Origin of the sequence: Nocardia sp. 852002-20019_SCH5090214 (assembly GCF_001665865.1) — a bacterium.
In the GTDB taxonomy this organism is placed as follows: Bacteria; Actinomycetota; Actinomycetes; order Mycobacteriales; family Mycobacteriaceae; genus Nocardia; species Nocardia nova.
Map to the genome: position 1 here is coordinate 1 of NZ_LZMK01000045.1, position 56,752 is coordinate 56,752.

Below are 56,752 nucleotides of genomic sequence, written 5' to 3' on the forward strand. Positions count from 1 at the left end.
GATCCATCTGGGCCTGATGCAGGGCGTGCTGGAGGGCCGGGCCGCGCCGCTGGCAGTCGAGCGGCTCGAGGCATTCGCGGAACCCGATCTGTGCTTGGCCCATCTCACCACCACCGGCAGCGCCGGGCCCGCCCCGGCGCAAACGGACTCCGCGCGATAACCAGCGCCGGGGCCGGCATCGTATCCTCCACGACCTGCCCCTGCCCTGGTCGTTCACCGTCCGCCGTGGCGACCCGGCAATCGAACTGACGCGGCTGATTGTTCACATCCACCTCCGACGGTCTGTTCTGCGTCACGTCCGTGGCGGGCATGTGACCCACCTCCTAGTTTTTACAATATTGCTTTGTATAAACTGATTCGTGCGAGGCTCGCCAGCCAAGCCACCCCGGTTATGACACGCGTCATTCATGACCCACCGGCCCGGCAGGGCGGCGACTCGACACAACCGCCCATACCGGAGATTCGAGGAAATGCGATGACCACCGCGATGCTTCCCCCGCCCCCGATCCACCACCCGCTCGAGATCCCGCAGCACGCGGTCGGCGTTATCCACCGGGTGCGAGACGCCGTGCGCGCGTTACCCGCTCCGACACTTCCGCGGGACATGCTCGCGGCAACGACGGTGGGCGATCTCGCCTTCACTCACGTCATCGACGCCCGCACTCTCGCCGTCGTCGCCCGCAAGGACCGCCACATCCAGCCGATCGCCGCGATGATCACCGAACACCTGCTCGGCGTCACCGCGACCGTGGTCGGCAGCGCGATCATGGTCACCCTCCGCTGACCGTTCCGCCACTGTCCACAGCGACGCCACGTTGATCCCGGCCCCGCTGAGCTCGAACCGGCCGAGGGGCCGGGAAGTGTTTCCGCAACGAATCGAACGGTGGTGCTCACTATGCCTATCGGGAAAGCCACGATAGTTCCGGCACTCGATGACCCCTGGCCGAGGCCGGAACGGGGTCGGGCTGATGAGTGACGTGGCCAAGGTGATTCGACTGCGCGACAGCGACTTCGAGGCGCGGCAACGGCCGGCGTCGCGGCAATGGCCGAGCCGGCCGGCGTTACGCCCGGTGACGTCACTGACCGGGCGACTGGCGCCGGCGACCCCGCGCAGCCCGGGCGCCTCGGCCGGCGCCACGATCATCAACGGAATCCGCGGCACCGCCGAATTCGCTCGCCGCCGCTTCACCGGCGACTACAGGGTCGACGAGTTCGGCTTGGACGAACACCTGTTGGAATCGGTTCTGCTGCCGGCTCTGCGGCCCCTGTCCGACCTCTGGTTCCGGGTGCAGGTCACCGGCGTCGACAACATCCCCGATACCGGCGGCGCCCTGATCGTGGCCAACCACGCGGGCGTACTCCCCATCGACGCCCTGATGCTCCAGCTGGCCGTGCACGACCGACACCCCGAACAACGGCTTCTGCGGTTGCTGGCCGCCGATCTGGTCTTCGACCTGCCCATCCTGGGCGGGTTGGCCCGCAAGGCCGGGCATACCCTGGCCTGCCCCGCCGACGCCGAACGCCTGCTGCGCTCCGGCGAGCTGGCCGGAGTGTTCCCCGAAGGGTTCAAGGGTGTCGGCAAGCCCTACCGTCAGCGGTACAAGCTGCAGCGGTTCGGACGCGGCGGATTCGCTTCTGCGGCGGTCGAGGCGCGCGTGCCGATCATTCCGTGCTCGATCGTCGGCTCCGAGGAGATCTACCCCAAGCTCGCCGACATCACCCCGCTGGCCCGGCTGCTCGGGTTGCCCTACTTCCCGGTGACACCGACATTCCCGCACCTTGGCGTGCTCGGTGCAGTCCCGCTGCCCTCCAAGTGGTACATCGAATTCGGCACCCCGATCCCGACCGACGGCTTCGCCCCGGCGGCCGCCGGCGATCCGATGGCCATGTTCGACCTCGCCGGCCACATCCGCGAAACCATTCAACAGACGCTGTACAAACTGCTCGCCAAACGTCCGCACCCTTTCACCGGCCCCGACAACTAACCGCACTTCGAGGCTGTCGGTTCAGAGCTGTGCCTGCAGGCCGGTAGTGGCCGAGCCGGTCACTGCATCGACGAGCGGGGTCAGCCGACGAAGTTCTTCCAGATGGGTAGCACTGAGCTGGGCGAGAGCACGTTTTCCGGTCTCGGTCAGGGAGAGGCGCACGACGCGTCGGTCCGTGCCGCCTTCCCGGTTGCGGGTGACGAGCCCGAGTTGTTCGGTGCGATCGATCAGCTGCACCACGCTGTGGTGCCGGGTGCACAGGTATTCCGCGAGCTCGCCGATGCTGGGTCCATCCGGGCCTAGATGGCCTCGGATCGCCAGGAGCAGTTGGTGCTGCGCGGCGGTGAGTCCCACGTCGGCCGCCCGGTGTTCACTCCAGCGCAGGAACCGGCGCAGTCCGACGCGGAACATCAACAGCCGCGAGTACTCCTGATCGGTGAGATCGGGCGACGACGTCGACTCATATGTCATGTCATGATATTATCATGTCATGACATAAGACCGGCGGTGTTCCGGACCGGTTCCGCCTCTCGTCGTTGTCGATCTCAGCCGCTGGTCTTCACCGTGCAGCCGAAAGGTGGTGGAAGACATGGCTACTGACGCCATGAACATGAGCCTGCATCCCGACATCGTGGAGTTGCGGGCCAAGTACGAGAAGTACGAACTCGCCGCGATGGAACCGGCCGCGCAAGCTGTCATCGGCGTGATGTTCCTGACCGGGCTCTACATCGCGATCTCGGCGTGGGTCGTCGGTTTCCACGGCTATCCGACCTTGACCGCGAACAACCTGATCGTCGGAACCGCTCTGGCGGTGCTGGCGCTGGGGTTCGCCTCGATGTACGGACGCGTGCACGGCATCGTCTGGGCCGCTCCGCTGATCGGCGTCTGGATGATCATCAGCCCCTGGGTGGTCAGCGGCAATGTCGCCCATCCCGCGACGATCTGGAGCAACGTGGTCGCCGGTGCGGTCGCCGTGCTGCTCGGGCTGAGCTCGATGGCACTGGGCATGCGCCGGACCGCATGAGCGCGAACCGCCAACGATGGAGTGCGAGCCGATAACCAGTGGGATTCGGCTCGCACCGGACAGCAGGGGGGAGGAACGGAGGGTGTATGACCGACAGCGAACATAAGTCGCGGGTGGTTGTGGTGACCGGTGCCAGCGGCGGTATCGGCCGCGCGACTGCGGTGGCCTTCGGCCGGCGAGGGGACAGGGTAGCGCTGCTGGCCAGGGGCGAAACCGGTTTGGCGGCCGCGGCCGAGCAGATTCGTCGGGCGGGCGGTACCGCTCTGGTCGTGCCCACCGATGTGGCCGAGAGCGAGCAGGTGACAGCGGCGGCCGAGCGGGTCGAACAGGAACTCGGGCCGGTCGATGTGTGGGTGAATGTCGCGTTCACTTCCGTGTTCGCACCGTTCGACGAGATCGAGCCCGCGGAGTTCCGGCGGGTCACCGAGGTCTCCTACCTCGGCTACGTCTACGCCACGATGGCGGCTCTGAAGCGGATGAAGGCCCGCAATCGAGGCACGATCGTGCATGTCGGGTCGGCGCTGGCGTATCGCGGCATCCCGCTGCAGAGCGCCTATTGCGGAGCGAAACATGCCATTCAAGGTTTTCACGAGTCGTTGCGATGCGAACTGCTGCACGAGCGCAGCGGGGTGCGGGTGACCATGGTGCAGATGCCCGCGGTGAACACGCCGCAGTTCTCATGGGTGCTGTCGCGGCTGCCGAAGCAGGCTCAGCCGGTGCCGCCGATCTACCAGCCGGAGGTCGCCGCCCGCGCTGTGCTGTACGCCGCCGACCACCCGAACCGACGCGAATACTGGGTGGGCGGCAGCACCGCGGCCACGCTGGCCGCCAATGCGATCGCGCCGGGCCTGCTCGATCGTTATCTAGCCAAAACGGGTTTCGATTCCCAGCAGACCGATCAACCCCGCGACCCCGAACAGCCCGAAAATCTGTGGCATCCCGCCGATGGCGAGCAGGGCAGGGACTTCGGCGCCCACGGCATCTTCGATGCCCGGTCCACCGGACACAGTGCGCAGTTGTGGGCCGGTCAGCACCACGGCGCGGTGGCCGCTGCCGTCGCCGGGGTCGCTACGGCGGCGCTGGGCCTGTGGTCCCGTTCGCGCCGGTCCCGGCTGTGAGCGCCCGCGCATCCGGTTCGGCGGTCCGGCGGAGCCGGCTGGCGGGCATCGTCGCCGGCGTATGCGGTGTGATTCTGCTGAGCGCTCCCCGCCGGTTCGTCGGCCCCGCCCCGAGGGCCGTGACCGTGGCGCGGCTGCTCGGCGCCCGATACGGCGTGCAGGGCGCAATGCTGCTGGTGGTGCCTCGACCGCCGGTCCGCGTCGTGCGCGCGGTGGATGTCCTGCACGCCCTGAGCATGCTCGCATTCCTCGGCTCACCCCGATACCGGCGCCCGGCCCTGGCCAGCGCCGCACTCTCGGTCGGCCTGACGCTGCTGGCCCGGCCGAGCAACCGTCGGTGATCGCCTCGGACCGCACCGACACGCCGTGCGAAAAGGTGAGCCGTGGGGCTCCGATGTGGTGACCAGGACGCTGACCGCGTGACGGATCGGATCGAATAATCGCTGGTAGAGGTGCTCGCCCGTGTAAGATTCGTCCTGCTTGGTCGAAATGGATGATGCCGCGGCTGGAGCCGGTGGGTACTCGGCCTTCCGTGTTCGTGCGTAGCCCGGTTGTGTAGTGGCAGTACGGCGGCGCATTTCGAGTTGGTCCGATGGCGTCCGCGGTAGCCGACAAATGGATACTTCGCTGACGAGGGAAGGCTCGTATGCAGATTCCGGCTGCGCGAATCCTGTTCACCGACGATGATCGAGACGAAATCGCCCGTCGTGTCACCACCGCGCTGAGCACCGGTGCGCTCACTCTCGGGCCCAATACGCGAGAGTTCGAATCCGATTTCGCCGCCGCCCACGGCGCCCCCTATGCGGTCGCGGTCAGCAGCGGAACCGCCGCGTTGGAGATCATCCTGCGCAGCGTCGGCGTTGCCGGACGTGACGTCGTCGTGCCGGCGAATACCTTCGCCGCCACCGGATTTTCGGTGCTGCGCGCGGGCGGCAACCCGGTCTTCGCCGACGTCGATCGCGATACCTTCGCGCTGTCGCCCGCGACCGTGGAGGCCGCGCTCGGACCCGACACGGCGGCCGTCGTGCTCGTCCATATCGGCGGATTGGTCTCGCCCGATGCGCCGGCCCTGCGGGAGCTGTGCGACGAGCGGGGGATCGTGCTCATCGAGGATGCGGCGCATGCCCACGGCTGTAGCTACGGTGGGCGGTTCGCGGGCTCCTTCGGCGTCGCGGGTGCTTTCTCGTTCTATCCGACGAAGGTGCTGACCAGCGGCGAGGGCGGAATGATCGTGACCGCCGACGAGCGTATCCGCGACGAGGCCGTGATCTACCGAGACCAGGGCAAGGCCGGCTTCCTCGGAAACGTGCACATCCGTGAGGGGTATGCCTGGCGGATGAGTGAGCTGCACGCTGCGGTCGGCCTGGTTCACCTGCGTCACCTTCCCGAATTTCTGCGGGTGCGCCAGGCCGCGGCACACCGCTACGACGCGGCGATCGACGCGATGGACGGATTCGAGCGGCTCGCCATCGCTCCCGAAGGGCGCAGCAACTACTACAAGTACATCGTGTTGCCCACCGACGACATCGACCGGGCGCAGTTCAAGAAGGCGGTCAAGGAACGGTTCGGGGTCGCGCTGACCGGTGAGGTGTACGAGGCGCCGCTGCATCGGCAACCGGTGTTCGAGCGCTTCGGCGGCCGCCGGCTCGAGGTTGCCGACGATATCTGTGCCCGGCACATCTGCCTGCCGTTGCATTCCGACATGACCGATGCCGAGGTCGATCATGTGCTGGCTGCGTTGTGCGAGGTCCGAGACACACTGATGGGAGGCTGAACAAGACATGCGGATCGGAGTGACAGGCGGCTCCGGCTTCATCGGAGCCCACGTGATTCACCGGCTCGCCGAATCCGGACACACGGTCTACGCCCTGGATACGGTCGCCCCGTCGAGTCCGGACCCTCGAGCGCGATTCCGCCGGGTGGACGTGCTCGACTCGTCCGCCGTCGTCGGCGCCTCGGCGGATCTCGAGGTGATCTTCCATTTGGCCGGCATGTCGAATGTCGATGTGGCGCATCGCGATCCGCTGCGGACGGTGCGATTGAACGTGGACGGCACCGCCAACATCCTGGACGCGGCCCGCGTCCACGGCCTGCGCCGAGTCGTCTTCGCCAGCACCGTATGGGTGTACGGGGCCGCCTTCGACGTCTCGGACGGAACGCGGCCGCTGACGGAGGCGGCGCCGATGGCGTTGGCCAAGGCCGGCCACATCTACACCTCGACGAAGATCGCCGCGGAGATGCTGATCCACAGCTACGCCGAGACCTACGACGTGCCGTTCACGATTTTGCGCTACGGCGTGCCGTATGGGCCCGGCATGAGAGACGAACTCGTCCTGGCCCGATTCGTTCGCAAAGCCATCGCGGGTGAGCCGCTGACTGTCGCCGGAGACGGCAAACAATTCCGCAACTACGTTTTCGTCGAGGACCTCGCCGACGCGCATGCACGCGTGCTCGACGACGCTGCCGAGAACCAGGTGATCGCGCTCGAAGGCAGCGAGCGGGTGAGTGTGCTCGATATGGCGGAGGCGGTGCAGGCGCGTTTTCCCGGTACCCCGATCGAGCATGTTCCGGCGCGGCCGGGTGATTTCCGGGGCATCGACGTATCGAACGCCCTGGCCGACAAGCTGATCGGGTGGCGACCCACGACCTCGTTCCAGGACGGCGTCCGGCGATACGTCGAGTGGTATCTGGCGGAGCATCCGGACACGGCCGCGGCCCGCGGAAACGGGTAGCTATGTCGACTCCCTCCGCGCTGCTGCTGTCCGGCTCGCTCGGTATGGGACACGATGTGATGGCCGACGCATGCGCGGTGTCGCTGCGCCGGCGCGGCTGGGCGACCGACACGGTCGACAGCATGCGCATGATGGGAAACCGTCGAGGTGGACTCGGCGAGAAGGTGTTTCGCGGCATGCTCGCCGTGCCCGGCCTGTACGACGCCTTCCACTTCGGGCCACTGCGCTCCGGGGGCCGGCTGGCCCGGTTCATCGACGCGGCATCGTGCCGCTACCTGGTTCCGGCCCTGGACGCGCGGCTGCGCGACCGGCCGGTGCAGTTGCTGGTGTCGGTGTTCGCCACCGGCGCCGCCGCGGCCAGTCGGATCAAGGATCGTCATCCCGATGTGGTGAATGCGGTGTTCTGCACCGACACCTGCCCGCATCGGTTGTGGGTGCATCCGAACACCGATCTCTACCTGGTGACCTCGGACCCGGCGGCCCGCTACATCCGGCGCTTCGAACCCGGCGCGGAGATCGCGGTGGTACCGGCGCCGGTACGCCCGCAGTTCTACCGGGCGCCGCCGCAAGCCGAGGCGCGGGACGCGTTGGGCGTGCCCCGGAACGCGAAATGCGTGCTGCTCATATCGGGGGCGTGGGGTATCGGTCCGCTGGCCGAGGCGGCCGACCTGATCGCGCGCGCGGGCGTTCACGTGCTGGTCGTGGCGGGCCGCAATGCCGGACTGGAAGCGCGGCTGCGGTCGATGGCCGCTGGAACGGAGCGGATCGTCCCCTTCGGTTTCACCGACGAGATTCCCGTGCTGATGTCCGCCGCCGATCTCGTCATCACCTCGTCGGGGGATACCTGCGCCGAGGCGAGAGTGATCGGCCGCGACTTGCTGCTGCTCGACGTCGTGCCCGGACACGGTCGAGACAACCTCCATCAGGAGCTCGTGCGTGGCGCTGCCGCGGTGACCTCCGCGCAACCGGAGGCGATCCGGCGTTGCGTTCTGGCTTGTCTGGAGCGAATCGAACCACCGCCGACTCGAATTGCCGTCGAACCCGAGGCGTGGGAAGAGGCGTTCGGCGCCACGCTGGACCGGGTCGGGCTGGGCGGCCGGGCGTCGGCGCCGTGAATCAGTCGCTGACTTACGGGTTGCCGGCGGTGGTCGTAGCCGCGGCGCTGTACGGGTGCGCGCCGGCAATCCAGGCCACGGCGGCGCGGCGGACCGCGCACGGCGGCGGCCTGGGACTGCTGTTGCTGGCGCGGCTCGCCGTGCGGCCGCTGTGGCTGTTCGGATTGGCTTGTGAGATGGGCGGTTTCGCGGCCGAGGCATACGCGTTCTCGGTGGCGCCGGCGACTCTGGTCGCGCCCTTGCTGACCCTGGACATGGTGTTTCTCGTTGTGATTGCCCGCCGCGGTCTCGATGAACGGCTGGCGGCGGTGGGGCGCTACGGGATCGTCGCGATGGTGCTCGGCACCGGCCTGATGGCGTATGCGTTCAACGACGAATCGGCACTCGGTTCGCCCGCGTCGAACGTAGAGATGCTCCTGTTCGTCGTTGGCGGCGTAGTGGCCGCCGCGGCCGGGGCGGTCGTGGGGGACCTCGGTACCAGGACCCCACGACCATGGGTCGCGGCGCTCGGGTTCGGCACCGCGGCGGGAATCGCCTACGGCATCGCAACGGTCGCGACACGCCAGGTCGGACTCACTTTCGAGCTACACCGTCCCTGGACGATGCTCGCCACGCCGACACCGTATGTCCTGGCGGTATGTTCGGTGCTCGGGATCAGCCTGCTGCAGCGCGGTCTGCAGGCGGGCGCCGCGGTCCTCACATTTCCGGTCGCCAGCTTTCTGTCCTCGTTCGTTCCCGTCGTGCTCGGTGTCACCGTGCTCGGTGACGAGATCCCCGGAGGCGGCGCGGGCGCCGCCTTCGTCCTCGCGTTGCTGGCGGTATCTGTCGGTGTGACATGTCTCGGCCGCGATCGCGCGTCGGCCGCGCGCAGGCTCGAGGCGGAGACCGACCCGACCCCGAGGAGGGTAGGGTGAGCTGGCTGGTGACCGGTGGTGGCGGTTATATCGGATCGCACGTGGTGCGCGCGCTCCGTGCGACCGGCCGGTCCGTGGTCGTCCTCGACGATTTCTCGACCGGTCGCCGCGCTGCGATACCCGATGATGTCGCGACGGTCGCGGCGTCGGTCACCGACTTCGCGGCCATGACCGCCGCACTGCGCGACCACGAAATCACCGGAGTCGCCCACCTCGCCGGCCGGAAATCGGCAGTGGATTCGATGTCCCACCCGCTCGAGTACTACGAGCAGAACACCGGCGGAACCCGCACCTTGCTCGCCGCGATGCGCGCTACCGGCGTCGAACATCTCGTATTCTCTTCCAGCGCAGCGATATACGGCTCGCAGGTCGGAGACGGTTCGGTACGCGAACAGACACCGCCGTGCCCGATAAACCCGTACGGGCGCAGCAAGCTCGCATGCGAGTGGATCGTCGCCGACGCCGCCGCGGCGTTCGACGCGCTGAGTTCGACCGTACTGCGCTATTTCAACGTCGCGGGGGCGGGCGGCCCGGGGCTCGGGGATCGAAACGCGACCGGCTTGATTCCCAATGTGCTGCACGCGATTTCGACCGGCCGGCCGCCGGTCGTCTTCGGTGCGGACTACCCGACGCCGGACGGATCCTGCGTCCGCGACTTCGTACACGTGCTCGATGTCGCGAACGCACACGTCAGCGCGGTCGAACGGCTCGAGTGCGGCGGGACGGGGAATTCGGTGTACAACGTCGGCACCGGGCGCGGGTACTCGGTATTCGAAATTCTCGATGCCGCCCACGCGGTGACCGGTGAGCGGTTCCGGTACGAGGTCGGCGACCGACGGCCGGGCGACCCGCCCCGCGTGATCGCCGATATCGCCAGAATCGGTCGGGAACTGGGGTGGCACGCGCGGCTGGGACTCGCTGACATGCTGGGCAGCGAGTGGGAAGCGCGAAACGCCGTGCGGGGGCGAACGAGCGCATGAAATCCGCTGTCGCGCAGGCGATGATCGCTGGTGCCGGTGCCGTGACGCTCAATGCGCTCCCATCGGTCACGGCGATCTCCGCGGTTCGCGAGCACCTGACCCCTCGCCTGTCCGGATACGCGGATACCGGCACGGTCGCATTGACCTTCGACGACGGTCCGGATCCGGCGTCGACACCGGCCGTCCTGGACGCACTGGCCACTGCCGGCGTGCACGCGACGTTCTTCCTCCTCGGATCGATGCTCGAGCGGGCACCGGCGCTCGGCGCTCGGATCGTCGCGGAAGGTCACGAGGTAGCGCTGCACGGCTGGAGCCACCGCTGCCTGCTGGCGCGCGGGCCGGTATCGACGCACCGCGACATCGCGCGCGCGTACGGCCTGATCGCGGAGACGACTCGGAGTAGACCGCTGCACTACCGACCGCCCTACGGAATACTCTCGGCCGCGGCGCTGACCACGGCCCGGCGGCTGGAAATGACGCCGGTGCTGTGGACCGCGTGCGGTAAGGACTGGATGCGGACCGCAACGCCGGACACGGTGGCACGCCGAGTGATCCGCGAACTCCGCCCCGGGGGCACCATCCTGCTGCACGACTCCGACTGCACATCGGCGCCAGGCTCGTGGCGCGCGACCCTGGAGGCGCTGCCGCGAATTTTGACCGAGTGTGCCGAGCGTGATCTGTGTGTCGGCTCTCTGGCGGAGCGGACCCGCACCCAGGGGAGTGAGGCCGACAGCCGCACGGGGAGCTGATCGCTACCATGGGGCCACCCCTGATGCTGGACCGCGGAAGTTCGACGGTCAGGTGTCGAGCAGTTCTCGGGCGAAGAGGTCCTCGATCGCCCACTGTCGCGAGGACAGTCCCTGTTCGGCGTGGTAGCGCAGATAGGTGTCGAGGGTGGGGCGGTTGGCCGCGATGCCGTAGGGCCACCAGTCGTCGCCGAATTGCTCGGCGTTGCGTTCGACCAGTGCGTTGAACCACGGCACCATGGTCTGCACCTCGTAGAGGCGGCGATTGCGGCGATAGTATTCCGCCACAGTGTCTTTCGCCTCGTTGAAGACCCGGAAGATTTCGCGCGCGAGGCCGGGACGTTCGCGCAGCAGGTCGCGGCGCACGACGATGACGTGCATGATCGGGAAGAGCCCGGTGCGCCGGTGATACTCGCGCTCCAGGAGTTCGGCGTCGGGAAACAGGCGGGCGACGTTCGGTGATCCGTCGAGTACGCACTGAGGGACGTTCGCCGAGAACAGGGCCTCGATCTCGCCCGCGTCCAGCATCGCGCTCAGACAGGCGCCCTCGGGTGCGGCGGTCACCTCGACGTCGGCGGGAGGCGGGTGCGGTACGAAATCGAAGGGGGCCATGGGTTTGTCCAGTCCGCCGATCACCCAGCGGCTGCGTTCCGGGTGAAAGTCGTAATCGTCGGCGAAGATGCCTTTGGCCCACACGCCGGAGTCCTGACCGTAGGTGCCGAACTCCCCGATGGTGCGCCCGGCGAGCTGCGCGGGGCGAGTGATACCGGCGTGGACGTTGACGAAGACGCAGGAATGACGGAACACCCGGTTCGGGAAGATCGGCAGCGCCACGTACGGTAGGCCCGCGTCGAGCAGGCGCAGGTAGAACGTGAGTCCCAGTTCCGCGATGTCGTATCCCCGGTCGCGGATCGTCCGTTCGAAGATCTCCGGCAGGGTGGCCGCGGTGTGCATGGTGAGCGCGCTGCCGTCGACGGTGGTGGTCGCATCGAACAGTGCGCGGGTGGTGTCGTAGCGGAAACAATCGGCGGTGAGCGTGTCGTCGGTCATGAGCGTGAATCTCCTTTCGGTTCTGCGCTTTCCACGGTGGCCGGTGGACGTACAAGGTGTCCAAGTCCCGCTCCGCATCCTCGATACCCTCTCGGTATCGTGCGTGGGGTGGATCTTCGCCTGCTCCGGTACTTCGTGGCCGTCGCGGAGGAGCGCCATGTCGGCCGGGCGGCGCACCGCCTGCACATGACCCAACCGCCGCTGACCCGCGCGATCCGCGAACTCGAGGACTACGTGGGTGTGGCGTTGTTCGAGCGCACGCCCAAGGGTGTCGTCCCGACTGCGGCCGGATCGGTGTTGTACGAGGAGGCGTGCGCCCTGCTGCGCCGGGCCGACCGCATCCGCGAGCGGGTGACCACCGCGGCCGGCACCGCGACACTGACCATCGGGACACTGGCCGATACCGCCGCCCACGTCGACAGCCGGCTGGTGGCCGCGTTTCGCGCCCGCCATCCGCATGTGCAGGTCAGGATTCACGAAACCGATCTCGGCGATCCGACGGCCGGGCTGCGCGCCGGGCTCGTGGACGTGGCGCTGACCCGAACTCCGTTCGACGCCAACGGAATCGGCATGCGTGTGCTCCGCTCGATACCGGTCGGTGTGGTGATGCGCGAGAACGATCCCCTCGCCCACCGTTCGTCGGTCACGGCGGACGATCTGACCGACCGCCGCTGGGTGCGGCTGCCCGCCGAGACCGACCCGGCGTGGACCGCGTACTGGACGTGCGGCACACCCGATGGCGCCGCGCCGGAACTGCGCACGATCCAGGAATGCCTGCAAGCGGTCCTCTGGAACGGGACCTCGGCCCTCGCCCCGCTCGACCAGCCACTACCCGCCGGGCTGGTGACCGTCCCGTTTCCCGATCGCCCGCCGAGCCGTCTGGTCGTGGCATGGTCGAAAACCGCTCGCAGCCCGCTGATCCGCAGTTTCGTCCGGACAGCCGCGGAGGAATACGGCGCCCCGGACGACGGCGCCTGAACGTACCGGCGCGCGGGCGGTGCTGAATCGAGAACTAGCGGATGATCTCGTGAACGAACGTACTACGAGAACGCCGCCACAACTTGACCGTCGGATTCGATGAAATCGAGTTGCTCTAGGCAGTAAGTCGAGATCGAATCGAGCGCACCGCGGTCCGGTGCGGCCCCCTCGCTATCGGCGTTCGAACCGTATTGTCCAGGGAGTGACCAACGCCGAGCAGATCGTACGACTCGCCCAGGGCAACGCTGCTGTCACCATCGACCCTCGCAACGGATGCCGGATCAGCGGCATGACCGTTGACGGCATCGAATTGCTCCGCCAGGGAACCGAATACGGCGCCTTCCTGATGGTGCCCTGGTGCGGCCGCCTCGCTTACGGCCGCTTTCGCAACGGTGGCGTCGTCCACCAGATGCCGGTCAACCACCCGCCGCACGCCATCCACGGCACCGGACGGGACTCCGCCTGGACCACAACCCAGGCAGACGACACATCAGCTGCATTCACCGTCGACCTTGCCGACCCGTGGCCTTACTCCGGCCGCGTCACGCAGCGGGTCGAACTCGGCGAACACTCTGTGACACTCAGTCTGGGGATCGAAGCCTCGGCGGATTCGTTCCCGGCGCAGGCCGGCTGGCATCCCTGGTTCCTGCGCAACCTCGGCAAGGGTGGCGATGTCGAGATCGACTTTCACGCGTCGTGGCAGGAATCCCGTGGCCCGGACTACCTGCCCACCGGTGAGCGCATCGAACCCCTGCCCGGTCCCTGGGACGACTGCTTCGGGATGCCCGACGGCGTCGACGTCACCCTCGCGTGGCCTGGTGCTCTCGAACTGAAGGTCACCAGCGCCGCCGAATGGGTCGTCATCTACGACCAGCAGCCCGGGGCGGTTTGCGTCGAACCGCAGAGCGGGCCACCGAACGGCCTCAACACCCTGCCGCGACTGGTCACGCCCATCGACCCTCTCGAGATCTCCATGACCTGGAGTTGGCAGCGCCTGACATAACAGGGCCGAACGACTCGGCAGCCGGCGGCATGTCAGGGCCGGCTTCGGCCTTTGGTCTGGCCTTCGGCTTCCTGGATCCGGCGTGCGACTTCGCCGAGGCCGTCGGCGAGGGCGGTCAACTGTGTCGGTGTGAGAACGTCGATCAGCAGATCGCGGACCAGTGTGACGTGCCCGGGGGCGGCTTGTTCGAGTGCGCGGCGGCCCTTGTCGGTCAGGGTGGCGGTGACGCCGCGGCTGTCGCCGGGAACGGTCCCGCGGCAGACCAGCCCGGCCTTCTCCAGCTGATCCACCTGATAGCTCAACCTGCTCTTGGAGTTGATCAGCGAGTCGGCGAGCGCGGTCATGCGGAGGGTGCTGTCAGGGGCGTCGGCCAGCCGGACCAGCACCTCGTATTGCCCGTGGGACAGTCCGGCATCGCGTTTGAGCTGGCCGTCGATCTCTCGCTCGAGCAGCGCCCAGCCGGAGAGCAGCGCCTTCCAGGCGCGCATTTCCTGGTCGTCGAGCCATCGCACGGGCTCAGTCTACCCATCTTGTTCGAATTTGAATAAAGGCGTACTATCGCCGCATAAGGTTCAAATTTGAACAATAGGAGGTGTGATGACTGCCGAGCGGACAGACCGGATGCCGGTTTTGTACTTGTCGCACGGTGCGCCACCGCTGGCCGACGACCCGATCTGGCCCGAACAGCTGGCGCAGTGGTCGGCGGCATTGCCGAAACCGAAAGCGGTGCTGATGGTTTCGGCACATTGGGAAGACGCGCCGGTAACGCTCGGGGCAACCGAGACGGTTCCGCTGGTGTACGACTTCTGGGGCTTCCCGCAGCACTACTACGACGTTCGTTATCCAGCACCGGGCGCGCCGGAGTTGGCGGCGCAGGTTCGGAAGTTGGTGCAAGGTCCGGGGACGGCGGTGCGGGAAGCGCCGGACCGGGGCCTGGATCACGGTGCGTACGTGCCACTGGTGGAGATGTATCCGGAGGCAGACGTTCCGGTGCTGCAGATGTCGCTGCCCACTCTCGATCCCGCGGAGCTGATGGCGCTCGGGCGCAAGCTCGCTCCGGTTCGGGACGAGGGCGTACTGATCGTGGGCAGTGGATTCTTCTCGCACAATCTGCGGGCGCTCACCGAAGACGGCTCCGTGCATCCGGTGATGGCCGAATTCGACGAGTGGGGCCACGGCGTGCTCGCCGCGGGCGATATCGATGCCCTGCTCGACTTCGAGAACAAGGCCCCCGCAGCGCATCTCGCGCACCCGCGCACCGAGCACTTCGTCCCGCTGTTCGTCACCCTCGGTGCGGGCGAAGCCGACCTCGCCACCCAGCGCAGCGTCATCGACGGCTTTTGGCACGGCCTCGCCAAACGCTCCATCCAACTCGGCTGAATCACTCACCCCGACAATAGGAGTTTCCATGACCAGCACCACCGCGACCGCCCCTGTGGCGCACGCCTCCAGCCAGGTCGGCTATGACGCCGGGCTGCTGGTGTTGCGTCTGGTGATCGGCCTGACCGTCGCCGCGCACGGCACCCAGAAGCTCTTCGGCTGGTTCGGCGGCGGCGGCATCTCCGGCACCGGCCAATTCTTCAGCGCCAGTGGCTATCCCGCGAGTGACGCCATGGCGGCGGTTGCCGGGCTCAGCGAAACCCTCGGCGGTCTCGGCCTGGCACTCGGTCTGCTCACCCCGTTGGCGGCGGCCGCCGTGCTGGGCGTCATGATCAACGCCATCGAGGTGCACGGAACCGGTTCGTTCTTCGCCCCCAAGGGTTTCGAATACGAATCGACCCTCGCCCTCGCCGCTGCCGCGCTCGCCCTCACCGGACCCGGCCGCTTCTCCGTCGACCACTACCTTCCAGTGCTGCGCACTCACCGGCTCGTGTACGGCGTGGCGGCGATCGTGCTGGCCGTAGTCGCCGCGAGCATCGTGCTGCGGGTACGCAACTGACCTGCCGTCACTGTTCGGCTTCCGTCCCGGGACCGGGCATACCGCCCCGGCGCCGAAGCGGCCGCCCTGGCACCGCAACGAATCCGGCGCCTCGGTCGGTGCTTCGACCTTGCCGGGACGGACTGTGAAGATCAGCCGAGTGTGAACGTCCTGGCGCGGATGCGGCGCCGGCTGGGAGAGTGTTCCCCATGGAGAACTTGCGGGACGCCGAGCGCCGACTCCAGAGCGCGCAGCTCGCCGGAGATGTCGAGGCGCTGGATCGGCTGCTGGATGATCGGCTGATTTTCACCTTCGGTGCGAACGTTCAGACCAAGGCGGACGACCTGGAGCTGCACCGCACCCGAGCGCAGGTGGTGACGAAGGTGACCGAGGAGGAGTTGACCGTGCTCACCGACGGGCGTACCGGGGTGACGTGGTTTCTCGGCACGATCGAAGGGACCGTCTCCGGTACGCCGTTCGCGGCCAGGATGCGCTACACCCGCACTTGGCTGTACGACGAGACCCACGGTTGGCGAATCATCGCCGTGCACGCCAGCACGACTGATTGACGCAGCCGAGCTGCACTTTCGCGACCGTGTGCCAGCCCTTCCAGAGATGATGTCCGCCGGCAGTTGGCATCGAGTCCTACTGCTACCCAGTTACTTTCGTTCCTGCCGAACCGGCTGATGGGGCGTTAGCCTTGCGCGAGTTCGTAGCTGTAGTACACCAGGCCGTCACCGAGCTGTCGGGTGTCGACCAGGTGTAGCGGCTTCTTGGCGCCGCCCTCGTCGAACAGCCGCCGGCCGGTTCCCACCACCACCGGAAAGACGACCAGCCGCAGTTCGTCGAGCAGGTTGTGTTCGATCAGTGTGCGTCCGAGCCGGTAGCTGGCGTAGATCAGGATGTCCCCGTCCACTGTGCCCTTCAGCTCCGAAACCTCCTCGACCGCGTCGCCGCGCAGGACGGTGACGTTGCTCCACCGAGGGTCCTCGACAGTCGAGGACACGACGTATTTGGGCATGCTGCGCACCCTGTTCGCCCACTCGGGGCCCACACGGCCCTCCGCCAGGTTCTGCTCTGTCATCCGGTCCGCGAACCACTCATTGGTCCGCCCGCCCAGAAGCAGCACCTCGGCGTCCAGCGCCTCCCGCGTCTCACGGACGGTCCAGTCTTCGAGGTCCTTGGCTCCTACGAATTTTTGGAACCAGCCGCCGTGTTCGAAGCCCTCCGCGCCGTCCGGGTCTTGGACCACTCCGTCGAGTGTGACGTTCGAGGTGAGGACGATCTTTCCCATTTCCGTGCTCCTTTGACGAGGTTGTCGGTTGTCACGGGTGTGGACGCCGCGACATCGGAAAAGGGGGTGATGCCCGAGCGCCCCCTTCGCGCAGCGGCCGGCGTCCGTACAGGATGGAAACGCACACGCGGAGAAAGGTGGCCGGAGTGGAGCTGGCGAAAACAGACCTGATGTCGCGGGCGCGGGCCGGCGACGGCGAGGCGTTCCGAGCGCTGACCGAGCCGCACCGTCGCGAGCTACAGGTGCACTGCTACCGGATGCTCGGATCGTTTCAGGATGCCGAGGACGCTCTTCAGGACACCATGTTGGCGGCGTGGCGGGGCCTCGACCGATTCGAGGGCCGCGCCTCGGTTCGCACGTGGCTGTACCGCATCGCGACCAACCGGTGTCTCGACGCGTTGCGCGCCGAACGCCGGCGTCCCGCGAAGCAGTGGGACGTTCCGGGAGTCGAACCGCCGGAACCGACGGGTTTCGGCGAAATCCATTGGCTCGAGCCCTATCCCGACACCCTTCTGGACGGCGCGATCAGTGTGCCGCTGGGTCCGGAGGCCCGCTACGGGCAATCCGAATCCATTTCCCTGGCGTTCGTGACCGCCCTGCAGATTCTGCCGCCTCGCCAGCTCGCCGTTCTCATCCTGCGCGACGTCCTCGGATTCCACGCCAACGAAGTAGCCGACATGCTCGATACGACCGTCGAATCGGTCAAAAGCGCCCTCAAACGCGCACGGGCGGGCATGCGACATCGACTTCCGGTGACGGCTGCCGGAGCCCAGCCGCCCGCCGCCGGCTCGCCTGCCGAGAACGCGCTCGCGGCGAAGTTCGTCAGCGCCTACGAATCCGCCGACATCGATGCGTTGGTGGCGCTGTTGACCGACGACGTCTTCATGTCGATGCCACCGATTCCGTTGGAGTACCGGGGCCGAAACAGCGTGGCCCGCTTCTGCGCCCTCGTTTTCGGCTCGGGACGGAGATTCGAACTGGTGCCGACGCGAGCCAACGGTCAACCGGCGTTCGGTGTCTACCTGCACACCCCCACCGGTAGTCAGGGAGTCGGCCTGTTCGTGCTCACCCTCGCCGGCGGCCGAATCAGCGCCATGACCCGCTTCGAGGAGAACGTCCTCCCTACGTTCGGGCTGCCGCTATCCCTGCCACGTGCACGGTAGAACGCCGTCGACTCATGCCGGCTACCGCCGCACATCGCGCACATCCCGGACCCCGGCCGGGCAGGATTCGGGCGATCCGATGACGTTGGCGCACACCGACGCAGCCGCCCCCCTGACCGGGTATCTTCACGACCGTGACCTGTCCGACGTGGTCCCTGGTTCAGGTCGCGGGTACGCTCGGGCCGCCAGGGCAACCACCAGCGGCTTTGTCCCGCAGCAGAACTCAAACAGATCTCTCACCACGCGCTACGCCATATCCGTTGGATATTCGGTTATTACCACCGGAACCGACTGTGGTTCAAAGAAATTCGGAAGGAGCCCGGGGATGCACGCATCGGTTTCCCGGCTGAAGGGGATCATGGCGCCCTCACCGCTGCCCGAAGCGGTGTCGCCGCCGTGGGACGACATCGAATCGGCCTGTGGGGTCCGGCTGCCGTCGGACTATCGGGATTTCATCGACAACTACGGCAACGGCAGGATCGGCGAGCTGTACGTGCTGTACCCGGCGTCCCGACGGCTCAATGGTGAGGTTCGGCTCACGTCGCTGATCGACAATGCCCAGGATCTGGTTGCCAACCAGGTTTTCGACTACGACGACGACGGCAATCCGCTCGTCGGTTATCCGGAGCCCGGTGGCCTGCTCCAGTGGGGTGGCAGTACCAACGGCGACATGTTCTTCTGGGTCACCGAAGGTGAGGATCCCGACGGTTGGACGGTGCTCGCGCATCTCCACGGCCCCGCGGTCTGGGCCCGGTACGACGGTAACATGGTCGACTTTCTGACCGAACTCGTGACCGGTGAATACCTTTATGCCCCTTCGGTACTCGGCTCGCACGCCGGACACGTGCTGTGGACGATGATCAGCGACTGGAAACACCGCTACGGCGGGCCCCCGGAGGCTTCCCTCCATGGCTGCGACGATCGTGCCGGTGTGCAGCTGAGCGCAGGTTCACCGTTGCCGTGGCGCCGTGTCGAGATTTCGGGTGGTGATCAGGACGTCTTCGGGCGAACCGGCGAAGTCGTTCCGCTGATAGCCGCCGACGGTGCGACGACGATCCGGCTCGGTGGCGGCGGCCTCGCGCCCGGAATCGCCTATCGGCTGTTCGCGTGGGCACACACGGACGAGGACGCCGAGGCCGATCTGCTCGAAATAGTCTGCGACGGAATGATTGTCGCGCGCGGAACCCTGTCGGAGTCGCCACGGTCGCGCATGGCGGAGGGCCGGATTCTCGTCCCCGCCAACACGCCGGACGCGGTGGTACAGATCCGTGTCCGCAGCGAGAAGCCGGCAGTCACGCTACGCACCTTCTACCTAACCATCAACGGGACACTGGGGAACTGACTGGCGTCAGGCGTCCGCTTCCAGCTCAGGGATCGCCTCGTGCAGTTCTTTCCACCTTCTGGTTCTTTCACAGATCGATGCTCTGGCCAGGGGGTAGGACCGTGATTTCGGTGCCGGTCAGGCCGGCCAGGAGGGTTCGGGTGGAGGTTTGGCCGAGTTCGCTGAGCATGAGCTCGTGGATCTGGATTACCCGGCGAGGCTTGACCGCGCGCAGGTAGTCGGCCGCCTCGCCCAGTTTGGTCCAGGGCCCGCTCGTGGGCAGTAACAGGGTGTCGAGGGGCACCTCGGGTACGAAGTAGGCGTCGCCGGGGTGGAACAGCGTCTCGTCGATGAGGTAGCCGAGATTGTCGACGCAGGGGATGTCGGCGTGAATCGTGGCGTGGCGGTCGCCGTGGACACCGACGGTGAAGCCGCCGACGCTCAGGTCGTCCCCGGTGGTGAGGATTTGCACCCGCCCGCCGTGGCTGCCGAGCTTGTCCAGCACCGCGCGCGGTCCGAAGATCCGCAGTTCCGGATCGTCGTCCAGGGCGGCTGCCAGCAGGCTGTCGTCGAAATGGTCGAAGTGCTCGTGGGTGATGAGCACTGCTGCGGCCCCCGTGACGGCGGCCTTCGCGTCGGGGGTGAACGTGCCGGGGTCCAGCACGATTCTGGATCCGTCCTTCTCCAGGGCGACGCAGGCGTGGGCGTATTTCGTCAGTTGCATGGTGGTTCCGTTCCTGCTCGGGCGTTGTCGCACGATTCAAAGTATACAGTTTTGCTGTATATGTCGAGCGTCGTGTACTTGCCCGGGTTGCTGTTGCTGCGGCCTTCGGCGCAGTGGGTCAAATACAGCGGGGCTGTATAGTTGATCCGTGGCGGACCGAGATCACTTGGCGGAGCGGCTGCGGGTCTCCATCGGCAGGTTCGTGCGTGCGACTCGCGCGCATGCCGACACTCTGCCGCCACCTCTTGCGGAGACTATGGGCCTGCTCGATCGTGAAGGTGATGCCTCGACGGCGTCCCTTGCCCAGTGGCGTGGGGTACGCCACCAGAGTCAGAGCCGGGCGGTAGCGGATCTGCAGGCCAGGGGGTATGTCGCCCGACGGGACGATCCCCGGGACCGTCGCGGCTTCCTCGTGACCCTCACCGAGCAGGGACGCGCTGCCCTCGACCGAGATCGGGAGGCCAGGCGCGAATGGGTCGCCGAGGCCATCGATGCTCTCCTGAGCGCAGACGAGCGGGCGCAGCTCAGCGCCGTCCCTCAGCTCTTGGACCGACTGTCCGCGTACGAGGGCGATCGTAGGTGAACTATCCGGCGCATCATTTCGAGCTTCGATCCGCCGGACGCTTGCCGCGGCCTGGGGCGGCAATGCGAAAAAGATTGTGCTGTCGGCTGATTCGTACGCTGGTGAGCAGGTGTGGTACGACGTGGAGCCCGCGATGACGGTTTACACCCTGCGAGCGGATCGGCGGTTTCACCGTGACACATCTGATCCGACAAGTCTTGCCGAGGAAGGGAGCCCCAGTGACCGCCGAGCCGTTCGAAGTCGGAATCACCGAAGCCGAGATCGCGGATTTGCGTGAACGATTGCGAAGGACGCGGTGGCCCGAGGCCGAGCCGGTGGACGACTGGTCGCAGGGTTTGCCGCTGTCTTATGCGCAGGAGCTGTGCCGTAGCTGGGCCGAGGACTACGACTTCGGGTTCGCCGAGCGGCTGAACGTGTTCCCGCAGTATCGCGACACGATCGACGGGCTGGGCATCCACTTCCTGCACGTCCGCTCGCCGGAGCCGGATGCGTTCCCGCTGGTGCTCACGCACGGGTGGCCGGGTTCGGTGCTCGAATTCCTGGAGATCCTGGGCCCGCTGACCGACCCGCGCGCGCACGGTGCGGACCCGGCGGACGCGTTCCACGTCGTCGCGCCGTCGTTGCCCGGATACGGCTGGAGTGACAAGCCGTCGACGACCGGGTGGGGCGTAGATCGCACCGCGCGGGCCTGGGACACGTTGATGGTCTCGCTGGGTTACGAGCGGTACGGCGCGCAGGGCGGTGATTGGGGTTCGGCGGTGTCCGGCGCGCTGGGCGAGGTGGCGCCCGAGCGGGTCGCCGGCGTGCACCTGAACATGGGGTCCGTGGCGGCGGGCACGTTCGACGATCCGACGCCCGCGGAGCTGGCGAACCTGAAGGCCGCCAAGGAGTTCCGACGCACCGGCCGGGGATACTCGGCGATTCAGGCGACGCGGCCGCAGACGCTCGGCTACGGCCTCACCGACTCCCCGGCGGGCCAGGCCACGTGGATCGCCGAGAAGTTCTGGGCCTGGACGGACAACAATGGTCATCCCGAGGACGCGTTGTCGCGCCAGCAGATCCTCGATGAGATCTCGGTTTATTGGTTCACCGCGTCGGCCACGTCGTCGGCCCGCCTGTATTGGGAGAGCTTCGCCGCTTTTCGCGACAAAGTCACCGCGCCGTCCGGGTTATCGGTCTACCCGCGCGACATAACCCGCCCGTCGCGGCGGGAGGCCGAGCTGCGGTTCACCGACCTGCGCTGGTTCGAGGAACTGCCGCGAGGTGGCCACTTCGCCGCGCTGGAGCAGCCGAAGTCGCTGGTCGAGCAGGTGCGCGGCTTCTTCCGCCTCTTCCGCTGACGGTCTGACCCAACCGACTGCGCCGGCCCAGTCCGCCAGCATCTCAGGAGCGCCGCCGCGAGAATCCGGACCCACGCGTGCCCTCTCACGTCGATGACGGTGAAAATGGCGTCGGGAGTGTCGAATTCACGCATTGCGTGCCTCGCGCTGGTGTGCGGCCCTCATCGGGGTGAGCCGGGACATCGACGCCATTCCGCACATGCCCGCGTGTCACCGGTGAACATGTCGGGCGAGGACGCCGAGCAGACGGGGGACGACGACGTACACCGCGGCCGGAACCACGAACGCGGTGAGTACGAGTGCGCGCAGCACGGGATGCCAGCCGGCCGTGAACGGTGCCATCGCGGTCATTCCGAGGGCGACCATAGGGAAGATCGCGAGCCAGGTGACGGCGGCGCGGACGTGCACGGATGGGGCGGGAACGGTGGTGCTCACAGTGACTCCTCAAGACTCCAACTAGATGGTTGTAGATGTGAGTAGACACCTCCGGGAGAAATTCTGCAACTGTTTAGTTGGAGAATTTGCTAGTCTGGCCGCATGGCCTGGGACACCGAACGCACCCGACGATTGCTGCTGGACGCCGCAGTGGCGGAATTCGGTGAGCGCGGGCTGGCAGGTGCGCGCGTGGACCGCATCGCGGCCGCTGCGGGGGTCAACAAGGAGCGGATCTACAAGTATTTCGGCACCAAGGATCAGCTCTTCGCCATCGTGATCGCCCGGGAAATCGGCGAACTCGGTGAGGCGGTTCAGGTCGAAGGGGAGGGAACCGCTGCGGTGATCGGTTATGCCGAGCGGTTCTTCGATCACCTCTGCGACAAGCCCGCATTGGCGCGCCTGCTGTTCTGGGAGAGTCTGGAATTGGGGGCACCGGTGGCCGAATCCGAGCGGCGCGAGAGCATGCTGGGCAAGCTTCGAAGTATCCGCGACGCCGTGCCGGAGCTTCCGGAATCCGCTGCGAGAGAACTACTTCTGACGATTCTGTCGCTGTGTTACAGCTGGCATGCGTTGCCTACCCTGGATCGCCTGGCCACCGCCACGGAGCCCGACGCTGCCCGGCGGTCGGCCCGGCGTACGGCGATCGGCGAAACGGTGGCGGCCGAGCTGGCGCTACACGTGTCCGACGACGCCTCGGTTACGCGGCAGTGGTCGGGATAGGCGCCGCGACCCCTGGTGCGCACTGCGCAACCCGTTTCCGGATCACCGAGCGAGACATTCCGATCAGCGGCGAGCCTGCGCGGCTTACGGGCATTTCAGGATTTGGCATGCCTGGATGAAGTGTTCACGCCGGACGTCTCTTCCGTTGGAACCGCCGTTGATGATGCGTGAGACGGGATCGATGCTCGCGGGGTCCTGGGGGTGCGCGTTGTCGGCGGCGGCGTTGAGGTTGTGGGTGTTCCAGTACCACGCGGCGGTGGCGAACGCGTACTTCGGATCCGCCACAAGCTCGGGGTGATTGACGAAGTCGACACCGAGCGCCTGGCTTGCGCGTTCGTAGTTGTGGCGTCCGGTGAGTTGGAGGCCACCGCGCCCTTTGTACCTGGGGCCGTCGCCCGGTTGGGTGTTGCCGAGATCTGCCCGTCCGTTGTAGTCGCTACCGTCGCTGTATTCGGTCAACGTGGCGAAACCGGCGGTCTCCTGTCCGACCTGGGCGAGGAAAGCGGCGGCACGCTGCGGTGTGTCGATACCGGCCGACTGCATCGCGCTGTTGATGTCCGGTAGCCAGGTGGTGACATTCGCCTGATCGGCGCCGGGCAGCGCCGCGGGGGCCGCGATGGGCGGAGGGGCCGGGGCCGAGGCGGGCTGAGGGGCCGGGCCGGGTGCCTGAGCTGCTCCGGGCGCGCCGGCTGCGGCGACGGTAGTCGCGAGCGCCTTGATATCGATCGCCTGTGCTGTGGACGACTGGCCACCGCCGGCCGTGGCGATGATGGTCGCTGCCGCGGTGGCGGCCAGCGACACGGCACCGGCGGTGCGGACGATCGAGGTCATGGATCTGCGGCGTGTGGATGTTGCGGACATGCGGTCTGATTCCTGTTCTCGACTGTTCGGGCACACAGCGGGCAGCGAGCAGCCGGGCGGGTCCGAATGAACTCGCCTCTGCACGGAGTGCTGTGGGGATGGCCTGACCCGGAACGACCGAACTGTCGCGATGCTGCGGGCGCTGCGCTGTGCCGCGCCTCGACCGGAGTCGGGCGCGCGTCCTACCGCGATCAGTCCGCCGACCGGTTCCTCACGCCGAAGGCGCGGCTAGAATTTGGCGGCGGTTTCAATTGGGAGGTGCGAATTACGATTCGCAAGGCACATTCGGACCAGGTAGCCGAACGTATATCCATACGATAACGCTCCGGCATCACTCCGACAACGACGAGACGTCGGAAGCGGAGCCGCGCGATGGTTGGTTACCACATTTTCAGGCGTCTGACCGAGGGGACTTTCCTAAACTATGTCGCCGCTCACAGTTTGCGGTTTTGTACTCCAGATCACGTTCACATCACGACGGCCGTTACGTGTTCGAGCGTCACGAGGCCGGACGGGGGCGTATTTCGCCGGCCTGGTCGGCCCTTCGCTCGCGCCTCGGCCATGTCTTCGCGGGTTCGTCAGTGGCCGAGGTTGGCTTCGAATTCGGCGACCATCGCCAGGGTTTGCAGGAAGAGATTGCCGAACGGATCGTTCCCGTCGTTGATCCGGCTGCCGAGCCCGAAACGCACCTCGCGTTCACGCAGTCGAACCACCGCTCGAATCGTCAATCATCAAGTGGCGCAACAAAGCTCAACCCGCATCGATCCGGATAGGCGCGGCGGAACAGCCGTTCGATCGAAGTCGCCGCAGCGGTAGTGATCTACTGGATTCATGGTGGCAGGGGAAACTCCGGCGACGCTCACCGAGGCACTGCTGGCGGGCCCACGGGGTCGTCGTCTTCTCCTCGAGTACGCGCGCCTCGCCGACGAGCGTGTGCGCGTCGAACACACGCAGGACTCCTTCTGCTCCGGAGTGTTCTACGCCGCTCACCAACTCGACGCGGGAAGCGGAGTCGCATGCGTCAGCTACGGACCCGGCGCCGACCAGCCCCTTCCGCGCGTTGCCCCCGAACACGTGGCGCGACTGCTGGCGGACGTGCCGCTGCCCGATGTGACGAAAAAGGACCTGCATACCGCGCTCGCGGCGACCACAGATTCCGCCCGGTACTGGCAGGAGCCCGAAGGCGAAGATGTTCTCGCCATGACGGACCCGATGCTTCCAGAACTGCGACGCGTCGCCGAACACCTCAGTGCGTCGGAGCACGCTCGGTGGTGGACCACCGGCGTTGTTCGCGACGAGCAGTGGTCCCTGAGATGGGGCAAGCGACACGACAGCGTTCCTTCGGTCGGGAAAGTGCTCACCACATGGCTGGACCGGGTCGTTGCAGAGGAGAAACGCGCGGCGCGAGAACGCCCCACCGATCCGACAGCCGCCTACTCCGGCGTGTGGTGGTCGTCGCCGCTCGGTGTTCCGTGCTCCACGCGGACACTCGATGACGGTTCGCCCGCGTCCCTGTGGTTCGTCGAAGACTCCGCGGGTGAGAATCGTGCCTGGGCTCGGCGACAGATCATCCCGGCAGACATCGATACGTTCGAAATCGACGGCGCTGCCGCCTGGGCGCATCTGTGTCAGCGGTTCCCGCTCGAGGTCACGGCGCAGAAACGCCACGACTGGTACCGCACCACGGGCCGCGACGGACGGTGGGTTCTGCCCGACTGGCATGCCGTAGCCGAGGAGTACGGGGGAGTGCACCTCACCGTTGCCGGCTATCTCGCGGCTGCGGGCATCGCTATCGATGTCGACGGTGACGCGGCGTCGGTGATCGCGGGATGGGCACCCGACGAAGCGTTCTGGCTCACCGGTGACGTCCGCGCCGACGGTGACATCGTCGAATGGGCGCGCGACGACATCAACGAGACGTGGTCCGGCATCCGAAGCGGGGCTGGTGGCCGCAGTGCGAATTCCGGCCGCAGTTGCAAGATCACGAAGTCTGCGCCAGACCCGGGATCTTCACCTTGATGGCATCCACGAACAGGATCGGGTAGACGCGGTCCAGGGGCCGGTTCTCCCCAGTCGGCCATCCCGTCGATCACCTTGTCGGTGATGACCGAGATCGTCTGCTGTGACACCTCGGCGCCATAGACCTCGGCAAGGTGCGCGCTGATCTCACCGTGGGTCAGGCCCTTGGCCGACAGCGACAGCACCATCTCATCCACCCCGGTCAGCCGCCGCTGGCGTTTGCGGACGATCTGCGGCTCGAACGTGCCGGCGGTGTCCCGAGGAATTTTCACCTCGATCGGCCAGAACTGTCTCCGAGGAGATCGAATACCCCAGTCCACGAGTAGACAGGGTTACCGATCGTGACTGCACCTCATGACTGCCGATTATCGGAGGCGCTGTCCACGATCCGAGAAACGGCGTTGTCCCGGGCGTAATTGGCGGGTGATCTGCTCGACCGACTCGGCGAGGACTTCGGCGAACCGGGAGCGGCTCATGCCGAATTGCACGAACAACTCTTCGTCCGGCGGGCCGCCGAAGGGGGACCACGCCTCGGCGAACTCCACGATCTGCCAGGCGTCCGGCCGGGGCCCGCGCTGGGCCTGCGGTCCAGCCGGGATCCGCTCGCGCGGGTGAGGCCGTCGATGGTGCGCGGGGACGCCCCGCCCGGCGGTGATGGCCTGCCGGTTCGGTTGAAAGGTCGTCATCTTCGGTGTCCTGTTCGGTAGCGACGTGCGAATCGCACTCGGCGGGAACGTTTTCGGGTGCGGGCGGAACGCAGGCCGGCCCCGGAGAAGCGGAGGGGCTCCCCGGGGCCGTATGCGGATGCTGTCGAACCGATGGTGGAGTGGATCAGGGCAGGTCGGGGTTCGACAGGTCGGGGGTCACTGGCTTTCGGCCGTGGTCATTCCGAGGTTGCGCATGTCCGGGACGAACGGCTGGTGGGCGAGCAGGCCGCCGTCGACCCGGATCACCTCGCCGTTGATGCCGCGCGAGTCGTCGGAGGCGAGGAACAGGTACGCCTTGGCCAGTTCGGTGGGGCCGTTGAGCGTCGGGTTCATCGTGTGCCGGATGTAGATGTCCTTGATCTCCTGCGACAGTGCCTGCGCTGGGGGAGTGGTGGTGGTGCCGGGGCAGATCGCGTTGCAGCGCACGCCCTCCTTGCCGTACTGGGTCGCGGTGTACTTGGTCAGCGCGAGCAGGGCGGCCTTCGTGGCGCCGTAACCGGTGAGGCTGTTGTCGCCGGCGAAGGCATGCGTGGAGGCGGTGTTGATGATCGAGCCACCGTGTTCACGCAGGTAGGGCAGGGTGTGCTTGGTTACCAGCATCGCGGCGCGCAGGTTGACGGCCAGGACGTTGTCCCAGGTCTCGATGGACATGGTGGCGACGTCACCGTCGTCCATGGGGAAGATGCCCGCGTTGTTGACCACGATGCCGGGGGCGCCGAAGTACTCGACGGTCCGCTGCACCAGCTGCTCGATCTCGTTCTCGTTGCGCAGATCGAGGCCGTACGCGAGGGCGGTCTTCTCGCCGTGCCGCTCGTTGAGGATGTCCGCGAGGCGCTGCGCGCCTTCGATATTGATGTCGGCCACGACCACGCGCGCGCCTTCGGCCGCCAGTTCCGTGGCGGTGGCGCCGCCGATGTTGAGACCGCCCTGCTCGACGAATGTCGCACCGGTGACGATCGCAATCTTGCCTTCTACGCGACCCATTGTTCTCTCCTGTCGAAATATGTGTTCGGAAGTCGGTTCACAGATCCAGGACCAGGCGCTCGCCCAGGCACCGGGATACACAGATGAGGATGTATTCGTTGCTTTCGCGTTCTTCGGGAGTCAGGACCTCGTCCCGGTGGTCCGGCCTCCCTTCGAGGACCGTCTGTTCACACCGGCCGCACATGCCCTGCTGGCAGGACGAGAGCACCTCGACTCCGGCGGCTTCGAGCGTGTGCAGGATGCTCTTGTCCGGCGGAATGGTGATCGTCCGATCCTGTTTGGCCAGAACGACTTCGAAGGCCGCGTCAGTGGCGGTGCGGGCGTCGGCCTTCGGCACGAAACGCTCGGTGTGCAATGCGCCCGCGGGCCGATCGCGGCAGTGTTCTTCGAGCGCTTCGAGAAGCCCGGTGGGGCCGCAGCTGTAGATCGCGGTGTCCGTGGGGGTTTCGGTGAGAACGCGGGCCAGATCGATCAGGCCGGCGCGGTCTTCGGGCCAGAACTCGACGCGATCGCCATATCGCTCGAGTTCGTCGCGGAAGGCCATGGAGTCAGCGGTGCGGCCGCCGTAGACCAGTCGCCACATGGCGCCTTGCTCGTGGACGTGCGCGATCATCGGCAGGATCGGGGTGATCCCGATGCCACCCGCGATGAACAGATACCGCTGCGACTCGACCAGGGCGAAGTTGTCGCGGGGCGCGCCGACTCGGATCTTCGTGCCCGCACGCAGCGAGGTGTGGATGTACTCCGAACCGCCCCGGCCCTTGCCGGCTGGCTCGCGCAGCACCGCGATCCGCCACGCATCTGAATCGTGGCGATCGCCGCACAGCGAGTACTGGCGCACCGCGCCCGAGGGAAGGAACACGTCGATGTGAGAACCGGGCTGCCATGCGGGCAGCGCGGCGCCGGTCACCGGTCGCAGGGTCAGCGCTTTGACGCAGGCTGCGACATCCTCGATGCTTTCGACGACGACATCCAGATCATCGGCGGCTTCGCCTGTCGAACCTGCCGAGACTTTCGAAGGTGTCAACGACACGTTCCTTCCATCAGGACACGAGAGCGATAACTGTCAGCGATCCCAGGTGATGGGCAATTCGTCGAGTCCGAAGATCCTGGCGAACTTGACCTTGACCTCGGCCGCGGGCACCGCCAGGCGCAGCGTGGGGATCCGCTCGAGCAGCGTGGTGAACACGATGTCCAGCTCGAGGCGGGCCAGCGGAGCGCCGAGGCAGGTGTGGATGCCGTGGCCGAACGTCATGTGACGGCTGGCGTCGCGGTGGATGTCGAAGCGTTCGGGGTCGTCGAAGACGCCGGCGTCTTTGTTGGCCGCCTCGGTGGACATCATCACCAGCTCGCCCTTGGCGATCTTCTGGCCGTTGATCTCGATGTCCTCGGTGACGGTCCGGGGCAGGTTGCCGATGATGTCGAGGTGGCGCAGCAGTTCCTCGACCGCCTGCGGCATGAGCTGGAGATCGTTGCGCAGCTCGGCAAGCTGGTCGGGGTGCTCCAACAGCGAGAACAGGCCGAGGCCGATCATATTGCCGGTCGTCTCGTGCCCGGCCATCAGCAGGAAGGTCGACATGCCCGCGACGTCGATGACGGTCAGCGCACCGGAGTCGATGTGCTTGACCAGCAGGCTGATCAGGTCGTCGCCGGGCTCGGCCTGCTTGATGGTCACCAGCTCGGCGAGGTACATCATGACCGCGCCGATCGCCGCCTCGATGTCCTCGGGAGTGCTGTTCGGGGCCAGCACGGCCCGGGTGCGTTCCTGGAAGAAATCGTGCTTGTCGTAGGGGACGCCGAGCAGTTCGCAGATCACCAGGGAGGGCAGCGGCAGGGCCAGCGCGTCCACCAGGTCTACCGGACCCTCGGAGGCCAGCATGGTGTCGATCAGCTCGTCGGCGATGCGCTGGATGGTCGGGCGCATGGCGGCCATCCGGCGCGGGGTGAACTCCTTGGCCAGGATGCGGCGCAGATCGTCGTGCTGCGGCGGGTCCATGGCGACGAAGAAGCCGGGCACGGCCTGGTCGCCGGCGTCACCGCGGGAGGAGTCGTCGATGCCGCGAACGCTCGTGCGCGGATCGGCGAGCACGGAGCGGACGTTGTTGTAACCGGTGACCAGCCAGCCGGGCGTGCCCTTGAAGTCGACCTTGCGCAGCGCGTCGTCGGAGTAGGTCTCGTACTGCTTCGACAGCGAGAACGGGCACTCGCGACGGAACGGGAACGAGGCGAGGTCGTCGGTGCCGACCTCTGCTTCGGCGGGTTGCGTTGTCATTACTGCTCCTTCGTTGGGGCCGGTGTGCCGTGGGCCGTCGGGGCCGGCGCCGCTCGATGACGAACTGAGAGCCTCCCGGTGATCCGGGGGAACCGGGAGAGCTCGCCCATCCGGTGGAATGTGACGGAGGGCACAGAGTGTGTTAGCGCTCATATCGTGACATGTCGCAAACGACTCGTCAATGGGGGTTGGTGATAAATCTTGTTCGCAGCCGCTCGCGCTGTCGGGAAGTGGCGGATGTGTGCCCGCAAAACTGCTGTTAGAAAGCGAAATTCTGGGTGAAACGAGCGACCTTCGGTAGCCGTTCCTCGCTGTTTCGATCAGCTGCTCCGGGCCCGGCAAACGGCTGTCGTGGCCGATAGAGTTAGTGCCGATTATGAACTTATGGCTTTCTGGTTGTCGCTGTGGACGCGTTGGGCGTAGCGACAGTACGTGGCACGTCGCCTCTGCGATCCGGCCCCGCGCCAAGGCTCAGGTGGTGGGTGGCGCAGCGGAATGCCGACAGCTCGGGCAGCGGTTGCCCGAGGGTCGCTCCGAACGCTCTGAGCCGTCCGAAAGGCACTCGATCGCGCGGCCGTCCGATCACCGCAGCATCGAAACGCCGCAGCGGTGGCCCGCTGCGGCGGCAGCTCAGTACGATTCGGACCGCGCTCGGCGCGGCGTTGTCAGGCGGAGGCGCGTGCGCGCTGGAAATGCGTGAGCAGGTCCGGGTACTTGACCAGGTGTGCGCCGCCGTTGATGTCGAGGGTCTCGCCGGTGAGCCACGCGGCGCGAGCGATGTAGACCGCGGCGTCGGCGATTTCCTCCGGGGTGCCCGGTCTGCCCAGCGGAGTGTTGGCGATGTAATCGTCCTCGAGGCCGGGAACGCTCATCGAGGGGCTGGTCAACGGTGTCATGACGATACCGGGGGCGATGGCGTTGACCCGGATGCCGCGCGGGGCGAGTTCGAGCGCGGAGACCTGGGTCAGCATGGCCAGACCGGCCTTCGCCGAGCAGTAGGCCGCCATCCCGGTTCCCGGCTGCCGGGCATTGAGCGAGGACAGCGAGATGATGACGCCGCCCGCCTCCATGGCGCGGGCCGCATGTTTGACAACGAGGAAAGCGCCGGTCAAGCACACATCGACGACTCGGCGGAACTTCTCGACGGGCAGATCGGTGACCGCGCCCGCCGCGCTGACGCCGGCGCTGTTCACGGCGATGTCGACCCGTCCGTGGGCCGAGCGTGCCGTCTCGAAGAGCTCGCGGACGGAGTCCTCGTCGGTGATCTCCACCCGGGCGGAGTCATGGCCCGCGCCGAGTTCATCGGCGAGTGCGCGGGCCTGGTCGGCATTGCGGTCGGCGACGGTGACCGTCGTTCCGTCCGCGGCCACTGCGCGGGCGATCGCGGCGCCGATGCCGGAAGCGCCACCTACGACTACGGCATGACGCCGTGCTGTCTCTGACATTGCTGGGGTCCCCTTATCGGAGGGTAAAAGTGGATGTTCATCGAATGAGGCTCTGCGGCAGCACCATCGCGGTCGCCAGGGTGGTGAGCTCCTCGGCGATCCCGGGCCGCTGCCGGAACTGCGGAAGCTGCGAGATGTCGGTGACGACGCCGATCACCGCCTGGGCGAGTGCGCGGGCGTCCGCGGTCGTGAGGGCGGGTGCGAGTTCGCAGATGGCCTGCACCCACTCGGCGACGTACTCGCGCTGGGTCTCGCGCATAGCGGATTGTTCCTCGTCGGACAGGTACAGCAGGTCCGTGGCCAGAATCTGCATGATCCGGCCGTGCACACCCAGCGCCTGTCTGATGTAGGTGCGGATGAGCGCGTCGAGCACCTCGCGCGCGTCGGTCGCGTGCGCCAGGGCATCGGCGGTCATGTAGAGCAGCCCTTCGGCGCCTCGCTCCAGGATGGCGCGCAACACCTGCCCTTTGCCGGTCACGTGCTGGTACAGCGTGGCCACCGACATCTCCGAGGCCTTGGCGATGTCGTCGATGCGCACGTCGTAGAAGCCGCGCTCCTCGAACAACCTGGTGGAGGCCTCGATGATGCGCTCGCGTCGTCCTGCCGGGCGCCGTGGCACGGCGGGAGGCAGTGCGACCGCGTCCGGCGCGATGTCGGGCAACGGGCAGTCGATGATCGTCTCGGCCAGGGCCGCTTGGATTTCCATCAACCGCTCGGGTGACAGATGGCCGCGGATATCGGGCGTGTTCGAGTACATGGTGAGCACGGCGAAGCCGAGCAATTCGGCCTTACGCTCGTCTACGGCCGGATTCAGGGCGGTGATCTTCGAGGCGATGTAGTCGCGGTTGGCGGTGAAGTAGCCGCGGAACAACTCGTATTCGGCCTGGAGCAGGTGCCGACGCTCACGCCGCCACAAGGTCGCCTCGTCGCCGTTGGCCGTCAGATCACTGAGCCCTTCGAGGAACAGGTCGAGTTGCTCGCGGGGAGTCGAACCCGTCCTGTCCGCGGTTTTCTCGAGTTCGGCCACCATGTCGGTCTGGCCTTGCAGCGCGCGCACCAGGATGTTGTATTTGCCCTTGAAGTGCCGGTAGACCGCGGGCCCGGTCAGGCCGACGGCGGCGCCGATCTGGTCGATACTGACGTTCTGGTACCCCAAGTCCTGGAACAGACGCGCGGCGGCCCGTGCGATCTGCTCGGTGCGCTGGCTACCTCGCGTGGGCAGGCTCGCGGATTCCCCGTCGGTGTCAGTGTTCGTCGTCGGCGTCGCCGTCGGTCGTGACATGTCAGCTCTTCCCTGTGGGCGCGATCATGCGGCTATTTTCGCATCTTGGGCATGTCATGCTCCTGGCCACGCCACAACTGCTTTTCCGGCCAGCGTCTTGGTCCCGTCCGCGAGTTCGGCCGTCAGGTCGAGATGGGCGCGCTGTTCGCCGTCGACGGTCTCGATGCCGGTGATCTCGGCGCGGAACACAGGTTCGGCGAGAACCGGTGTGATCGCGGTGAATCGGGTGGACAGTTCGAGGATGCGGCTCTGCGGCACCCAGTCGGTGAGCAGTCGGCCCAGGTAGGCCATCGACAGCATGCCGTGGGCGAAGACGTCGTCCATGCCGGAGGCCCGTGCCGAGTCGATGTCGATGTGGATCGGGTTGTGGTCGCCCGAGGCGCCGGCGAAGAGGGCCAGCGTCGTGCGGGAGACGGCGCCGGGACGCAGTTCCGGAACAGACGTTGTCGTGGCGGGTGCGGGTGAGTTCACGAGGTGCCTCCGGGGTTCTTGATGACGCTGACGCTCTCGAGTTCGGCCACGACCGCGCCCTCCCTGGTCACCGTGGTGCGGCGGACCAGGAAGTCGAGCGCGCCACCAGCTTTGGAGTAGGCGTCGACGTAGGCGGAGTCGAACTGCACCCGGTCTCCGGCGTGGACGTCGGCGTAGTAGCGGAATCGCTGCTCACCGTGCAGCACGGTGCCGAGGTCGACGCCGTGGGCGGCGAGATCGTCGAAGACGGGGGAGTTCTCGAGTTCGAGGCCGAACAGGAAGGTCGGCGGGGCGAGCACATCGGGATGGCCCGCCGCGATCGCGGCGTCCCGGTCGCGGTAGATCGGGTTCTGCTCGCCGATCGCGATGGCGAACTGCTTGATTCGGCCGCGTTCGATGTCGGCGATCACCGGCGGCGTGACGACATCGAGGATTGCGTGATCGAGGGACATCAGCCCACCTTCTCGTACAGGGTCACGACGCAGGCGCCGCCGAGACCGAGGTTGTGCTGCAATGCGATTCGCGCGCCGTCGACCTGGCGATCGCCGGCCTGGCCGCGCAGCTGCCACACCAGTTCGGCGCACTGCGCCAGGCCGGTGGCGCCCAAGGGGTGGCCCTTGGAGAGCAGGCCGCCGGACGGGTTGGTCACGACGCGGCCGCCGTAGGTGTTGTCGCCGTCGAGGACGAACTTCTCCGCGGTGCCCTCGGGGGTGAGGCCGAGGCCTTCGTAGGTGATGACCTCGTTGGTGCTGAAGCAGTCGTGCAGCTCGACCACCGGGATGTCGAGCGGGTCGATGCCGGACTGTTCGTAGACCTCGGCGGCGGCCTTGGCGGTCATGTCGTAGCCGGCGACTTTCATCATGTCGGTGGTGTCGAAGGTGCCCGCCAGGTCGGTGACCATCGACTGGGCCCGCACGCGGATGCTCGCGTCCAGGCCGCGGGCGCGGGCGAACTCCTCGCTGCACACGATCGCCGCGGCGGCGCCGTTGGTGGGCGGGCAGCACATCAGCAGGGTCAGCGGGCCCCAGATCTGCTTGGAGTTCATCACGGTGTCCAGGTCGATGGGGTCGCGGAAGACCGCCAGCGGGTTGCGGCCCGCGTGCGAGCGTGCTTTCACCGAGACGCGTCCGAACACTTCGTTGGTCACGCCGTAGCGGGACATGTACTCCACGCCCGCGCCGCCGAACATCTTCGCCGCGCTCGGGGCCGGTGCGTCGCCGCCGGGCCTGGCCGCGGCGATGTTCTCGCCGCGCGCGGTCGGGCTCGGGCGGTCGGCGTAGGCGTTGACCAGTGCGCCGGGCTGCATCTGCTCGAAGCCGAGGGCGAGCACGCAGTCGGCGGTGCCGGAGGCGACCGCTTGGCGCGCCAGCCATAGGGCGCTCGATCCGGTGGAGCAGTTGTTGTTGACATTGACCACCGGAATCCCGGTCATGCCCACCTGGTAGAGGGCGTTCTGGCCCGAGGTGGAGTCGCCGTAGACGTAGCCGACGTAGGCCTGCTGGACATCGCTGTAGTCGATGCCCGCGTCCTGCAGGGTCGCGATGGTCGCCGCGGCGCCCATCTTCTCGTAGGTCTCGCTTTTTCCGGGCTTTGTGAAGGGCATCATTCCGACGCCGCTGATACAGACGTTAGTCATGGGTCCGTCCTTGCTCGAGGGGTCTGGGTCGAGGGAGTGCGCGCCCGAGGGGTGTGCGCACCGTCGGGCCTGAGGGGACTATACATATTCACGACTAACAAATGCTGCATCATGCCTGAGAAAACTCGGCATTGACGGTGAAGTAGTCTGAAGTTAGTATTCACCCCAGTGACCGCAGTCACAGACTGTAGGTGCGAACTATTCCACGCCGGTCGACGCCGATTCCCCGGTGTCGGGCCGATGGCGGCAAATCTCAGGAGGCAGCACGTGAGCGTGCAGAAACTGCAGGACAAGGTTGCGTTGGTTTCCGGCTCGGGCCGTGGCATCGGGCGCGCGGTCGCGCTGAAGCTGGTGTCCGAAGGGGCCAAAGTTGTGATCAACGATCTCGATCCGGAGCCGGCGAAGGAGGTCGTCGCCGAGATCGAGGCGCTGGGCGGTCAGGCCGTGGCCTGCGTCGGCAGCGTCACCGACCCGGAGTTCGCCGATCGCTTCGTGGCCACCGCGTTGGACACCTTCGGCGGCATCGACATCATCGTCAACAACGCCGGCTACACCTGGGACAACGTCATTCAGAAGATGACCGACCAGCAGTGGAACGACATCATCGACGTGCACCTCACCGCGCCGTTCCGCATCCTGCGCGCCGCACAGCCGGTGATCAGCGCGGCGGTCAAGCGCGAGCGGGAAGCAGGCTCGGTGCCCTGCCGCAAGGTTGTGAACATCTCCTCCACCTCCGGCATGCAGGGCAACCCCGGCCAGGCGAACTACTCCTCGGCCAAGGCCGGCATGATCGGCCTGACCAAGACGCTCGCCAAGGAGTGGGGGCGCTACAACGTCACCGTCAACGCGGTGGCCTACGGCGTGATCAACACCCGCCTGACCTCGGTGACCACCGAGGAGAAGACCATCAAGGTGGAGGACCGCGACATCAAGGTCGGGGTGAACCCCGCGGTGATGGAGGCGGCCACCAAGCAGATCGCGCTCGGCCGGGCGGGCACCGTCGAGGAGGCCGCGGGCGCGGTCTACCTGCTGTGCAGCCCCGAGTCGAGCTACATCACCGGCCAGACCCTGGTCTGCGGCGGCGGGCTGTGACCGAGACTCCTGCCGTGACCGAACAGTACGAGGATGTGCGCTACGAGGCGTCCGAGGGCATCGCCGTGGTGACCCTCGACGCCCCGCAGCGTCGCAACGCGTTCCGGGTCCCGATGCTGGTGGATCTGCTGCGCGCACTCGATCGGGCCGACCGCGATCCCGCGGTGCGCGCGGTGATCGTGACCGGCGCCGGGGAGGCCTTCTCCCTGGGCGCGGCGCTGGACGGCCCGGAGACGCTGTCCAAGGCGCTGACCGAGGATGTCGACGGGCACACGCCGACCGGTTACCGCGAACCCGCGGGCCGGATCAGCGAGCGTCTGTTCGCCATGCAGAAGCCGGTGATCGCCGCCTTCAACGGACACGCGATCGGCGGCGGGGCGACGATCGCCGCGGCGATGGACATCCGCATCGGCAGCGAGAAGGCTCGGTTCGGCTTCGTGTTCAATCGCCGTGGCGTGGTGCCGGAGGGCGCGTCGTCGTGGTTCCTGCCCCGGCTGGTCGGGATCGGCCGGGCGACGGACTGGATCCTGACCGGTCGCGTGTTCGACGCCGCCGAGGCCTACGAGGCGGGCTACCTCACCCGGGTGGTCCCCGCCGATCAGGTAATGACCGTGGCCAGGGAGTACGCGAACCAGTTCGTGCGTGACACCTCGCCGACCTCGGTCGCGCTGTCCAAGCGGCTGCTCGCCTCCGCGTGGCAGTACACCCATCCCGGGCCGGCGGCCGCGGACGAATCCCGCGCGTACGCGAGCAGGGTCGATTCGGCGGACGCGCGCGAAGGCATCATGTCCTTCCTCGAGCACCGCCCCGCGGTGTTCCCTCCGCTCGACCCGTCTCCGGCCGAAAAGTTCTGAGCCCGTCCCCGGCCCGAAGGCTGCACCGAGGAGCACCATGACCAACGAACCGTTCACCGTCTGTAAGTACGGCGCCGACGCGGAGGGCACCCACGACTTCGCGGGCATCCCCAACTTCAACGAGAGCGTCTACTTCAACTTCGTCGATCCGGTCTCCCAGCTCGGCGGGCTGGTCCGGATCGGCAACCGGCCGAACCTCGGCTACAGCGAGACCTCGGTGCAGCTGACCCTGCCCGGTGGGGCTATCGCGTTCCGGGCCGGGCGCACCCCGCGCGAGACCAACGACGACTTCTCCGGTCAGGGCCTCGAGATCATCTTCACCGAACCGACTCGCAAGGCCGAGATCACCTACCGCAATACCGTTGCCCGCGTGGTCCATCCGTCGTTGATGGCCGAGCAGGGCCGCATCGCGTTGAAGAACGCGCCGTCGGAGGAATGCGAGATCTCGCTGTCCTACGAGGCGTCGAGCCCGATGTTCGTGATCAACAGCGACGGCGACGGCGACTGCACTCCGGGCAGTTCCACCATCGCCACCGACCATTACGAGCAGTTCGGGCACCTGTCGGGCACCATCCGGGTCGGCAGCCGCACCTGGGTGCTCGACAAGGTCACCTCCTTCCGCGACCACTCGTGGGGGCCGCGCGAGTGGGCCTCCTACACCGGTGAATGGGTGGCGGGCTGGCTCGCCGACGGCACCGCCTTCAGCGCCTACGGTGAATACGAGAAGTCCGGGGTGCGGGTGTCCGCCGGTGCGGTCCTCACCACCGACGGTGTCGCGCACCCGATCACCGAGTACATCGTGCACACCGACTACGCGGGCGAATCCACCTACTCGGGACGCCATGTCGGCATCATCACCGCCGAGGGCCTGCCGACGATCCTCGTCGACGGCGCCATCCGGCACTTCGTCCCGGTCACCCAGCGCACCGAGGACCGCGCCGTGCGGATGGGCCAGATGACCGTCGACCTCGCCGAGGGACACGGCGGCTGGGCGGTCGCGGAGTTCCTGCGGCCGATCCGCCCGTAGGCGCTCACGCCGCGCCACCCCGAACGAACAGCCCGAGGAGTACGCCCATGTATCCCGGCCGCCACGCCGTCGAACATCCCGATCGCCCAGCCATCGTCATGGCCCCCGGCGGCGAGGTCCTGACCTATGCGGACCTCGACGCACGGGCCAACCGGCTGGCCGCGCTGTTACGCGCCGAGGGCCTGGCGCCGGGCGACCACATCGCGCTGTTCATGGAGAACCACCTCGAGATGATCGTCGCGATGTCGGCGGCCGAACGGTCGGGGTTGTTCTACACCCCGGTCAACTCGTTCCTCTCGGCCGCCGAGGCCGCCTACATCATCGACGACTCGCAGTCCAGGCTGGTCGTCACCACGGTGGCGAAAGCTGCTGTCGCGCAAGAGTTTCCCGAACTGTGTCCGCGGGTGAGCCGATGGCTCATGGTCGACGCCGAACCCGGCTCGCCCGCACTGACCGGACCGTACGAGTCCTACCGCGCGGCGGTCGCCGAATTCGGCCCCGAGCCGGGAGAGCGCGAACGGCTCGGCACCCCGATGTTCTACTCCTCCGGCACCACCGGCAAACCCAAGGCGATCAAACGCCTGTTGCCCGACGCGCATCCCGGCGAGATCCTGGCGATCGAGGACTTCGGTCGCACACTGTTCCACCTGCGCGAGGGCATGCGCTTCCTCTCGCCCGCACCGCTCTACCACTCCGGACCGCAGTCGACGGTCGCGATCAGCCTGCGCCTGGGCGCCACGGTGGTCGTGATGGAGAAGTTCGACGCCGAGCTCTACCTCGAACTGATCGAAAAGCACCGCATCACGCACTCGATGGTGGTGCCGACGATGTTCTCCCGCATGCTCAAGCTGCCCGCGGACAAACGGGCCCACGACCTCTCCTCACTCGAGGTCGTGGTGCACGGCGCCGCGCCGTGTCCCGTCGCGGTCGAGGAGGCCATGCTCGACTGGTGGGGCCCGGTGATCTACGAGTACTACGGCGGCACCGAGGCCAACGGCATGTGCGGCTGCACGCCCGAAGAATGGCTGGCGCACAAGGGCACCGTCGGCAGGCCGTTCATGGGCGAGCCGGTGATCCTCGACGAGGACGGCAACCAGTGCCCGCCCGGCGTCGCGGGAACCATCTGGTTCCGCGGTGCGGGCAGCGGCTTCGAGTACTTCAACGACCCGGGCAAGACCGCCGAGGCCAAGGACGCCACCGGGACGATGTCCAAGATCGGTGACATCGGCTATCTCGACGAGGACGGATTCCTGTACCTCACCGACCGTCAGGCGTTCGTCATCATCTCCGGCGGGGTGAACATCTACCCGCAGGAGATCGAGAACCTGCTCGTCACCCATCCGAAGGTGATGGACGCCGCCGTCTTCGGCGTCCCCGACGAGGATTTCGGCGAAGCCGTGAAGGCCGTGATCCAGGCCGTCGATCCGGCCGTGGCGGGTGTGGAGCTGGCCGCCGAACTGGCTGCGTTCTGCCGCGGGAACCTCGCGAAGTTCAAGTGCCCCAAGTCGTTCGACTTCATCGACGAGATGCCCCGACTGCCCACCGGAAAGCTCTACAAGAAACCGTTGCGCGATGCCTACTGGCAGACCGCGGAATCGTCCGCGGCCGCCGGCTGACCGCCTCACCCGCCGACTGTTCCGCCCACCGAGCGCCACCCCGGCGCGGGCGCCGCAGACCGAACCCCCGCCCTATGAGCGCGGCCCTCACCCAGAACAGGATCACCCAAAATGCCTCACGACGTGTACGTGTACGACGCCTTCCGCACCCCGCGAGGTCGCGGCAGGAACGGATCCCTGCACGGCGTCAAGCCGGTCTCGCTCGTCGTCGGCCTGCTGCGCGCGCTGCAGGAACGCAACCCGAGCCTGGACCCCAAGCGTATCGACGACCTGATCCTCGGCGTGGTCAGCCCGCTGCGCGACCAGGGCGCCGACATCGCGCGCACCGCCGCGCTCGCCGCCGGCCTGCCCGACACCGTGGCCGGTGTGCAGATGAACCGGTTCTGCGCTTCCGGGCTCGAGGCCGTCAACACCGCCTCGCAGAAGGTGGCCTCGGGCTGGGAGTCGCTGGTGCTCGCGGGCGGCGTGGAGAGCATGTCCCGGGTGCCGATGGGCTCCGACGGTGGTGCCTGGGCCAACGACCCGGAGACCAACCTGACCACCGGATTCGTTCCGCAGGGCATCGGCGCCGACCTGATCGCCACCCTCGAGGGCTTCACTCGTGAGGACGTCGACGCGTTCGCCGTCGAATCGCAGCGGCGCGCCGCGACCGCCTGGGACGAGGGTCGTTTCGCGCGGTCGATCGTGCCGGTGCTGGACCGTAACGGTCAGACGATCCTCGACCACGACGAGCACATCCGCCGCGGCACCACCCTCGAGTCGCTGGGCAAGATCAAGCCCGCCTTCGCCGCGCTGGGCACGCAGGCCGGATTCGACGCGGTCGCACTGCAGAAGTACCACTGGGTGGAGCGGATCGATCATGTGCACACCGGCGGTAACTCCTCGGGCATCGTCGACGGCGCTTCTCTGGTGGCGCTCGGCAACGAGGCGGTCGGCAAGGAACTCGGCCTGACCCCGCGCGCCCGCATCGTCGCGGGCGCGGTGAGCGGCGCCGATCCCACGATCATGCTGACCGGTCCCGCCCCGGCCAGCCGCAAGGCGCTCGACGTCGCGGGCCTGAGCGTGGACGACATCGACCTGTTCGAGATCAACGAGGCGTTCTCCTCGGTCGCCCTGCGCTTCATGAAAGACCTCGACATTCCGCACGAGAAGCTCAACGTCAACGGCGGCGCGATCGCCATGGGCCATCCGCTCGGCGCGACCGGCGCCATGCTGATCTCCACCGTCGTCGACGAGCTCGAACGCCGCGATCAGCGCCGCGGCCTGATCACGCTGTGCGTCGGCGGCGGCATGGGCATCGCCACGATCGTCGAGCGGGTGTGAACGCACCGATGACCCAGACATCTCCCCACCAGAATTCCGACAACTCTTCGAGCGAGGCCGACGCCGTGACCACCACCGAGACCATCACCTGGGAGCAGACCGAATGCGGCGTCGTCGTCCTGACTTTCGACGACCCCACCCAATCGGTCAACACCATGACCGCGGCCTGGTCCGCCTCCTTCGCCGCGGCCCTGGACCGGCTGGCCGGGCTGGGCTCCGAGCTGGCCGGTGTGATCCTGACCTCGGCCAAGAAGACCTTCTTCGCCGGCGGCGATCTCGGTGATCTGCTCGCCACCACCACCGAGCAGGCCGGTGAACTGACCGCCTTCGCCGACGGCGCCAAGGCCATGCTGCGCAAGCTCGAGACCCTCGGCGTCCCGGTGGTCGCCGCACTGGGCGGCAGCGCGCTCGGCGGTGGACTCGAGATCGCGCTCGCCTGCCACCACCGCATCGCCGTGGACGCGCCGTCGATCCGGATCGGACTGCCCGAGGTCACCCTGGGCCTGCTGCCCGGCGGTGGCGGCGTCGTGCGCGCCGTCCGCCTGCTCGGCCTGGACACCGCCCTGGACAAGGTCCTGCTGCCCGGCACCGCCTATCGTGTCGGTGACGCGCTCGCGCTCGGACTGATCGACCGCGTCGTCCCCGACGCCGAGGCGCTGATTCCCGCAGCGCTGGAATGGATCTCAGCCAACCCGGGCGCCACCCAGCCGTGGGACCGCGGCGAGCGGATCCCCGGCGGCACCGCCAACACGCCGTCGATCGAGGCCGTGCTGCCGGTGCGCGCCGCCGCGCTGCGCAACCGTTACAAGGGCGCGCCCATGCCCGCCCCGGCCAATATCCTCTGCGCGGCCGTCGAGGGCACCCAGGTCGACTTCGACACCGCTTCGGCGATCGAGACCCGCTATTTCGTCGAGCTGGTCACCGGCCCGATCGCCAAGAACATCATCCAGGGCACCTTCTTCGACAAGCAGGTCATCAAGTCCGGCGCGAGCCGGCCGAAGGATTTCCCCACCCACCGCGCCACCTTCGCCGCCGTGCTCGGCGCGGGCATGATGGGCGCGGGCGTGGCACTGTCGTGCGCGCTCGTCGGCATCCGGGTGGCGCTCAAGGACGTCGATCTCGCCGCCGCCGATCGCGGCAAGGACTACGCCCGCAAGGTGCTCGGCAAGCAGGTCGAGAAGGGCAGTCGCACCCGCGAGGACGCCGACGCGATCCTCGACCTCATCACCCCTACCGCGTCCGTCGCTGATCTCGCCGGCGCCGATCTGGTGATCGAGGCCGTGTTCGAGGACCCCGATCTCAAGCGCAAGGTCTTCGCCGAGGTGCTCGAGGTGGTGGCCCCCGACGCGGTGCTGGCCTCCAACACCTCCACGCTGCCGATCACCGATCTCGCCCGCGATCTGCCGCGCCCCGAGGACTTCATCGGCCTGCACTTCTTCTCGCCGGTCGACCGTATGGAACTGATCGAGATCATCGTCGGCGACAAGACCAGCGACGTCACCCTGGCCAAGGCCTTCGACATCGCGCTGCAGATGCGCAAGACCCCGATCGTCGTCGGCGACGGCCGCGGCTTCTTCACCAGCCGGGTGATCCTGCAGCGCCTGGTCGAGGCCGCCGCGATGGTGGGCGAGGGCATCCACCCGCAGTCCATTGAGCAGGCCTCGCTGCAGGCCGGCTACCCGGTGGGCACGCTGGCGCTGCTCGACGAACTGACCCTGTCGTTGCCGTTGAAGATCCGCGGCCAGTTCCGTGAGGTCGCCGAGCAGAACGGCGGAGAGCTCGCCGCCCACCCCGGCGATGCGGTGCTCACCACGATGGTCGAGGAACTGGGCAGGCCCAGCCGCCTCGCCGGCGCCGGCTTCTACGACTACGTCGACGGCACGCGGGCGGGGTTGTGGTCGGGTCTGGCCGAACAGTTCCCGCGTACCGAGCAGCAGGCCGACCTCACCGAGCTGCGCGATCGGCTGCTCTTCGCCGAGGTGCTCGAAACCGTCCGCTGCCACGACGACGGCATTCTGCGCTCGACCGCCGACGCCAATGTGGGCTCGCTGCTGGGCATCGGCTTCCCCACCTGGACCGGCGGCACCGGCCAGTTCGTCGCAGGCTACCCGGGCGGCACCGCCGCGTTCGTGGCGCGCGCCCAGGAACTGGCCGACCGGTACGGCGCGCGGTTCACCCCGCCCGCCTCGCTGACGGAGCGGTGAGTATGCGCAGAGAGCTGTACACCGACGAGCACGAGGCGTTCCGCTCGGCCTTCCGCGCACTGCTCGACCGGGAGGCCGTGCCGAACGTCGAGAAGTGGGAGCAGGCGGGCACCGTCGATCGCGGATTCATCACCACCGCGGCCGAATCCGGTTTCCTCGGTTTCGAATTCGATCCCGAATACGGCGGCCTGGGCATCGACGACTTCCGCTACAACGCCGTCATGGCCGAGGAGGTCGTGCGCTCGGGCATGGCCGGCGACACGTTCAGCATGCAGAACGACATCATCGTCCCGTACCTGCGCGACCTGGCCACCGACGGGCAGAAGCGGCGCTGGCTGCCGGGATTCACCCGCGGCGATTGCGTCACCGCCCTGGCGATGACCGAACCGGGAGCGGGCTCGGACCTCGCCTCGATCCGCACCAGCGCCGTCCGCGACGGCGACCACTTGGTGATCAACGGCGCCAAGACGTTCATCACCAGCGGCGCGACCTGCGACCTGGCGATCGTGCTCGTGCGCACCGGCGAACGAGACGGGCGCGGCACCTCGCTGGTCGGAGTCGAATACGGCACACCGGGATTCGAACGCGGCAACCCGATGCACAAGATCGGGCGCAAGGCTCAGGATACGGCGGAACTGTTCTTCACCGACTGCCGGGTCCCGGTCGCGAACATCCTCGGCGAACCGGGGCGCGGCTTCGGCTCCGCGATCGCGAATCTGCCGCGCGAGCGGCTCTCGATCGCGGTCTCGGCGGTGGCCTCGGCAGCGCACGGGCTGAGCCTGGCGCTGGACCACGTGCGCTCGCGCGTCGCGTTCGGCGCGCCGCTGGCCGACCTGCAGTCGGTGCGGATGTCCATCGCCGACATGCACACCGACGTCCAGATCCTGCAGTACTACATCGACGGCTGCGTCACCGCGCTCAACCGCGGCGTCCTGTCCGCCGCCGATGCCGCCGGCGCCAAATACAAAGCCACCGAACTGCAGTGGAATGTGCTCGACCGCTGCCTGCAACTGTTCGGCGGCTACGGCTACATGGAGGAATACCCCATCGCACGGATGTGGCGCGACGCGCGCATCCAGCGCATCTACGGAGGAGCGAACGAAGTGATGACCGATCTCGTCGGCCGCGCGGTGGTGGCCGGATGACCAGCGCATCGCAGGCGGGCCCGCTCGTCGGACGGACCGCACTCGTCACCGGCGGCTCGCGCGGCGTCGGTCGCGCGGTCGCGCTGCGGCTGGCCCGCGACGGCGCCGCGGTGGCGGTGAACTACCGGCGCGACGCGGCGGCCGCCGACGAGGTGGTCGAGCAGATCGTGGCCTCGGGCGGTCGCGCGGCGGCCTACCGTGCGTCGATCGACGACGCGGCGGCCGTCGCCGAGATGGTCACCGCCATTCGCGCCGATCTCGGCCTGGTGGATCTGATCGTCAGCAATGCCGGTTCGGCCAGCCGCGGCCAGGACGTCGCCTCGACCCCGCAGGCCGATTATCTGCAGCTCATGCAGGTGCACGCGTTCGGCCCGATCGCGCTGATCCAGCAGCTGCTGCCGGACATGCGCGAGGCCGCCTCCGGTGCGGCCGGCCGGGGCGACATCGTGATGATCTCCTCCAACACCACGGCGTCGGCCCCGCCGAACTCCGCGCCCTACACCATGGCCAAGGCGGCGATGGAGACCTGCGTGCGGACCATCGCGTGGGAGGAACGCCGCTACGGCATCCACGCCAATATCGTCGCCCCCGGTCTGATCGCCACCGAGATGGGTAAACGACTCGTCTCCGCGGCGCGTGGCGCCGACATCGGCGATCTCGACGCCGACTCGCCGTTCGGGCGGGTGTGCCGTCCCGAGGACGTCGCGGGCACAGTGGCTTTCCTGGTCTCGCCGGACTCCGGCTATGTGACCGGACAACGGCTCGTCGTCGACGGCGGCGGCCCGAACCCGACGATCTTCTGACGACCGAGACACGAGTGAGGTTTCCGTGACGACCGTGGCCGAGGCAGACCGCACCCCCGACAGCGGGGGAACCACCGCCGGCGAGGCCGAAGACTTCTTCGCCGAGCTGACCGCATCGCTGGACACCGCTCTGTCCGCGAACAACACTCTGGGCCTGATCGACATCGATCAGCGCGGCGAGGGCAACTCGTGGGAGACCTACCTGGTCACGGCCGAGTGGACCGCAGGCGCCGACCGGCGAAGCGCGACCTACGCGGTCAAACGCCAGCCGGTCAGCGGCATCATCGACGACTACGACGTGGACCGCGAGGTCGCCTTGCTGCAGGCCGCCGACCGGGCGGGGATGCGGGTGCCCGCCGTGCTCGCGCACCGCGGCGAGCGTGACGGTGAGCGCGGATTCTTCGTGATGGAGAAGGTGCCGGGCATCATCCCGATGCCGCACAACGTCTCGCGCCTGATCCCCGACGCCGCCGTGCGCGCGGATCTCGGACGGCAGGTCGCCAGGGAGATGGCCCGTCTGCACAGCGCCGATCCGGCCTCGATGGGGCTGGACATGCTCGGGCCGGTGCCCGACGGCGCCGACACCGGCCGGATCGAGAACGACAAGTGGGCCCGCGCCTACCGCGAGGTGGCCGACATCCCGATCCCCGTGCTCGACCTGGCCTGCGCGTGGCTCGACCACCGCGCCGACACCGTGTCCGGCCGGGTGAGCCTGGTGCACAACGATTTCCGGATCGGCAATCTGGTGATCGAGGACGGATCGATCTCCGGCGTGCTGGATTGGGAGACCGCGCACTTCTCCGATCCGGTGGCCGATATCGCCTGGTTCGCGCAGCGCACCTCGCGCGGCCGCTCACCGCTGCTGTGCAAGCTGATCGAGCTCGAGCCGTTCCTCGACGAATACGAGCGCGCGGGCGGGTGGCGGCCGAGCTCCGAAACGCTCACCTGGTGGTCGGTGCAATCGCTGGTCAAGACGGCCGTGGGCTGCCTGCAGGCCGTGGATGTCTACAAGCGTGGCGACCGCGACGAACTGCGGTACTCGAACATGGCCCATAGCGTCTACTACAGCGTCGGCTGGCTGACCACCATGCTGCGCGAGGGAGAATGGGGACACTGAGATGACCGTCTACTCGACCGACCTGACCGGCCTGCTGGCCACGATCAAGGACACCCTCGGCCACCGCGTGGCGCCCGCACTGACCGACGGCACCGCCCGCCAGGAACTCGCCGCGGTGCTCGAGCAGCTCGACAACCTCACCCAGCGGATCGCCTGGGACCAGGCGGCACTCGCGCAGACCTGCGAGCGCACCGAGGCACTGGCGACGCGCCTCGGGCTCGCGCCGGCAGGCGATGTCCACGCCGGGGTCGACGCCTTGCGCGCGCGCCGCCGCGACGTGTCCGACGTCCTGCGCGCGGCCTACCGCGACGGCGCCCCGCGCGCCGGGCTCGTCGAATCCGTCCTGGAATTCTCGGAAACGGATGTCGCCGAACAGATCTCGGTGGGCCTGCGCGCCGGACTGCCGATCTGACCCGGAACATCCAGGGCGACGGACCGGCCCTCGAAGGGGCAGGTCGTCGTATCGACGGATGGGGAGTCACCCCTCGTGATCTGATCACCTACCGCCGGGCCGCCCACCGGGCGGCCCGGCTTTCGACTATCGGAGGAGGGCGCAGATGCGCGTCCACGAACTGCTGGACCACTGGGCCGAACGTTTCCCGGACGAGGTCTATGTGACCGACGGCAGCCGCAGTCTCACCTGGGACGAGATGCGCCGGTGGACCCACCGGGTCGGCAACTGGCTGGCAGGCGAACTGCGGCCCGGCGAGCGCTTCTGCCTGCTCGACCGCAACTCGCTCGAGATGATCGCGCTGTACTTCGGCGCGTCCCGCGCGGGCGTGGTGCCGGTGCCGCTCAACTTCCGGCTGGCGCCCCAGGAGTGGAAATACATCGCAGAGGACGCCGGGTGCCGCCTGGCCGTCGTCCACGAGGACTACGCGCAGGCGCTGACCGCGGCCGTCCCCCGCATCACGGCGTCGGTCATCCGCGACGACAGCCCGTCGCGCCTGCGGTTCGCCGAGGAGGTCGCCGCGACCTCGGACGACGCGATCGACCGCGATGTCCCGGCCGAGGCGATCTACCACCAGATGTACACCAGCGGCACTACCGGAAAACCCAAGGGCGCCATGGTGTCGCACCGGGCGGCCTGCACCAACGCCCTGCAGATCCAGCTGGCGCTGAGCTCGGTGCGCCGCGCCACGCTCTGCGTCATGCCGCTGTTCCACGCCGGTGCCGCGCTGCAGATCCTGGCCTACACCTCCGGCGGCTGCTCGGTGCATGTGGTGCGCGATTTCGACCGCACCACGGTGTTGCGGGAGATGTCCGAGCGACGCATACAGCTCCTCACCCTGGCCCCCGCAATGATCCAGGGCATGATCGAGGACCCCCTCGCCGCGCAGCTGGACTTTTCGGCGCTGGAGCTGATGGTCTACGGCTCGGCGCCGATGGCGGTCGAACTCGTCAAGCGGGCGATGGAGGTGTTCGGCTGCGATTTCGCCCAGGCCTACGGCATGACCGAAACCACCGCGGTGGCCACGATTCTGGCTCCCGAGGACCATCGCCGGGCCGTGGCAGGCCGCCCGGACATCCTGGCCTCGGCGGGACGTCCGGTGCTCGGGTCCGCGGTCCGCGTGGTCGGACGCGACGGTGAGCCGCTCCCGGTCGGTGCGGTCGGCGAGATCGTGGTCCGCGGCCCGCAACTCATGGACGGCTACTGGGGGCTGGAGGACGCGAGCCGGGACGCGCTCGCGGGCGGGTGGATGCACACCGGTGACGCGGGCTATCTCGACGCCGAGGGGTTCGTGTTCATCTCCGATCGGGTGAAGGACATGATCGTCTCCGGTGGGGAGAACATTTACCCGCGCGAGATCGAGGAAGTCCTGTTCGAGATGCCCGGCATCGCCGATGTGGCGGTCATCGGCGTGCCGAGCGAGCGTTGGGGCGAGAGTCCTGTCGCGGTGGTCGTGCTCGCCGCGGGCGCGACCGTCACCGAGCACATGGTCCTGGAGCACTGCCGGGCCAACCTCGCGAAGTTCAAATGCCCGGTCTCTGTGACGTTCGTCGACGCGCTGCCGCGCAGCGCGGTCGGCAAGGTCCTCAAGCGCGATCTACGCGAACCCTATTGGCAGGGGATGGATCGCCGCATCAACTGAGGCGGCGCCGGGCGTACGAGCCGGTGCGGTGAGCTCACCGCACCGGCCGTGCCGAACAGCTCAGTCCGTACCGCGCGGCGTCGCCACGAAGTCGGCGGGATCGGGGTGCTGTGTCCGCGTCCAGTATTCGACGACCGGCCACGGGGAGTTGGTCACCACTCGTCCGGTGGAATTGCGGTAGTAGCTGTTCACGCCGTCCATGGCGTACACCATGCGCGAGTTCGCCTCGTCGAGTTCTTCGTTGTACCGGTCGTAGGCATCCTGGCGGCATTCCAGGGTCGCCAGGTCGTCGGTGACCAGGCGGCTGATCGCCTCGACGACGTAACGGACCTGCGCCTCACCGATGGTGATGAAGCTTCCGCCCGGCGGATTGGTGTTCGGTCCGTAGAGGAAGAACAGGTTCGGAAAGCCCGGCGTGGTGATGCCCAGATGGGCGCGTCCGTTGTCGTCGTCCCAGTGCTCGCGCAGCGCGATGCCGTCACGGCCGCGGATGTCCATCGGGTACAGGTAGCGCTGCTGCTGGAAGCCCGTGCACAAGATCAGCACGTCGATCTCGCGTTCCTCGCCGCCCACGGTGACGAGCCCGGCCGGCGTCAGCCGCTCGACACTGTCGGTGAGCAGTTCGACATGCGGCTTCACCAGCGTGGTGAACCAGCCGTTGTCGATCAGCAGCCGCTTGCCGAACGGCGGGTAGGTGGGCAGCGTCTGCTCACGCAGCTGCTCGTGCCCGGCCAGCTGCTGCTCCAGATACTGGGTGAGGTAGGCGCGATACGCGTCGTTGAGCGAGCTGACGAGCTTGCCCTTCGCCTCGCGCTGCGGGTCGACCGGCAGGGCGGCGTAGGTGCGTTCGGTGTAGAGCCAGTACAGCCGGAACCGGTACCAGCCGCGGTAGAAGGGAATGTTGTCGTACAGCCAGTGCTTGGACTGCGGCGAGGGCTGGAAATAGTGTTCGTTGGGCGCGATCCATTGCGGCTGACGCTGCAGCACCACCATGCTCTGCACCTGGTCGGCGATGGCCACGACCAGCTGCATAGCGGCGGCGCCGCTGCCCACGACCGCCACCCGCTTGCCGGTGAGGTCGATGTCCTCGGGCCAGCGCGCCGCATGCACGATCTGGCCGCGGAAATCGTCCGTGCCGGGGAATTCCGGGATATTGGGGGTGCTGTGCAGGCCGGCCGCGGTCACCAGCGCGGTGGCGCGCAGTTCCTGTCGCTCGCCGTCCGGTCCGGTCACCGAGATCACCCACTGCCGGGCCTGGTCGTCCCAGACGGCGTTGTCGACGGAGTGGCGCAGTCGGATCTTGTCGAGCACGCCGGATTCGCGAGCGACGTCCTCGAGGTAGCCGAAGAGCTCGTCGCGGCGGGCGAAGTTTTCGGTCCAGTTCTTGGGCCGGAACGAGTAGGAGTACAGATCGCTGGGGATGTCGACGCGCGCGCCGGGATAGGTGTTCTCCCACCAGGTGCCGCCGATGCGGTCGTTGCGCTCGAACACGGTGTAGGGGGTGCCCGCCTTGTCGAGGTGGATGGCGCAGGCCAGGCCGGAGATACCCGCGCCGACGATGACGACGCCGAAGTCGGGCCGGTCGTGCTCGATGAGCGCCCCGATGTCGGCGGGTTCGAACGGGGTGAAGCCGAGTTGCTCGGCGATCATGGGGGAGTAGGTCTCCGGGATCGGCTCGCCCATGACGGTGCTCATCAGGCGAGCGAGTTCGCCGCCGGTCGGTGCGGGCTGCGCGATCGGCTTGCCCTTGCTCCAGTCGAGGATGGCGTCGGTGGCGGCCTCGTGGATCTCGGCTTGGATCGCCGGATCGAGTCCGCCCGAGTTCAGTTCCTCGTACCCCTTGGGTGCGGCGGGGACGTAGGGCGCCCACAGCCACTTCTCCTCGCCGGTCAGCTGGTAGATCACCGGCAGCAGGCAGGGAATGTTGCCCGCGGTGACGGCGGCGTGCACGGTGGCGCGGTCGAGATCGGGGTTCGGTGGGATGGTCGGGCTCATGTCGTGTCCTTCGGGAGTGGATTGGATGGTCAGTCGGTCAGTGAGCGCAGGAGTTCGATCGCCGAGAGCCGCTCGGCGTGGGTCGGTGCCATGGGGCTGACATTGAGCAGCCCGACGCCGATCTCGCGGAGCATCGCGATGCGCTCGGCGATATAGGAGGCGGGGCCGATCAGTGAGGTCGCGCGGACGAGTTCGTCGGGGACGGCGGCGGCCGCCGCACGGTGCTTGCCCGCAAGGAACAGCTCCTGGATGGCCTCGGCCTCGGCGACGAATCCGTAGCGTTTGGCGAGGTCGTTGTAGAAGTTGCGGGTCCGTGATCCCATGCCGCCGATGTAGAGGGCGAGTTGGGGGCGGGCCTGGTCGAGCCACGGCGCGGGATCGTCGGTGACGGCGAGGGGAAGGCGAACGATGATGTTCAGCTCGCCCAACTCGGCGGCGCGCTTGGCTCTTCCGCGGGCGAGCGCCGCACCCCACACCGATTCCAGCTTCTCCGGGTGGAAGAAGATGGGCTCCCAACCCTCGGCGATCTCGGCGGTGAGCTCGACCATCTGCTCGCCCAAGGCGGCGATCGAGACCGGAATCCGATCGCGGACCGGGTGATTGATGAGTTTGAGCGGTTTGCCCAGGCCGGTGCCGCGGTCGGCGGGAAGCGGGATCTGGAAGTGCCTGCCCTGGTGGCGCAGTGCTTCGCGCCGCCAGACGGTGCGGCAGATCTCGATTGTCTCCCTGGTCTTGCCCAGCGCGTGCCCGAAGGGGACGCCGTGAAATCCTTCGACCACCTGCGGTCCGGAGGCACCGATTCCGAGGCGGAATCGCCCCTTCGACACATAGTCGAGGCCCGCGGCGGTCATGGCCAGTGTGGTCGGGGTACGGGAGGCGATCGGGAGGATGCCGGTGGCGAGTTCGATGCGTGAGGTGCGCGCCGCGAGGTAGCCCAGCTGGCTGACCGCATCGAAGGTGTACGCCTCGCCCATCGTCACCGAGTCGAGGCCGGCGGCCTCGTAGTCGACGATCTGAGCGGCGATCTCGTCGAACGGTGGACCGAAGTCCAGCACCGTGCCGATACGCATGTGCTCTCCTGCTTTCCGCAAATTCGCAGCCCGCGCTGCGTTCGATGGGGGTTCGGCCGACCGTGCTGACCCGGCTTCGGGGGGCGCGACAGTCGCCGCTCCGAGTGAGTGTTAATGCTAACTATGGTGACTATAAGTGGTCAATGCTAGTTAAAGTCGCCATTTTTGAACTAAAGTTATTTGTGAATATGGAGCATTGCCGGGCTCGGTGGTGATGCGCCGGAGTGGCTGACTCGAACCGCCGTCCTCGGCGGGAGGCTCGTGGTCCTCGAGTTCCGGGTGCGCCGACCCCGCCTGTGCCGACTCGATGAGAAGTTCGCCCGCCGACCCTTTCTCGGCAGACGGATGGGCGAAATGCCTGTCCGGGCCGATCGAGTTGGCTGGTGGCGGGCTACCCGCCGCGGCAGAGCGGCGGGTGTGAATGGCCATTTCGGACCGTTGTGACAGAAATAGTGACTCTGGCCTGCATAATCTGTTCTTGACATTAGTAGTAACTATGTTACCTTGATCACAACAGCGCCCCTGACCTGGTCTCGAGCCGCCTCGGGGGGCGCTGCAGGGGGCAGGGAAGACCGGATGCGTGGGAGCCACTCGACTGATGAGCGCGCCTCCGGATGGACATCCGCATGAAAGGCATGAACATGACTGAGACGCTGACCCGTGAGGCAGCTACCGGCAGCGACCGGGTGACCGACTACGTGCAGCGCGCTCGCTCGATCGCGCCGCTGATCAGGCAAGAGGCCGCCGCCATCGAGCGTGACCGCACGATCACCAAGCCGGTCGCGGACGCGCTGGACGAACTGGGACTGCACCGGATGCTGGAGCCCGTGGAGCTCGGCGGCGGCGGTCTGCTCCCCAGTGAGGGCATGCGGGTCTACGAAGAGCTCGCCAAGGCCGACGGCTCGACCGGCTGGGCCATGATGGCCAGCACCTGGGGCACCGCCGGCGTGATCGGCCAACTCTCGCCCGAGGTCGTGGACGCGTTGCTGAGCAGGGACGAGCCCTTCATCGTCGCGGGTCAGCTCCTCCCGAGGCATCCCGGCGTGCAGGTCGAGGGTGGCTACATCATCGACGGCGGCTACTCCTTCGCCAGCGGTTCGGATCACGCGACCTGGATCGGTGCGGGTTTCTACGTCGCCGACGAACAGGGCAATCCGATCCTGGGCGCCAACGGTCAGCCACAGGCGCGCATCGCCCTGCTGCCCAAGGAGCAGGTCGAGTTCAAGAACAACTGGGACGTCTGGGGGCTGGCGGGCACCGGCAGCCACGACTACACGATCTCGAAGAAGTTCGTGCCCGCGGAGTACACCACGCAGACCTTCGGCGGCACGCCGACTCGCTCCGAGGTCCTGTACAAGCTGGGCAACGAGTTCGTCGGCGGCATCTGCCACGCGCCGATCGTGCTCGGAATCGCCACTCGCGCACTGGAACTGGTAGCGAAGATCACCGACGGCAAGGTGCGTCCCACTTACTCCGTTCCGGTCGGCGAAGCCGACATCTTCCGGCTCGATTTCGCGCGTAAGGAAGCCGACCTGCAGGCCGCCCGCCTGTACTGCTACGACGTCGTCGAGTCGGCCGAGGCCGCGGTGAGCGCCGGGCAGCCGGTGACGCCCGAACAGATCGCCCGCGCGTCGCAGATGCTGTCGTGGGTGCACGAGGTCACCGCCGACATCGTGATGTTCGCGCATCGCTGGGGCGGCAGCCAGAGCATCGGCCGGACCAGCACGCTGGGCCGCTTCGTGCGGGACATGAACGTGGCGACTCAGCATCTGCTCGTCGACCCGAAGATGTTCGTCGACGCCGCCGCGGTCCTGCTTCCGGTCTACGCCGCCGAGGCGTAAGAATCCGAGCCGCCGAGGCGTGAGCATCTGACCAGGCCGGACCCGGTCGCCGTACATGACACGGTGGGCATGCCGCGTGAGCACGGCATGCCCACCGGTCGTGGCCGACGCCTCCGCTGGTCCCGCCGTCGAGCCACGAAGTGCACGAAACATTTCCCGACCTGCCGTGGGTGGGTCGACAAGCGTGAGAGGCACCCACGATGGGCCATTACAAGAGCAATCTCCGCGATGTGGAGTTCAATCTGTTCGAGTTGTTCGAACGCGACCGGGTGCTGGGGGCCGGGCCGTTCGAGGAAGTCGACGTGGACACCGCGAAGATCGCACTGCGCGAGGTCGACCGCCTCGCCCGCGAGGACCTCGCCGAGTCCTTCGAAGAGGCGGACCGCCATCCGCCCGTCTTCGACGCCGCCGCGCACACGGTGGCCATCCCGCCCGCGTACACGGCCATGTACAAAACCTGGATGGACGCCGAGTGGTGGCGGCTGCGGGTCCTGCCGGAACTCGGCGGGACGAACGCGCCGAGTTCACTGAACTGGGCACTCGCCGAATTCGTGCTCGGCGCCAACCCCACGCTGTGGACCTATGTCGGCTTCCCGACCGCGACCAGAGTCGTGTACCGCAACGGCACCGAACGCGACAAGCGGATCGCGCAGATCGCCGCCGAGAAGCAGTGGGGCGCGACGATGATGCTCACCGAACCCGACGCCGGTTCCGATGTCGGCGCCGGCCGGACCAAGGCGATCCCGAACGAGGACGGCACCTGGAACATCGTCGGCGTCAAGCGCTTCATCACCGCGGGCGAGCACGATCTGTCCGACAACATCATCCATCTCGTGCTGGCCCGGCCGATGGGCGTCGAGGGCGTGGGCGGCCCGGGCACCAAGGGGCTCAGCCTCTTCCTCGTCCCGAAATTCCACTTCGACCTCGAGACCGGTGAACTCACCGGCGAACGCAACGGCGTCTACGTCACCAATGTCGAGAAGAAGATGGGCGTGAAGGTCTCGGCGACCTGCGAGATGACTCTCGGCGAGAACGAACCGGCCCGCGGCTGGCTGCTCGGCGAGGTGCACGACGGTATCAACCAGATGTTCGAGGTGATCGAGGACGCCCGGATGATGGTCGGTTCCAAGGCGATCGCGACTTTGTCCAGCGGCTACCTCAACGCACTCGACTACGCCAAGATGCGCGTGCAGGGCGCCGATCTGACCCGGTCGTCGGATAAGGGGGCGCCGCGGGTCGTCATCACCCGCCACCCGGACATCCGCCGGTCGCTGCTCACCCAGAAGTCCTACGCCGAAGGAATGCGCTCGCTGGTCCTCTACACCGCCTCCTGGCAGGACGAGATCGCGCTCGCCGCCGCGGCGGGCGAGGACACCGCACTGGCCGAGGCCGTCAACGACCTGCTGCTGCCGGTGGTCAAGGGCTACGGGTCGGAGCGCTCCTGGACGGTGCTGGGCACCGAATGCCTGCAGACCTTCGGCGGATCGGGATACCTGCAGGACTATCCGCTCGAGCAGTACGTGCGCGACGCGAAGATCGACACCGTCTACGAGGGCACCACCGCCATCCAGGCCCAGGACCTGTTCTTCCGCAAGATCGCCAGGAACTCCGGCGTCGCGTTCGGGCATCTCGCCCAGGAGATGTCGTCGTTCGCCGATGATCCGGCCGCAGGCGCCGAGTTGGCGTTCGAACGCGACCTGCTCCTCGAAGCGGTCGGCGCTGTGGCGGCGGTCGTGGAGAAGATGACCGCCGACCTGCTCGCCGCGAACCCGAAAGCCGGCGGCGCGGAGTCCGAGATCTACAAGGTGGGGCTGAACGCGACACGGCTGCTCTACATCCTGGGCGATGTCCTCGTCGCCTGGCTGCTGCTGCGCGGTGCCGTGATCGCTCTGCGCGCACTCGAGGCCGGCGCCCCGGCCGAGGACGCGGCGTTCTACGAGGGCAAGGTCGCCGCGGCGCGGTTCTTCGCCCGCAACGTCCTGCCCGTCACGGCTGCGGAGGCCGCGATCGCTCGCGCGGTGGACGATTCGGTCATGGCTCTGGACGAAGCGGCCTTCTGAGCTGTCCGCCGGCAGAACAACTGCCGGGAAACGAACGGCGCGCCCGACTGGAAGTCGGGCGCGCCGTTTCGTCTGTCCGCTGCGCTACCGAAATGTGGGCTAGTGCTCCGCCCTTCAGGGCGGGGCGAAGGCCCACGCGGGAGGGCCGCCAAGGCCCGAGCATGCCCTGGATGGGGAGCGTGAATCATGTTGTCCCCGAACATGGTTGAGGTGCTGAAATGGTAGCGTCAGGGTGTGCAGCTTCGGTACAACTTCCGCATCTACCCGACGCCCGGCCAGCAGATAGCGCTGGCTCGGGCGTTCGGTTCGGCGCGGGTGGTGTACAACGATGCCCTCGCTGCGCGGCGGGAAGCGTTCGAGGCGGGGCAGCGGATCAGCGACGCGGAACTGTCGAAGCGGTTGACCGCTGCGAAGGCGACCCCGCAGCGGGCGTGGCTGGGGGAAGTGTCCTCGGTGGTGCTGCAACAGGCGCTGGCCGATCTGAACGTCGCCTACCGGAATTTCCTGTCCTCGGTGACGGGGAAGCGGAAAGGTGCACGGGTCGGTCCGCCTAGGTTCCGGTCGCGTCGGGACAGCAGGCAGGCGATCCGGTTCACGAGGAATTCCCGGTTCGCGGTCACCCTGGGCGGGAAGTTGCGGTTGCCGAAGATCGGGGATGTTCCGGTCCGCTGGTCTCGGGTACTGCCGTCGGCGCCGTCGTCGGTGTCGGTCATCAAGGACGCGGCGGGCAGATACTTCGCCTCGTTCGTCGTGCACACCGACGACCAGCCGTTGCCGCCGGTGGAGTCCGAGGTGGGTATCGACCTGGGGTTGGCGACGTTCGCGGTTTTGTCGAACGGGCAGCGGATCGAGTCCCCGAAGTTTCTGCGGCAGGCCGAACGTCGGTTGAAGAAGGCGCAACAGGCCCTGTCGCGTAAGGAGAAGGGGTCGAAGAACCGGGCCAAGGCCCGGGTCGAGGTGGCGAAGGCTCATGCCAGGGTCGCGGATGCGCGGCGGGACTGGGCGCACAAGCAGTCCACGAAGATCATCCGCGAGAACCAAGCGATATTCGTGGAGGACTTGTGCGTGAAAGGTCTCGCCCGCACGCGTATGGCGAAATCGGTTCACGATGCGGGTTGGTCGATGTTCGTGACCATGCTCGAGGAGAAGGCCGCCCGGTATGGACGGGCCTTCTCGAAGGTGGACCGGTGGTTGCCGTCCACCCGCATGTGCTCGAACTGCGGGGTGATCGGAGAGGCGAAGGCCCTGCATGTCCGCGAATGGACGTGCGGGTGCGGGACCACCCACGACCGCGATCTGAACGCGGCGATCAACATCCTCGCGGCCGGACGGGCCGAGAGGCTAAACGCCTGCGGAGGGGCTGTAAGTCCAGCCGCTTAGCGGAGGGCACGCCCCGGTGAAACAGGAGCCCACCGGAGAACCGCAGGGTTCAGGAGGAATCCCGGTCGTTCACGGCCGGGAGGACGTCAATCGGCGCCCTCGCGCACGATGAACAGCGCGTCGACAGCGAGCAATCCATCGGCGGTGACCAGCAGCGGATTGACGTCCAGCGACTCGAGCCAGCTGTGGCAGGCCGCGGCCAGGCGGCCGAATCCGACCAGCAGCTCGGCGAGCCGGTCCAGATGCCACGGCTGCGATCCCCGGTAGCCGTGCATGATCCGCAGCTCGCGGAACTCCTCGATGAGCGCTTCG

The 56,752-nt window shown here is 67.4% G+C and carries 56 protein-coding genes and 1 pseudogene (1 of these 57 cut by a window edge); 36 read left to right on the plus strand and 21 right to left on the minus strand.

Annotated features, from left to right (window positions below; translation table 11 throughout):
• The first annotated feature begins 475 nt into the window (after window positions 1-475).
• Together A5780_RS05310 and A5780_RS05315 are read left to right on the plus strand one after the other, a co-directional pair.
• Window positions 476-784: a hypothetical protein gene (locus A5780_RS05310; RefSeq protein WP_064903252.1), complete on the plus strand. Its 309-nt coding sequence runs from the start codon at window positions 476-478 to the stop codon at window positions 782-784.
• 184 nt (window positions 785-968) lie between these two features.
• Entirely contained in the window at window positions 969-1,985 is a 1,017-nt protein-coding gene (locus A5780_RS05315) for a lysophospholipid acyltransferase family protein (RefSeq protein ID WP_064907855.1), read from the plus strand.
• A gap of 21 nt (window positions 1,986-2,006) precedes the next feature.
• Here the strand turns inward: A5780_RS05315 and A5780_RS05320 are convergent, their stop codons facing one another.
• Window positions 2,007-2,456: a MarR family winged helix-turn-helix transcriptional regulator gene (locus tag A5780_RS05320; protein ID WP_064903256.1), complete on the minus strand. Its 450-nt coding sequence runs from the start codon at window positions 2,454-2,456 to the stop codon at window positions 2,007-2,009.
• Between the two features lie 118 nt (window positions 2,457-2,574).
• On the opposite strand from A5780_RS05320, the gene A5780_RS05325 reads away from it, so the two are divergent.
• From A5780_RS05325 to A5780_RS05365, 9 genes are all read left to right on the plus strand, one after another.
• Window positions 2,575-3,009, plus strand: a complete 435-nt coding sequence (locus tag A5780_RS05325) for an SPW repeat protein (protein ID WP_063018649.1) — start codon at window positions 2,575-2,577, stop codon at window positions 3,007-3,009.
• Window positions 3,010-3,095: 86 nt separating this feature from the next.
• Entirely contained in the window at window positions 3,096-4,127 is a 1,032-nt protein-coding gene (locus A5780_RS05330; protein ID WP_064903258.1) for an SDR family oxidoreductase, read from the plus strand.
• Entirely contained in the window at window positions 4,124-4,468 is a 345-nt protein-coding gene (locus tag A5780_RS05335) for a hypothetical protein (RefSeq protein ID WP_146098592.1), read from the plus strand. Before A5780_RS05330 ends, A5780_RS05335 begins: the two co-directional genes overlap by 4 nt.
• A gap of 305 nt (window positions 4,469-4,773) precedes the next feature.
• Window positions 4,774-5,901 carry a DegT/DnrJ/EryC1/StrS aminotransferase family protein gene (locus tag A5780_RS05340; RefSeq protein WP_064907858.1) on the plus strand — a complete coding sequence of 376 codons (1,128 nt, stop codon included), beginning with the start codon at window positions 4,774-4,776 and terminating at the stop codon, window positions 5,899-5,901.
• Between the two features lie 19 nt (window positions 5,902-5,920).
• Window positions 5,921-6,859 carry an NAD(P)-dependent oxidoreductase gene (locus A5780_RS05345; protein WP_197516592.1) on the plus strand — a complete coding sequence of 313 codons (939 nt, stop codon included), beginning with the start codon at window positions 5,921-5,923 and terminating at the stop codon, window positions 6,857-6,859.
• Between the two features lie 2 nt (window positions 6,860-6,861).
• Window positions 6,862-7,974 (plus strand): glycosyl hydrolase, encoded by a 1,113-nt coding sequence (locus A5780_RS05350; RefSeq protein WP_064903264.1) that lies wholly within the window; start codon window positions 6,862-6,864, stop codon window positions 7,972-7,974.
• The gene (locus A5780_RS05355; RefSeq protein WP_063018631.1) at window positions 7,971-8,888 is read left to right on the plus strand and encodes a DMT family transporter; all 918 of its coding nucleotides are present in this window, start codon (window positions 7,971-7,973) and stop codon (window positions 8,886-8,888) included. The genes A5780_RS05350 and A5780_RS05355 overlap by 4 nt, the downstream gene beginning before the upstream one ends.
• Window positions 8,885-9,868, plus strand: a complete 984-nt coding sequence (gene galE, locus A5780_RS05360) for a UDP-glucose 4-epimerase GalE (protein ID WP_064907859.1) — start codon at window positions 8,885-8,887, stop codon at window positions 9,866-9,868. Before A5780_RS05355 ends, galE begins: the two co-directional genes overlap by 4 nt.
• Complete coding sequence (locus tag A5780_RS05365) at window positions 9,865-10,617, plus strand: polysaccharide deacetylase family protein (protein WP_064907860.1); 753 nt, start codon at window positions 9,865-9,867, stop codon at window positions 10,615-10,617. The genes galE and A5780_RS05365 overlap by 4 nt, the downstream gene beginning before the upstream one ends.
• Before the next feature lie 48 nt (window positions 10,618-10,665).
• Here A5780_RS05365 and A5780_RS05370 read toward each other — a convergent pair whose 3' ends face one another.
• Window positions 10,666-11,664 carry a 4,5-dihydroxyphthalate decarboxylase gene (locus tag A5780_RS05370; RefSeq protein WP_156769367.1) on the minus strand — a complete coding sequence of 333 codons (999 nt, stop codon included), beginning with the start codon at window positions 11,662-11,664 and terminating at the stop codon, window positions 10,666-10,668.
• Between the two features lie 108 nt (window positions 11,665-11,772).
• On the opposite strand from A5780_RS05370, the gene A5780_RS05375 reads away from it, so the two are divergent.
• Together A5780_RS05375 and A5780_RS05380 are read left to right on the plus strand one after the other, a co-directional pair.
• The gene (locus tag A5780_RS05375) at window positions 11,773-12,642 is read left to right on the plus strand and encodes a LysR family transcriptional regulator (RefSeq protein WP_064907861.1); all 870 of its coding nucleotides are present in this window, start codon (window positions 11,773-11,775) and stop codon (window positions 12,640-12,642) included.
• 202 nt (window positions 12,643-12,844) lie between these two features.
• Entirely contained in the window at window positions 12,845-13,645 is an 801-nt protein-coding gene (locus A5780_RS05380) for an aldose epimerase (protein ID WP_064907862.1), read from the plus strand.
• A 32-nt stretch (window positions 13,646-13,677) separates the two neighbouring features.
• Here A5780_RS05380 and A5780_RS05385 read toward each other — a convergent pair whose 3' ends face one another.
• On the minus strand, window positions 13,678-14,157 hold the full coding sequence (locus A5780_RS05385; protein WP_227462992.1) for a MarR family winged helix-turn-helix transcriptional regulator: 480 nt from the start codon (window positions 14,155-14,157) through the stop codon (window positions 13,678-13,680).
• An 85-nt stretch (window positions 14,158-14,242) separates the two neighbouring features.
• Between A5780_RS05385 and A5780_RS05390 the strand changes: the two genes are divergently transcribed.
• The 3 genes from A5780_RS05390 (at window position 14,243) to A5780_RS05400 (ending at window position 16,132) form a co-directional block, all read left to right on the plus strand.
• Window positions 14,243-15,025 (plus strand): dioxygenase, encoded by a 783-nt coding sequence (locus A5780_RS05390; protein WP_064907863.1) that lies wholly within the window; start codon window positions 14,243-14,245, stop codon window positions 15,023-15,025.
• A 28-nt stretch (window positions 15,026-15,053) separates the two neighbouring features.
• Window positions 15,054-15,584, plus strand: coding sequence for a DoxX family protein (locus tag A5780_RS05395; RefSeq protein ID WP_064907864.1), 531 nt, complete (start codon window positions 15,054-15,056; stop codon window positions 15,582-15,584).
• Between the two features lie 188 nt (window positions 15,585-15,772).
• Window positions 15,773-16,132, plus strand: a complete 360-nt coding sequence (locus A5780_RS05400; RefSeq protein WP_064903280.1) for a nuclear transport factor 2 family protein — start codon at window positions 15,773-15,775, stop codon at window positions 16,130-16,132.
• 125 nt (window positions 16,133-16,257) lie between these two features.
• On the opposite strand, the gene A5780_RS05405 is transcribed toward A5780_RS05400, so the two are convergent.
• On the minus strand, window positions 16,258-16,857 hold the full coding sequence (locus A5780_RS05405; RefSeq protein WP_064907865.1) for a dihydrofolate reductase family protein: 600 nt from the start codon (window positions 16,855-16,857) through the stop codon (window positions 16,258-16,260).
• A 146-nt stretch (window positions 16,858-17,003) separates the two neighbouring features.
• Here A5780_RS05405 and A5780_RS05410 point away from each other — a divergent pair, with 146 nt between their 5' ends.
• Window positions 17,004-18,020, plus strand: coding sequence for a sigma-70 family RNA polymerase sigma factor (locus A5780_RS05410; RefSeq protein WP_369829509.1), 1,017 nt, complete (start codon window positions 17,004-17,006; stop codon window positions 18,018-18,020).
• A gap of 79 nt (window positions 18,021-18,099) precedes the next feature.
• Complete coding sequence (locus A5780_RS05415; RefSeq protein ID WP_156769368.1) at window positions 18,100-19,362, plus strand: SMI1/KNR4 family protein; 1,263 nt, start codon at window positions 18,100-18,102, stop codon at window positions 19,360-19,362.
• A 67-nt stretch (window positions 19,363-19,429) separates the two neighbouring features.
• Here A5780_RS05415 and A5780_RS05420 read toward each other — a convergent pair whose 3' ends face one another.
• The gene (locus A5780_RS05420; RefSeq protein ID WP_063018607.1) at window positions 19,430-20,065 is read right to left on the minus strand and encodes an MBL fold metallo-hydrolase; all 636 of its coding nucleotides are present in this window, start codon (window positions 20,063-20,065) and stop codon (window positions 19,430-19,432) included.
• Window positions 20,066-20,321: 256 nt separating this feature from the next.
• Here A5780_RS05420 and A5780_RS42965 point away from each other — a divergent pair, with 256 nt between their 5' ends.
• Together A5780_RS42965 and A5780_RS05430 are read left to right on the plus strand one after the other, a co-directional pair.
• Entirely contained in the window at window positions 20,322-20,648 is a 327-nt protein-coding gene (locus tag A5780_RS42965; protein ID WP_227462993.1) for a MarR family transcriptional regulator, read from the plus strand.
• 218 nt (window positions 20,649-20,866) lie between these two features.
• Window positions 20,867-21,988: an epoxide hydrolase family protein gene (locus A5780_RS05430; RefSeq protein ID WP_064907871.1), complete on the plus strand. Its 1,122-nt coding sequence runs from the start codon at window positions 20,867-20,869 to the stop codon at window positions 21,986-21,988.
• A 210-nt stretch (window positions 21,989-22,198) separates the two neighbouring features.
• On the opposite strand, the gene A5780_RS05435 is transcribed toward A5780_RS05430, so the two are convergent.
• Entirely contained in the window at window positions 22,199-22,423 is a 225-nt protein-coding gene (locus A5780_RS05435; RefSeq protein ID WP_036525741.1) for a hypothetical protein, read from the minus strand.
• A gap of 102 nt (window positions 22,424-22,525) precedes the next feature.
• On the opposite strand from A5780_RS05435, the gene A5780_RS05440 reads away from it, so the two are divergent.
• The gene (locus tag A5780_RS05440) at window positions 22,526-23,143 is read left to right on the plus strand and encodes a TetR/AcrR family transcriptional regulator (RefSeq protein ID WP_064907873.1); all 618 of its coding nucleotides are present in this window, start codon (window positions 22,526-22,528) and stop codon (window positions 23,141-23,143) included.
• Window positions 23,144-23,227: 84 nt separating this feature from the next.
• Here A5780_RS05440 and A5780_RS05445 read toward each other — a convergent pair whose 3' ends face one another.
• Window positions 23,228-24,004, minus strand: coding sequence for a glycoside hydrolase family 19 protein (locus tag A5780_RS05445; protein ID WP_064907879.1), 777 nt, complete (start codon window positions 24,002-24,004; stop codon window positions 23,228-23,230).
• Window positions 24,005-24,582: 578 nt separating this feature from the next.
• Window positions 24,583-24,717, minus strand: coding sequence for a recombinase family protein (locus A5780_RS38860; RefSeq protein WP_227462991.1), 135 nt, complete (start codon window positions 24,715-24,717; stop codon window positions 24,583-24,585).
• A 118-nt stretch (window positions 24,718-24,835) separates the two neighbouring features.
• On the opposite strand from A5780_RS38860, the gene A5780_RS05450 reads away from it, so the two are divergent.
• Window positions 24,836-26,023 (plus strand): hypothetical protein, encoded by a 1,188-nt coding sequence (locus tag A5780_RS05450; protein WP_231982858.1) that lies wholly within the window; start codon window positions 24,836-24,838, stop codon window positions 26,021-26,023.
• Here A5780_RS05450 and A5780_RS38865 read toward each other — a convergent pair.
• The 10 genes and pseudogenes from A5780_RS38865 to A5780_RS05495 form a co-directional block, all read right to left on the minus strand.
• A pseudogene (locus tag A5780_RS38865) lies at window positions 26,010-26,304 on the minus strand (transposase); the annotation flags it as partial. The gene A5780_RS05450 and the pseudogene A5780_RS38865 overlap by 14 nt on opposite strands.
• Before the next feature lie 84 nt (window positions 26,305-26,388).
• Entirely contained in the window at window positions 26,389-26,709 is a 321-nt protein-coding gene (locus A5780_RS05455) for a hypothetical protein (RefSeq protein ID WP_064903297.1), read from the minus strand.
• Between the two features lie 177 nt (window positions 26,710-26,886).
• Window positions 26,887-27,714: an SDR family NAD(P)-dependent oxidoreductase gene (locus A5780_RS05460; RefSeq protein WP_064907881.1), complete on the minus strand. Its 828-nt coding sequence runs from the start codon at window positions 27,712-27,714 to the stop codon at window positions 26,887-26,889.
• 37 nt (window positions 27,715-27,751) lie between these two features.
• A complete protein-coding gene (locus A5780_RS05465; protein WP_064907976.1) occupies window positions 27,752-28,741 on the minus strand; it encodes a PDR/VanB family oxidoreductase in 990 nt (329 codons plus the stop codon).
• 39 nt (window positions 28,742-28,780) lie between these two features.
• Entirely contained in the window at window positions 28,781-29,986 is a 1,206-nt protein-coding gene (locus A5780_RS05470) for a cytochrome P450 (protein ID WP_064907887.1), read from the minus strand.
• Between the two features lie 665 nt (window positions 29,987-30,651).
• Entirely contained in the window at window positions 30,652-31,431 is a 780-nt protein-coding gene (locus tag A5780_RS05475; protein WP_064903304.1) for an SDR family NAD(P)-dependent oxidoreductase, read from the minus strand.
• Window positions 31,432-31,468: 37 nt separating this feature from the next.
• A complete protein-coding gene (locus tag A5780_RS05480; protein WP_082940619.1) occupies window positions 31,469-32,713 on the minus strand; it encodes a TetR/AcrR family transcriptional regulator in 1,245 nt (414 codons plus the stop codon).
• A gap of 54 nt (window positions 32,714-32,767) precedes the next feature.
• Entirely contained in the window at window positions 32,768-33,184 is a 417-nt protein-coding gene (locus tag A5780_RS05485) for a MaoC/PaaZ C-terminal domain-containing protein (RefSeq protein WP_064903306.1), read from the minus strand.
• Window positions 33,181-33,636 carry a MaoC family dehydratase N-terminal domain-containing protein gene (locus A5780_RS05490; protein WP_064907888.1) on the minus strand — a complete coding sequence of 152 codons (456 nt, stop codon included), beginning with the start codon at window positions 33,634-33,636 and terminating at the stop codon, window positions 33,181-33,183. Before A5780_RS05490 ends, A5780_RS05485 begins: the two co-directional genes overlap by 4 nt.
• On the minus strand, window positions 33,636-34,820 hold the full coding sequence (locus A5780_RS05495; protein WP_064907889.1) for a lipid-transfer protein: 1,185 nt from the start codon (window positions 34,818-34,820) through the stop codon (window positions 33,636-33,638). Before A5780_RS05495 ends, A5780_RS05490 begins: the two co-directional genes overlap by 1 nt.
• A gap of 240 nt (window positions 34,821-35,060) precedes the next feature.
• On the opposite strand from A5780_RS05495, the gene A5780_RS05500 reads away from it, so the two are divergent.
• From A5780_RS05500 to A5780_RS05550, 11 genes are all read left to right on the plus strand, one after another.
• Window positions 35,061-35,912, plus strand: coding sequence for an SDR family NAD(P)-dependent oxidoreductase (locus tag A5780_RS05500; RefSeq protein WP_369829510.1), 852 nt, complete (start codon window positions 35,061-35,063; stop codon window positions 35,910-35,912).
• Between the two features lie 14 nt (window positions 35,913-35,926).
• Complete coding sequence (locus A5780_RS05505) at window positions 35,927-36,766, plus strand: enoyl-CoA hydratase-related protein (RefSeq protein ID WP_156769369.1); 840 nt, start codon at window positions 35,927-35,929, stop codon at window positions 36,764-36,766.
• A gap of 37 nt (window positions 36,767-36,803) precedes the next feature.
• Window positions 36,804-37,793 carry a hypothetical protein gene (locus A5780_RS05510; RefSeq protein ID WP_064903316.1) on the plus strand — a complete coding sequence of 330 codons (990 nt, stop codon included), beginning with the start codon at window positions 36,804-36,806 and terminating at the stop codon, window positions 37,791-37,793.
• Window positions 37,794-37,840: 47 nt separating this feature from the next.
• Window positions 37,841-39,409, plus strand: a complete 1,569-nt coding sequence (locus A5780_RS05515; protein WP_064907892.1) for an AMP-binding protein — start codon at window positions 37,841-37,843, stop codon at window positions 39,407-39,409.
• A 111-nt stretch (window positions 39,410-39,520) separates the two neighbouring features.
• Window positions 39,521-40,732, plus strand: a complete 1,212-nt coding sequence (locus A5780_RS05520; protein ID WP_064907893.1) for an acetyl-CoA C-acetyltransferase — start codon at window positions 39,521-39,523, stop codon at window positions 40,730-40,732.
• 65 nt (window positions 40,733-40,797) lie between these two features.
• Window positions 40,798-42,936, plus strand: a complete 2,139-nt coding sequence (locus A5780_RS05525; RefSeq protein ID WP_064907977.1) for a 3-hydroxyacyl-CoA dehydrogenase NAD-binding domain-containing protein — start codon at window positions 40,798-40,800, stop codon at window positions 42,934-42,936.
• Between the two features lie 2 nt (window positions 42,937-42,938).
• The gene (locus A5780_RS05530) at window positions 42,939-44,081 is read left to right on the plus strand and encodes an acyl-CoA dehydrogenase family protein (RefSeq protein WP_064907894.1); all 1,143 of its coding nucleotides are present in this window, start codon (window positions 42,939-42,941) and stop codon (window positions 44,079-44,081) included.
• Window positions 44,078-44,884 carry an SDR family NAD(P)-dependent oxidoreductase gene (locus A5780_RS05535; RefSeq protein ID WP_064907895.1) on the plus strand — a complete coding sequence of 269 codons (807 nt, stop codon included), beginning with the start codon at window positions 44,078-44,080 and terminating at the stop codon, window positions 44,882-44,884. Before A5780_RS05530 ends, A5780_RS05535 begins: the two co-directional genes overlap by 4 nt.
• Window positions 44,885-44,909: 25 nt before the next feature.
• Entirely contained in the window at window positions 44,910-46,001 is a 1,092-nt protein-coding gene (locus tag A5780_RS05540; RefSeq protein WP_082976293.1) for a phosphotransferase family protein, read from the plus strand.
• Between the two features lies 1 nt (window position 46,002).
• Window positions 46,003-46,413: a hypothetical protein gene (locus A5780_RS05545; RefSeq protein ID WP_064907896.1), complete on the plus strand. Its 411-nt coding sequence runs from the start codon at window positions 46,003-46,005 to the stop codon at window positions 46,411-46,413.
• A gap of 145 nt (window positions 46,414-46,558) precedes the next feature.
• Window positions 46,559-48,094, plus strand: coding sequence for a long-chain-fatty-acid--CoA ligase (locus tag A5780_RS05550; protein ID WP_064907897.1), 1,536 nt, complete (start codon window positions 46,559-46,561; stop codon window positions 48,092-48,094).
• Window positions 48,095-48,154: 60 nt separating this feature from the next.
• On the opposite strand, the gene A5780_RS05555 is transcribed toward A5780_RS05550, so the two are convergent.
• Together A5780_RS05555 and A5780_RS05560 are read right to left on the minus strand one after the other, a co-directional pair.
• On the minus strand, window positions 48,155-50,089 hold the full coding sequence (locus A5780_RS05555; RefSeq protein ID WP_064907898.1) for an NAD(P)/FAD-dependent oxidoreductase: 1,935 nt from the start codon (window positions 50,087-50,089) through the stop codon (window positions 48,155-48,157).
• 29 nt (window positions 50,090-50,118) lie between these two features.
• Window positions 50,119-51,159 (minus strand): LLM class F420-dependent oxidoreductase, encoded by a 1,041-nt coding sequence (locus A5780_RS05560; protein ID WP_064907899.1) that lies wholly within the window; start codon window positions 51,157-51,159, stop codon window positions 50,119-50,121.
• 641 nt (window positions 51,160-51,800) lie between these two features.
• On the opposite strand from A5780_RS05560, the gene A5780_RS05565 reads away from it, so the two are divergent.
• From A5780_RS05565 to A5780_RS05575, 3 genes are all read left to right on the plus strand, one after another.
• Window positions 51,801-53,000, plus strand: a complete 1,200-nt coding sequence (locus A5780_RS05565; protein ID WP_064907979.1) for an acyl-CoA dehydrogenase family protein — start codon at window positions 51,801-51,803, stop codon at window positions 52,998-53,000.
• A 200-nt stretch (window positions 53,001-53,200) separates the two neighbouring features.
• Window positions 53,201-55,060 carry an acyl-CoA dehydrogenase gene (locus A5780_RS05570; RefSeq protein WP_064907900.1) on the plus strand — a complete coding sequence of 620 codons (1,860 nt, stop codon included), beginning with the start codon at window positions 53,201-53,203 and terminating at the stop codon, window positions 55,058-55,060.
• A 234-nt stretch (window positions 55,061-55,294) separates the two neighbouring features.
• Complete coding sequence (locus tag A5780_RS05575; RefSeq protein ID WP_064903336.1) at window positions 55,295-56,440, plus strand: RNA-guided endonuclease TnpB family protein; 1,146 nt, start codon at window positions 55,295-55,297, stop codon at window positions 56,438-56,440.
• An 86-nt stretch (window positions 56,441-56,526) separates the two neighbouring features.
• Here the strand turns inward: A5780_RS05575 and A5780_RS05580 are convergent, their stop codons facing one another.
• On the minus strand, window positions 56,527-56,752 hold the final stretch of the coding sequence (locus tag A5780_RS05580; RefSeq protein WP_064907901.1) for an acetate--CoA ligase family protein. 1,913 nt of this gene lie beyond the right edge of the window; 226 of the gene's 2,139 nt are visible here — the last part of the coding sequence; the start codon falls outside the window, past its right edge — the gene reads right to left on this strand; it ends in the stop codon at window positions 56,527-56,529.

Coding starts and splice junctions, on each gene's coding strand:
- A5780_RS05370 (WP_156769367.1), bottom strand. CDS start 11,664: ATGACCGACGACACGCTCACCGCCGATTGTTTCCGCTACGACACCACC.
- A5780_RS05390 (WP_064907863.1), top strand. CDS start 14,243: ATGACTGCCGAGCGGACAGACCGGATGCCGGTTTTGTACTTGTCGCAC.
- A5780_RS05570 (WP_064907900.1), top strand. CDS start 53,201: ATGGGCCATTACAAGAGCAATCTCCGCGATGTGGAGTTCAATCTGTTC.
- A5780_RS05520 (WP_064907893.1), top strand. CDS start 39,521: ATGCCTCACGACGTGTACGTGTACGACGCCTTCCGCACCCCGCGAGGT.
- A5780_RS05480 (WP_082940619.1), bottom strand. CDS start 32,713: ATGTCACGACCGACGGCGACGCCGACGACGAACACTGACACCGACGGG.
- A5780_RS05515 (WP_064907892.1), top strand. CDS start 37,841: ATGTATCCCGGCCGCCACGCCGTCGAACATCCCGATCGCCCAGCCATC.
- A5780_RS42965 (WP_227462993.1), top strand. CDS start 20,322: ATGGGCCTGCTCGATCGTGAAGGTGATGCCTCGACGGCGTCCCTTGCC.
- A5780_RS05445 (WP_064907879.1), bottom strand. CDS start 24,004: ATGTCCGCAACATCCACACGCCGCAGATCCATGACCTCGATCGTCCGC.
- A5780_RS05420 (WP_063018607.1), bottom strand. CDS start 20,065: ATGCAACTGACGAAATACGCCCACGCCTGCGTCGCCCTGGAGAAGGAC.
- A5780_RS05320 (WP_064903256.1), bottom strand. CDS start 2,456: ATGACATATGAGTCGACGTCGTCGCCCGATCTCACCGATCAGGAGTAC.
- A5780_RS05365 (WP_064907860.1), top strand. CDS start 9,865: ATGAAATCCGCTGTCGCGCAGGCGATGATCGCTGGTGCCGGTGCCGTG.
- A5780_RS05340 (WP_064907858.1), top strand. CDS start 4,774: ATGCAGATTCCGGCTGCGCGAATCCTGTTCACCGACGATGATCGAGAC.
- A5780_RS05330 (WP_064903258.1), top strand. CDS start 3,096: ATGACCGACAGCGAACATAAGTCGCGGGTGGTTGTGGTGACCGGTGCC.
- A5780_RS05500 (WP_369829510.1), top strand. CDS start 35,061: ATGGCGGCAAATCTCAGGAGGCAGCACGTGAGCGTGCAGAAACTGCAG.
- A5780_RS05395 (WP_064907864.1), top strand. CDS start 15,054: ATGACCAGCACCACCGCGACCGCCCCTGTGGCGCACGCCTCCAGCCAG.
- A5780_RS05315 (WP_064907855.1), top strand. CDS start 969: ATGAGTGACGTGGCCAAGGTGATTCGACTGCGCGACAGCGACTTCGAG.
- A5780_RS05450 (WP_231982858.1), top strand. CDS start 24,836: ATGGTGGCAGGGGAAACTCCGGCGACGCTCACCGAGGCACTGCTGGCG.
- A5780_RS05565 (WP_064907979.1), top strand. CDS start 51,801: ATGACTGAGACGCTGACCCGTGAGGCAGCTACCGGCAGCGACCGGGTG.
- A5780_RS05405 (WP_064907865.1), bottom strand. CDS start 16,857: ATGGGAAAGATCGTCCTCACCTCGAACGTCACACTCGACGGAGTGGTC.
- A5780_RS05455 (WP_064903297.1), bottom strand. CDS start 26,709: ATGACGACCTTTCAACCGAACCGGCAGGCCATCACCGCCGGGCGGGGC.
- A5780_RS05400 (WP_064903280.1), top strand. CDS start 15,773: ATGGAGAACTTGCGGGACGCCGAGCGCCGACTCCAGAGCGCGCAGCTC.
- A5780_RS05350 (WP_064903264.1), top strand. CDS start 6,862: ATGTCGACTCCCTCCGCGCTGCTGCTGTCCGGCTCGCTCGGTATGGGA.
- A5780_RS05550 (WP_064907897.1), top strand. CDS start 46,559: ATGCGCGTCCACGAACTGCTGGACCACTGGGCCGAACGTTTCCCGGAC.
- A5780_RS05415 (WP_156769368.1), top strand. CDS start 18,100: ATGACGTTGGCGCACACCGACGCAGCCGCCCCCCTGACCGGGTATCTT.
- A5780_RS05510 (WP_064903316.1), top strand. CDS start 36,804: ATGACCAACGAACCGTTCACCGTCTGTAAGTACGGCGCCGACGCGGAG.
- A5780_RS05535 (WP_064907895.1), top strand. CDS start 44,078: ATGACCAGCGCATCGCAGGCGGGCCCGCTCGTCGGACGGACCGCACTC.
- A5780_RS05495 (WP_064907889.1), bottom strand. CDS start 34,820: ATGACTAACGTCTGTATCAGCGGCGTCGGAATGATGCCCTTCACAAAG.
- A5780_RS05490 (WP_064907888.1), bottom strand. CDS start 33,636: ATGTCCCTCGATCACGCAATCCTCGATGTCGTCACGCCGCCGGTGATC.
- A5780_RS05310 (WP_064903252.1), top strand. CDS start 476: ATGACCACCGCGATGCTTCCCCCGCCCCCGATCCACCACCCGCTCGAG.
- A5780_RS05555 (WP_064907898.1), bottom strand. CDS start 50,089: ATGAGCCCGACCATCCCACCGAACCCCGATCTCGACCGCGCCACCGTG.
- A5780_RS05560 (WP_064907899.1), bottom strand. CDS start 51,159: ATGCGTATCGGCACGGTGCTGGACTTCGGTCCACCGTTCGACGAGATC.
- A5780_RS05440 (WP_064907873.1), top strand. CDS start 22,526: ATGGCCTGGGACACCGAACGCACCCGACGATTGCTGCTGGACGCCGCA.
- A5780_RS05460 (WP_064907881.1), bottom strand. CDS start 27,714: ATGGGTCGCGTAGAAGGCAAGATTGCGATCGTCACCGGTGCGACATTC.
- A5780_RS05470 (WP_064907887.1), bottom strand. CDS start 29,986: ATGACAACGCAACCCGCCGAAGCAGAGGTCGGCACCGACGACCTCGCC.
- A5780_RS05530 (WP_064907894.1), top strand. CDS start 42,939: ATGCGCAGAGAGCTGTACACCGACGAGCACGAGGCGTTCCGCTCGGCC.
- A5780_RS05325 (WP_063018649.1), top strand. CDS start 2,575: ATGGCTACTGACGCCATGAACATGAGCCTGCATCCCGACATCGTGGAG.
- A5780_RS05475 (WP_064903304.1), bottom strand. CDS start 31,431: ATGTCAGAGACAGCACGGCGTCATGCCGTAGTCGTAGGTGGCGCTTCC.
- A5780_RS05545 (WP_064907896.1), top strand. CDS start 46,003: ATGACCGTCTACTCGACCGACCTGACCGGCCTGCTGGCCACGATCAAG.